Genomic DNA, 55,599 nt, shown 5'->3' on the forward strand with positions numbered 1-55,599 from the left:
AACTCCTCGCGCAAATACTCGCCAGGATGCATCGGCGGCAGCGTGTCAATAATCTCGGGCATAGCTTATTCTCCCTCACTCGCTAACTATGAATGGTAGTCCACGATCTCTACATCTTCGGGGCCTTCATTTTCCCATCGAAAGCAAACCCGGTATTGATCGTTGATCCTGATAGAAAATTGGCCAGCTCGGTCACCAACCAAGCGCTCCAGTCGATTTCCGGGAGGCGAGCGCAAGTCTCCCAAAACTGACGCGGCGTTGACAGCCTCGATCTTGCGACGGGCTACCCTTGCGATGTCTGTTGGAAAGCCCTTCGGTACGCGACCATTAAAAATGTGCTCCGCCCAATCGCCCTTGAAGGTTCTGATCATCGCCGTCTCTCAACAACTGAGAATGTATCATCCATTGATACGAGCGACAACGAAATTCGTATCAATCACTGATACCCCCCGGCTTGGTAGGCGCAAATCTATGCTTCGATTGTCTCACACGTATCCAGCGGTACAGGTGATGGGTGATTCCATCAAAGCAGCCGTTTCCTCGAACCGTGGCTGCAGACCCAGGTCCACGCCGAGACGGCATCTTTAGAGGAACGCGCAAATGGGCGCATTATAGCCAACTAGTGGGTCGCAATGCCGGTTTGGACCCGTGATCCTCACGCCACAAAACCGGTTGCCAATTTCTGAGTTGCCAACTGGCAATCGGTAAGGAATCATTAACCCTTAATCGCTTGCAAGAATCTTAAGAATCTGGACGTATATCTACGCTTCCGAAGCAGAACTTCACTCGCAAGCGTAGGAACGTATGACGGCCGGAGAGAACAATCAAACTGTAGATCTGAAAGCTGGCGTCACGAACGTGATCGCCGGCGACGGGAATGCGTTGTCGCAGGAGTTGCTCAACCTGCGGCGGTCGCTGTTCCCGCCGGCGTCCCATAAGACGCTTCGCACGTTCACCTCCGGCGAGGCTGCTAAGCTGATTGGCGTCGCAGACGGCTATATGCGTCAGCTTTCATTGGGTGGAAAAGGCCCCCAGCCGGAGGTTGGAGCTGGCGGCCGTCGCTCTTATACGCTCGGGCAAATCAACGAACTTCGCCGGCTACTCGATGAGAGCGGCAAGGGAAAGCGTTATCTCCAGAGGCGCGCGGGAAGCGAACACTGCCAGGTGATTGCGACTGTGAATTTCAAGGGGGGCTCCGGCAAGACGACAACGTCCGCGCATCTCGCTCAGTATCTGGCGCTGCGTGGATATCGCGTTTTAGCTGTCGATTTGGATCCACAGGCTTCCCTGACGGCCCTTCATGGCTACCAGCCCGAGTTCGATATTGGGCCGAACGAAACGCTGTATGGCGCTATCCGGTACGACCAAGAGAGGCGTCCGACTCGCGAGGTCGTGCGAAAGACCTATTTCGCCGGTCTGGATCTTATTCCAGGTAATCTGGAGCTCATGGAGTTCGAGCATGACACACCACGAGCTCTCGCAAACGATGGGGAAGAAGCTTTCTTCCGGAGGATTGCAACTGCGCTGGGTACCATCGCAGATGACTATGATGTCATTGTACTCGATTGCCCACCTCAACTAGGCTTCCTGACGCTCGGTGCGCTTTGCGCCGCGACCGCTATGTTGGTCACTGTCCATCCCCAGATGCTGGACGTGATGTCCATGTGTCAGTTTCTTCTGATGGCTGCCGACCTTTTGAAGGTCGTGCAGACCGCTGGAGCGGAGTTCGACTATGATTTCATTCGGTATGTCGTCACACGCTACGAGCCGTCCGATGGCCCGCAAACACAGATGGTTGCGTTCATGCGTTCGTTGTTCCGGGAGCGCGTGCTTACGAACACCATGTTGAAGTCCACTGCAATTTCGGATGCCGGTTTGTCAAAGCAGACCCTTTATGAAGTCGGGCGGGAGAACTTCACGCGGGCAACGTATGACCGGGCCCTTGAGTCGCTCGATGCCGTGAATGGTGAGATCGAGGGTCTCATTTGGAAAGCGTGGGGGCGGACATCATGAGCCGCAAGGATGTGCTGCAAGCATTGTTGTCGGGGCGCGAACGCGAGTTGCCAGCTGGCAACTCGACGCAGGTCGATCATGAGCTGCCGCCCTCTGAAACGCATGCACCCCAAAGTGAAAAGGTCGTCCGCTCCGGAGCGGTAGGAGCGATGGGGCGGGCGCTCGGCAAAATAGCAAATGCCGCGCACGAAGCGAGGGCACTTGTCGCCGCTGGCGATACGGTTGTTCCTCTGGATCCAACGCTGATCGAAACATCGTTTATAGCGGATCGTATTGGCGTCCCTGAAGACGAGGACCGGACGCTGGTCGACGCCATTCGGGCGCATGGGCAGCAAGTCCCAATCCTGGTGCGCCCTCATCCCAACAAGTCGGGCCACTACCAAGCTGCCTACGGTCACCGCCGCATTCGAGCCGCGTTGGAGCTCAGGCTGCCCGTTCGAGCCGTCGTCAAGGAGATGACTGATACCGAACTTATCGTTGCGCAGGGCCAGGAGAATTCAGCGCGGCTTAATCTTAGCTATATCGAGCGTGCCTTGTTCGCCTTGGAGATGGAAAAGCGCGGTATAGACAGGACCGCAATTATGGCGGCGCTGAGCGTGGAGAAAACTCAGCTGTCGCGGCTTGTGGCAATCGCCCGTGGGGTGCCCGACGCTATAATTCGCCTGATCGGCCCGGCCCCGAAGACTGGCCGCCCAAGATGGCAGGCGCTTATAGAGCGGCTTGGCAAGTGCAGCTATGCGCCGGTACTGAAAAGATTGGGCAGGGACAACGAGTTTGTCGCACTCGATAGCGATACTCGCTTTGCCCAATTCTACGGTGCGTTGGCGAGCGGGGTGGAACAACGCGAACACCAAGCCTGGCATGATCCTGAGGGCAGGGAGATTGCGAAGTTCAAGACAGGTGAAGGCAGGGTGACCCTCACGGTCGATGAAAAGAGCGCTCCAAATTTTGGATCTTTTATTATCGAGCAATTGGACGAACTCTACCGGCGGTATCGCGCTGAGATTGCGAAACGTCAGTGAGCATCAGTCCTGAAAGCGAACTCTAACTGGAGATGTGAACGCGCAAAAGAAAAGGCCCCCAAAACGTCGCCGTCATGGAAGCCCTTCTCGATATGTAGCAATTGAGAGAATCACACTTCCACGATTCATAGTCAAGTCTCTTGGCACCGTTTCGGTGAGCGGATTTCTTTTGCCTGATCAGAGGCAAAGGACATATGACAGAAATCGCAACGACGCCCTTTGGGCGCCGATCGCTGTCGCTTGGCATGATCGCAGCGCAGGTCACCGCGCGCAGCTGTCCGTCGGATGCGGTCGTTCATAAATGGCAGGTCTTCCATGCGATCTGCGAGGCGAAGACGCGGCTGGGTGTTTCCGACCGGGCGCTGGCGGTCTTGAACGCGCTGCTGAGCTTCCATCCGGACACGACCCTGACAGGGGAGGGGGACCTGGTGGTCTTCCCGTCCAACCGTCATCTGTCGCTGCGGGCGCATGGCATGGCGCCGGCGACGCTGAGGCGCCACCTTGCGGTGTTGGTCGAGCGGGGCCTCATCGTTCGCCGCGACAGTCCCAACGGCAAGCGCTATGCGCGAAAAGGGGAGGGGGGAACCATCGAGGATGCTTTCGGCTTCGATCTCGCGCCGCTTGTGGCCCGCGCCGGAGAGTTCGAGCATCTCGCGGGAGCGGTGAAGGCGGAGAGGCAGGCCATGCTGCTGCTGCGGGAAAGGGTCACGCTGCTTCGGCGCGACATTGCCAAGATGATCGCGGCCGGGCTGGAGGAAGGGGTTCCTGGGAACTGGGAAGGCCTGCACGAGGGCTATCTCGGTCTCACGCGCGGGATTCCGCGCTCTGCGACGTACGAGGAACTCAAGCCTGTCGAGGCGGAACTGGCGCAGATGGCGGCGAGTATCCGCAATATCTTGGAAACGCATGTCTTTTCCAGGAATCCAAGCGCCAAAGAGTCTCAAAGTGAGCGCCACATACAGAATTCAAACCCAGACTCCCTACTTGAATCTGAACTTGCTTCCGAAAAAGCAAAGACGAAGGCAGCGCCTCTCCTGATCATCGACCCGCCGGGTGAAGCCGCGACCGCGCCGGGGCCGGATGCGCCTCCGAGCGCGCGGATATCCGATGGACCGGGAGAGATGCCCCGGCCGCAACCTGCGTCGAAGACCTATCCGCTGGGCATGGTGCTGGAGGCCTGCCCCGAGATCGCCGACTATGCTCCGGACGGCATTCGATCCTGGCGCGATCTGGCAGGCGCGGTGGCGCTTGTGCGCAAATTCCTCGGTGTCAGCCCGAGCGCCTGGGAGGAGGCGCTGGAAGCCCTGGGTGCAGAGGGTGCGAATATCGTCATTGCCGCCATGCTGCAGAAGGGCGAGGCCATCAAGAGCCCGGGCGGTTATCTGCGCAACCTTACGCAGAGGGCGAGGGCAGGGCAGTTCTCGCTCGGTCCCATGCTGATGGCCCTGATCCGATCGAAGCTCGGCAAGGAGCGGCGTAGTGCGTGAGGGGAAGGCAATGGAGCACCGTCTGGCGATGTCCAGGCGCATCGCTGGGGCGCAGGGGTCAGCCGATACGCCTGTATCCTCGCTTCTGCTTGCGGGCCAGCCAGATATCGAGCGCGACGACGGCACTCGCAGGCAGATCGAACAGATTGCTCATCCTGCGGCCAGGTGTGCCGAGACGGCCCCATTCCCGGACAAGAGCGGTCTCCTCGAACAGGGTCGGCTCGATCGAGAGCACATAGTAGCGGGCCATGTTCCTCGAGGCATCGATGCGCTCGAGAACATAATGGAGCCGGGGGAGGGCAGGGGGCTTTGCCATAAGCCATTCTTGCCCGCCGCATCACGCCGATCCAATTCATTCTGTGAATCGTTCGGCGTGCTCGGATTCAGGGAATTGATGGATGGAAATAATCCGGCAAGCGTGAGGTTTGCCGGCTCAGTAGCAGCGACAGTTGCTGAAACTCGGTAATTTCGGCGGGTTTGCCCACAGGCTGTCGGGGTTCTCTTCGGCGCAGCATGAAAGCGCGCTCACCCCTCCAGCCTGCTGCACCGGCACGGGCAAGCCCTGTGCGGCTTCGCTGGCAGGCTCCGCCTGCCCAGTGGAAAACCCGAGCGGTCGCTCCGCGATCTTCCATGCAAAAGGCGTTTGGCCGGTACCGCCTGCTGCATTAGAGTGTCCACCACAACCCGCTGACGCTGCTGCGAGGTGATTGTGGCGATGAGGGGTACCCAGCTGAAAGCATTGAAGCTCGTCGGATCCGTCGTCGTTTCGTCCTCCTGTGTCTCGGTCACTCAACAGAGGCGCCGCCGGCAGAAATCCTTCTCGCCTGGGGAGTGAGACTGGGTTTGCAGCGACGCGTAGCTGCGGAGCAAGACAGGCCACGAACTGCGGGATCGCGCTGCAGGGTTGCCCAAGCCAATCCCAAAATAGCATGGCTTCACGTGGGTGTTCGCTTCCACCACGCAGCGAACGGGCAGGCATTCACGTTGGTCGGGTCGCCACTGACGAAGGCCTGTGAGCGGATACCGCCGACGGGCCAGACTTCCCGCGCGACCGAGCGCAATCCGCGAAATTGGGATGAGCACTGAGGGACTCTCAAGCTTAGAGGGGGTAACCGATCGAACGGCAAACCACCGGAGGCTATTGCTTAAGGAATACTCTGTTAGACACTCCGCTATCCGCGGCGCTTCGGTCCCCACAGGACTGAAGCAAACCGTCGTAGGCCGAAGTCAATCGGATGCCTGCAATTCCGTGCCGTCCGACTGCGCACGACTTCCTTTAGCGCGTCGAGTGGCCCGGTAACGGCCTGGCGATTCTCCATGATGCCGGTGAAACAGCTTCGAAAACGCCGCCGCTGTCTCGTAGCCTACCTGGCTCGCGATCCGCGCGATGGTCTCGTCGGTGGTCTCGAGCAGGAAAGCCGCCTCCGACATACGGCGTTCGATGATATAACGCTGCATAGATTGACCGACCAGCTTGCTAAATCGCGCGGAGAACGCCGAGCGGCCGAGGCCGACGCGACGGCCAAGGTCGCTCAAGGTCCAAGGCTGCTCCGGGTTTTCGTGGATTAGCTTTAGCGCCTGCCCGATATGAGGGTCAGAAATTGCGCCAAGCCAGCCGCCTTGTCCGGGACTGAGAGAAGAGATCCAGCTTCGGAGCACCTCGACAAAGAGCACTTCCGTCAGTCGTGAAAGCGCGACGCGTTGACCGGGGCGCTCAAGCGCAGACTCGCTGACCATCCGCTGGAGGATCGCTTCGAGCCAACCACCATCGGTCGTCGGCTTCAGCAGGAGTACCGGCGGCAATAGCTCTACCACGCTGCCATACAGTGGCCGCGACACGGTGAAATTGCCGCAGATCATGGTCGAGAGCGGCTTCAGACGGCTACCGTGACGGATGACGCCAAACCGTGACGTCGCCCGATCGATATCCGTGATGCGCAAAGACTTGGCCTGACGATCCGAATAGAACAGATGCGGCTCGCCTCGCGTAATGACGACAAGATCGCCCTCGGTCATCTCGATTTCTTGCCCTTGTTCGAGCGCGAAGGTCGCCGATCCGCGGCTGACATAATGAAACAGCGCGTATGGGCGCGCCGGCAGCTCAAGACGCCAGGGATGGCCGAGCTCGAAGTGAAACAGCAGCGTTCCTCCGAGGCGAACGCGATCAAGGATTTGAGCGAGGATGTCCATTGCATCGAGATTAACTGGATGGACGATCGGACACAACATCTGGACGGTTGATCTCTATCGTCCGGAAGGCACGCGGATTAGGTCATGTCCTGGCGGGTCGAGGTCACGCGCAGCAACCATTGCGCCGACGGCAGATGGAAGAACCGCGGCCTCACCGGAAACGCCTGTCCGCTCCTCCGGACACTTTTTGTCCGAATTGCCTATGGGAACAATCGATGCAAAACATCCTTCTCTCAGCTGCCACTGTACTTCTGGCTGGATCGACGTTGGTCGGCTTCGCCAATTCCGCCGAACTGCCCAAAGGAGCAGCCCACAACATCGTGCTCGTACACGGAGCCTTCGTGGACCAGACGAGCTGGCAGCCCGTCGCCGATATACTTAGGAAGAAAGGCTATAACGTCACGCTTGTCGAAAATCCGCTCACTTCGCTCACGGCTGACGTCGATGCTACCAAACAGGCGCTCGCGAAGCAGAACGGCAGAACCGTTCTGGTCGGTCACTCCTGGGGCGGCGTGGTGATTACGCAAGCGGGCAACGATCCCAAGGTTTCGGCGCTGGTTTATGTGTCCGCCTTCGCGCCCGACGTGGGTGAATCCCTCGCGTCGCTGGCAAAGGCAGGTCCGCCGACCGAAGGTGGCAGTGCGATCCATCCTGACGCGAAGGGTGATCTGTACATCGACCCCAAAGTGTTTCCATCAGCCGTGGCGGCGGACCTTCCTACAGAAATCGCAGCGCACTTGGCCAACTCGCAGCTTCCGTTGAACCACGTTGCATTTGAGGCACCGGTCACCATTGCAGGCTGGCATGACAAGCCGACGTTCTATGTCATCAGCACCAAGGACAAAGTCATCGCGCCCCAGGCCCAGAAGACATTCGCAGCCAGGATCAAGGCTCAGACGACGAAAGTTGCCGGCAGCCACGCCTCGCTCGTCGTGCATGCGAAACAAATCGCCGAGGTCATCGAAAAAGCAGCACTCGCGAAGTGACGCTACCGCTCCCGGGGCTGAAGCCCCGGGAGCGCACATACTTCCTCAGGGCGGAACTAAACGATCGGATGGCAACGACGAAGTCGATTTGTCAAAAATCCAGCAAGCGTTGTAATCAACCAGTTACAATAGGGCGCAATTGTTCGGGGAGTTCTATTCAAAACCGCCTTACTTTCCGATCGGCTTCGCGGCGGTCACGATTGGCTTTGCGGGCAACCTCATCCGCGACAATGCGAGCGATGCGATTCTTGGCTGCCATATCTCTTGTTTCGATTTCAAGCCTGTCGGCTGCTTGCACGGCGGCGGCCGCGATGAGGGCGCTCTGTGCTATTGTCTCCGCTTCAAGGCGGCTTTGCTCATCAAGTTTTGCCTGATCACGTTCGGCGCGACGCAAGTCTCGGGCCTCAGCCATTGCGAGCCGCTCTGCCTGCCTCAATTCGAGCGTGGGCTTCGCAGCCTCCTGGGCGGCCCGATAGGCTTGAATGAGGGCCGCCTTGGCATCCGCAGCGGTGCTGCGGCGGTCGTGAAAATCGTTGTTTCTGAGGTTTCTCAAATCTCTATTCCATTCGAAATATCGCCCGGGGAACTGGTGTCTCTTCGGCAGAAACACGCTCAGTCTGTGCGAGGCAATAAAAAAGGCCAGGCAAATTTGCCTGACCTCCCTTGGTCTCATGCTGTCGGCAATGCCAGTACATCCGTGGTCAAGCGAGAGCCGATACCTATTAGGCAGCCTGAAGATTGCAGGCCGATATCTTACCCGACCTGCTATCGCGCTCCGTATCATAGGTCAGCTTCTGACCTTCAACGATGCCGCGCATCCCGGCACGCTCAACGGCCGAGATGTGCACGAAAGTATCGGGGCCGCCGGTGTCAGGCTGAATGAAACCGAAGCCTTTGGTGGCATTAAACCATTTAACTGTGCCGGTGATCATGATGATGAACCCTCTCATAGCAATAAAGGCTACCGCAATGCAGCTGCATTGCGAATGATGACAACGATGCTTTAAAGGGAGAATTCGCTCAAAACGCGGCGCCAATCGCGAAATAATCAAAGCTCAGCAGAAAAATATCGATAGCTGATCTGATACGACTTTCAGAACGAAACATCAATCTTTAATTATACGAATCGACATTTCGCCTTGGCGTATCGCTCAGGCCGAAAAAGCAGAGGGTCTGCATGTGGAGGCCTGCTGCCAGGATGGTGTCAACTGGGTTGATCAATCAGCGCTCAATCTACCGTCTCAGGTCACTGGGTGCATGTGCCCCAGGATATCCGGCCGGCCGCGCAGGCGAATGACGCTATCCAGGCCCCATGCAACGCGTAGACCCGAGAGAGACGTGTCGGCGACGAGCGTCAGGCACTCGCGTGAATAGTCGTCGACGATGGCGAGCACCCTGAAGCGGCAACCGTCGCTGATCGTGTCGGAGAGAAAATCGAGGCTCCAGCGCGCATTGGCTCGATCGGGCGCGAGCATGCGAGCAGGCGAGCTACGCCATCCAAGACACGCCTGAAATGGTTGTCCAGCACTACAGGCGATTTCTGCCACAGGACAAATCCGCGCTCGCAGCTCGGATCCTGAATGAGGTTTGGAAGAGCGAGTGAGAACTCGGTGACCGAGTCACAATGCAGATCCACGCCCTCGGTCCCTCTGGGGATCGGGGGCTTTTGGCGTTTTGGTTCGAGAAATGTCAACGCCGATCTATCTTGTTCGCGGCATAGGCAACACAAGCGAGAACCAGCAGACAGAATGGGAGCATAACGAGAAAGTAGATAGTCGGACTGCCTAGCTGCTTTAGCCAGGTTTCCAGCCCCATGCCGGCGACGGATGTGAGGACGAACGAGGGAATTGCCACCAAGCCCTTCCAGTGTATGACCTGGAAGCGGCCGAGACGGACTTGTCGAAACCAATAAGTTTGCTCAGTGGGTGGCATACCTTGCCTCCGGCGCGCCGGGTACGCTCGGAAGCATCACAGTGTTTTTATCCGCGAACAAGCTCAATTCGGGATACTCTTCCATCCACACTAGGGTTCGGCGTCCAGATCGTCGACCGTGGGCCCCTGCAGCAGCCGCGTGAGCCCCGTCTTCTCGTAACGCGTGAGTGGCGCGCTCGGATCGATCCTGCATAGCTCGGCAGCGAGTCAGCCGAGGGCCTCGCCCTTGCTGCCGCATTTCTCGAAACGTGCTTGGCTTGTTCTCATCGCGTCGGATCTGGCGTCGGGTTGCGGCTGCGGAGTTGTTCGAGGGCTTTCTCATAGGCCATGCTGACGGGTAGCGCGGGCCCGCCGATTCCTACATCCAGACTTCCCTCCGCGGGGCTAGCCATCGATTAATCGTACACGGTTCCGAATCTCTGCTACGGTCACCTCAGCCGGTTGTAGGGGACAAGCCTCCCGGCTGGAACCGGCCAGGGGCCACACGATCCATCGCTGCCTCTGGCCGGATCTCCGATATGTATGACGATCGATGGCGTTGAGCTGGTCGTCATTCCCCCGCACGGGCAGTTGCCTGATGCGACATCGAGCTCACTTGAGCTCAAACCAGAAAGACGATCATGAGTTTAGACCAAGGCAAGCCCAATCGTTGGGCGGCTCGCCATGCGGCCTGCGATGCAGCCGCCAAGGCTATCATAAATGAGGCAGGCGCTGCACGAGACGAAAAGACAGCGAAGCTCAGGGCGCTCAGGCAAGCCCGAGATACTACGGGTCCTGCGGTCGGGATCACAGTCGGGCGATCCCAGCTGAAGATTAAAATTCGAAGAATCGTCGCAGCGCGATAGCGCTTCACGGTTATACGCTTGATTTGGGAGCCGCAGGGGCATGATGCGATGCAACAGTCGAAGGGCGCGTCCAGTGGACAATCATCCAGTTAATGTCGAATGACGCCGTGCTCAGTGCTCCGTGCGCCCTTTGAAATGACTTTATAAGCCTTCGTCCTCCCTCAGCGCCTCGGCCGACGGCACCACCAGCAAGGCCTCGTCTGCCAACAGGCGCTGCAGTTCCTTCGCCTCCGCTCATGGCGCCTTCAGCCAGACCTCGAACGGCTCCGGCTCGGAGGAGCACGGGCATAGCCTTGGCGTAGTGGGGCTTCACAATAGCGTTCGCGTCCGTCGTCACGAAGCCAAAGATCTCGGCCGTGACCCCTCCCTCCTTGACCTTCCGCACGCTCGTCCACGGCGTCCAGATCCCGGCGAAGAAGTCGAGAATCTCATTAGAACGTCTTCCATGAAAGCGGTTGCGGGTTAAGCATCATAAGGCGGGCGGCGGAAAGCATTCGCTTGTGTGGCGCGTTGTTCAGGTCTAACGTGTCGAGATCGTCAGCCATCATACAGGGCGCTGACGGCTGAAAGAGCCCATAGACGCTTTCGCCCCAGGATTACGGAGGGTGAAGCTTGTGGTCGCTTGTTACCCAACGAACGCTGCGAAAGTTAGCCTCCACCAAGCAGACGGTGAATGGCATGTTTTCGTGACGACTTTTGGCGGCATGGAAGAGACACGCAGTTTCGTGAGCGAGAAATTTGCGTTGAACTTCGCCGAGGGACAGCGCATCCGGCTCGATCTCGACGAAAAGGAGCGTTCTAAGCAGAATCCGTGGTCGGGTTCGAACTTAAGCCGTCAATCTTAGGACACACACTATTTCCATGTCACCTAGGAACATCTGTTGCAGCACTGCGGCAATCGATGCTCGTTGCTTTATGAAAGGCTCAATATGAGCATCGGCACTGTCAAATGGTTTAATTCCGCCAAGGGCTACGGCTTCATCCAGCCAGAAGATGGAAGTTCAGACGTTTTTGTCCATGTCAGTGCGGTTGAAAAGGCCGGCCTTCGAGAATTACGCGAAGGTCAGAAGGTCAGCTACGCATTGGTGCGAGATCGTAAGACGGGTAAATCGACTGCTGACGACCTGCGGGTGGACTAGGTCTCGACCGATATCCACGATACTCGCAGCTACATCGTAATTCTTGGAAGAGGGCCGACTGTGACGTCTGGCCCTTTATTTTTCTGATGGAGATACTTTGCGTATTCTTGTTCGCGATAACAATGTCGATCAGGCTCTGAAAGTTCTGAAAAAGAAGCTGACGCGTGAAGGCATCCTGCGAGAGTTGAAGCGACACCGCGCCTATGAAAAGCCTTCCGAGCGCAAGACTCGCGAAAAGGCGGAAGCCATACGACGCGCGCGCAAACTCGCGCGCAAGAAAGCTCAACGAGAGGGTCTCCTTCCCATGCCAAAGCCCAGGGCCACTGCGTCCTCCAGGGCTTCATTTCCTCGGGCCCCGGGCTCCAATACCAACCCCTGAGGATGGGGTGCCTTCCTATGCCCCCCAGAAAAAAGAAGGAAGAAGCATGGGCGTTCACACTTTTAGCATCGGTGAACTTGTCACCTTGCGACTTGCCCCCAGCCGCCAACAGGAAAAAGTGTACGAAATCACGCGGCTCCTACCTGCGGATGGCCCGGAGCTCGGTTACAGAATCAAGACAATCGGCGAGCCGTTTGAGCGGACAGCGCGCGAATTCGAACTATGTGCCATGAAGTCGGCGCACCACCTCAGCGTCCTGCCCTAAGAGAGCATGGACCCGATCAATCGGGAGTTGGCCGATCGAAGGCCTTTTTGCCCAGGGACTGCCGCAACGGAGAACATGGATGGGTGAACGTCGAGAACTCTATCGCAGTCCTAATGGCGACGTCTGGTACCTCGGCGGGGACCCTTCAGACGGGATGGCCCTCGTTATTCATCAAGCCAATGGGCCGTCCGGTGCGGCCCAATCCCTTATAACCTTGCGCGATTTTCTCGGAACAGGCGCCAATTGTCCCGAGCACCAAGCATTGCTTCGGCTGATAGCGACATTGGTGCAAACGCCTCCCTTTGCCGGTCGAGGTGAAGCGGAGCGCTAAGCGATTTCTCTGGTCACTGATGCCGAAAGGAAAAGTCGATGTCCAGATCTCCCGCCGATCCGGTGGAGCGCATTTGTCGCCTTATGTGCCGAATGGAAGGGCATGAAGAGGTTGTCGGGTTTGAAGGAGAGCCCATGTGGGAATCGTTTCGGGAAGACGCTCTGGAGATCCTCGCGGAGTTGCGTGAAGGCGATATGTTGCCGAATGGCCTGTTCATCATAAAACTGGACGGGTAAAATGTTCAGACTTCTGAAATGGTATTGTCTTACTCAATCCTCGACTAACACAGAATTTTATCGTTTAAATTAGTTAATTTAAAATTATAATTTGCCTTGTCATGAACACATTTGAAGTTTATATGTCTAGTCGTCGATGTTGTTGTCGAGCTTTTTCCGCGCCTGAAGGGCGCTGATGACCTTCCTCTTCAGAATCGATCTGAATTTTTTTGCTGAACAATTTGTTCGGCGGCTATTTTTCTGTGACCGATTGAAAGGAAATCGTCATGAATACAGGGACCGTCAAATTCTTTAACGCCGTCAAAGGCTTTGGTTTCATCCAAGTCGATTCTGGTGGGCCTGATGTGTTTGTTCACATTTCGGCCGTCGAGCGCGCGGGCATGTACTCGCTCGTTGAGGGGCAAAAGCTCACCTTTGACGTTGTAAAGGATCCTCGCAACGGAAAGAGCGCGGCCGAGAATCTTCAGGTTGCCTAAGACCACGATGCGTCTGGCCTTTGACCACGGATGTACTGGCACTGGCCGTTGAGGCGCGTGTGAGAAGGTCGGGCAAGCCCGGCCTTTTTTCATGATGGCCCTCTACCGGAGAGAGGACGATATGAACACTCCCGACTTTACCGTGCCGGCGGCGGTATATGTGCAGGTGCTTGGTGCAAGCCGATCAACGCGGGGTAGGGCTCCGCAGAAGTACCATCGGTTTGATAGTCTTGCACTTGCCGTTCAGTTCGCGGTTGAGAATTCACATACCGAACTAATTGCGGTGATGGTTGAGACCGAACATGGTGCCTATACAGGCTCAAAGCTCCGCTCCCTTTACGATGACGACCGCTATCCCTTACCTAGAAGTACGGCTGCCGGGGCAGAAAAGTTGACCGGTCGATCCGCTGAGAGGACATCGGAATGACGGTTCCCGTGTTCAAGGTCGGCACTATCGTCTCCTACTCGGGCATTCCAGGACATCGTGACGAAGGCCCATTCGAAATCGTGCGTCTTCTGCCAGCAGACGGACCGGAGCCGCAATACCGGCTTCGTAATCTCGCCGATCTGAGGGAAAGAGTAGCCCAACAGCATGAGCTTCAGCCGCTACGAGGAGATCCAGCGGAAATTGCGGCGGTACAGTCGGCTCGAAGGAAGGTTCCTCCACGCCATGAGCGACGGCGTACATAAGTCAGGTCGAGGCGGGCCTCCTGATTGAGGCAAGGATCGCAGTGCGAGCACAACTAAGATTCCGTGCGTGAGACGCCATATCAAATCCCTCCGTAGGCGAAGGATGCTCATCGGCGCGGCGTGAGCATGGCACTCGCAGGAAACCGGCAGACGGACGGTTTCTTTGCCGAGTCCGGTGGCAACTCCCCTCAGCCGGGCTAGGGAATCCGAGGACCCTTAGATTTCTGCACGGAAATCAACACTGAGGGCGTTCCATGCCATAGTCCACTTACCGAAAGGTTTGCGACAGAGCCATCTCAAGGCTGGGTTCTCGTTGCAGGAAGCCGCCAGCGCACTAGCAACGAGCGCGCGCACGCTGCAACGTCGCTGTGAGGCGATACTCGGCAAATCGCCGCTATCCTACTTCCAGGATCTTCGTGTCGAGCGAGCGCAATCTCTTCTCCATGGCAGCGGCCTGGACATCGATGCCATTGCCGCGGAGGTCGGCTACGTCGATGGAGCCACCCTGCGCACGCTCCTGCGCGAGCGGCTGGGACGGGGCGTGGGCGAGCTTCGCGCGAACCTGCACTGACGGCCCGTTTCCCCCGAGGGGACTGGGGCGGTCGCAAGGCGAACTTTCGGTGATCCCGCGCGACATGGATGCTAGAGGGAGTCGAAAGGCTGCGGGCGGACCGGCAAAACAACCTCGAACACGGCTCCCATCTGATCCTTCGCCGGCGTTGCCAGGATCTGCCCGCCGTGACGCTCGATAATTCTGCGGCAGATCGCCAATCCCAGGCCCATGCCGCGAGGCTTCGTTGTCACGAACGCGTCGAACAGTTCCTCTGTTTTGCCAGACAGTCCCTGGCCCGTGTCGCGCACGATCAGGATTGCGGCGCCGTTCTTGCCGGTCCGACTTTCTATGGTCATCAGCCGCTCCCTTCCTTCGACGTCGCGCATTGCGTCGATGGCGTTGGAGACCAGGTTGACGACGACCTCCAGCAACTGGCCCCGGTGACCGGTGATAGGCGGCAGATCCGGCGCGAGGTAGGCGCGGGCCTGGATGCCGTGCTCCTCCATCTCGCTTCGCATCGTGCGCAGCACTTCCGCAGCAACATCGTTCACATCGACCGGGCCGAGGGTCTGATCCGAACGCCTGAATAGACTGCCGATACCCTTGAATATCTCACTGGTGCGACGAACGTCGCTCTCGATGTCGTTCAGCGCTTCCGTTGCCAGCCCCAGGTCGGGCTGAGGCCGCCCCAGGGCCAACCCGGCACATTCGGCGTTGGCCAGGATAGCTCCCAAAGGCTGTCTCACTTCGTGTGAAAGCGCGGCAACCATCGCATCCAGATTGATCAGCTTGTTCTGCCGTTCACGCTGCAGGGCGGCGTGCGAGCGGACGATCCGTGCATAAAGTCGCGTCGCCTCCGCCAGCAGAATAACCATCAGGACCGTCGCGTTGAAGAGAAGCAACGCAATGCCGAAATAAAAGCCGACCGTGTATCGCGCCGGAGCCAGCACGTTCGACATCAAGGTTTCCAGCAGAATGGCAAGTACGGCAACCAAAAGCCACTGATCGAGTACCGAGCGCCGGCGAATCCATAACAACGTGAACGCGCCTGCTAGAAGCAAAGTCGTGAAGATACCAAGATAGACTCCCAAGGGGGTGAGTGTGGTATCGTCAAACGCGAGGCGGGGCACATAATCGTTTCCCGCCGTGAAGAGCAAGACAAGCGCGAAGACCAGAATCGACGTGGTTGCAATGCTCCACGCAATTGCGGACTTGACCGAACCCGGGGACACCGCGCGGCCGCTATCTCTCCACAAGGTGTAGCCCAGCACGGCCATGGCGAAATTTAGATGCCAGGTCAGATAGAGCCAACTTGCGGTTTGCAGGCCGGCCCCCAGAAGACCGGTCGGTGCGAAAAGTCCCGGGTAGGTCAATCCGATCACAACTGCCAGCACGGACGCAAAAAGGTAGCCGCTGGCGAGAACCAGCAGGGCACGGGATCTTATGATTGAAAATTGGGAGAAAAGAAGAACGGCGGTTATGAGGTCGCTCAGGAAGAACAGGGAAGACACCACGGCGGCTACAGGGTTGAGCCCTGTCAGCGGAAACGCCGCAAATGGAGCCGCCACGCCGAAGCTGATCACGAGACCAGCTCCGAAGGCGAGGATCAACCGACGCTGTGACGACGTCGGTTCTACCGTCCCCAGCAGCGGGGGCGTCGGCTCGCATAATTTGTCGGCAGTCACGTTCGCTCCCCGTTCGGTCGCCATCGGAAGCGCCCCAGGATGACTAGTTTTGAAGACGAAATGCAAACAACGCGGCCCGCCATTGCGGAGCGAATATCCTGCTGCTGCCCAACATGTCGATTTCGGGAGTAATCGGAACGGTTTCTATCGAAGAGCGATTGTCCGGGGCACCTGTACCAGGAAAGGAAAAGTTGTCGGATTACGGTCCAAAGGCGGTTATTTCTTGAGAAGGCAGAGCTTCCTTTCTTCTTATGGTTCCTCGCAGCCCAAGAGTATCACTGTATTTGCGCTGAATAGGAACCATAATCATCCGCATTGTCGCGCCGAGTCTGTTGTCCTTTGTGACAATGATTGGCTAGGACCAGTCCGGCACGCTGTTCTTCATGGCCGCGGCCATCTCCAGGGCTTGTCTTTTCAAGGACTGCAGGGCGTCGTCCGAACTCATGCGGGCGCTGGACAAGGTCCCCAGTCGCTCGGCGATCGACACGAGCTCCGCCAGCGAGCGGACCTGCATCTTTTCCATAACCTTGTGCCGGTGCGCCTTGATCGTCCGTTCCGTGGTGCCGAGCTCATAAGCGATCTGCTTGTTGAGCTTGCCCTGGACGACGAGTTTGAAGACCTCCCGCTCCCGGGGGGTCAAGCTGGCCACCCGGCCCCGCAGGCAGCGAAGATGCAGGTCGCGCTCCCGCATCACCGAATAGGTACCCATCGCGCGATTGATCGCGCTGATCAGCGTGTCTTTGGACACCGGCTTGGTGAGAAAATCCTCCGCGCCCGCCTTGATCGCCCGGACGCTCATCGGAATGTCGCCGTGACCGGTGAGGAAGACGATCGGCAGGGTCGAGCCGAGCTTGGCCAGGCGCTCCTGCAGCTCCGGCCCGCTCAGGCCCGGCATCTGGGCGTCGAGCAGGATACACGAGGGGATGTTGCCGTCGGGACGGTTCTTCAGGAAGTCTCCCGCCGACCGATAGCCTTCCACATCGAAGCCGAAAGCCCGCAGCAGGCGCGTCAGCGCCGTCCGAAACGACAGGTCGTCATCGATCAAATGTACCAGTGTCCGCATAACAACCCCCTTTGTTACTGCATGAGCGGAAGCCTGATCCGGAACACGACCCCTCCCTGGGGCCGGCTCTCTGCCCAGATCTCGCCTCCGTGGGCCTCGACGATCTTGTTTGCGCCGTACGACTTCTCCACTTCCAGAGACTGGCTCAGCCCCATCCTCGCTTGTGGTCTCGCGTTCGTCGGGAAGAATTCCTGGGGTGGGACTTCACGAACTTCCGGTTGCGCAATGGCGGGCATCGCGACAACAGATTGTCGTCAATTTTCTGGGAGAGGAGAGGAAAGAAATGCTTGGATGCAGACCATCAAGTTATTAAAGATTCGCATGGTCTTTACTCGGAGTCATGTCGCCATTAGTCGACTGTATGCCCAACGATAACGAGTTGTAGCACGAGGGGCCTTCATGTCACGCCCGCGCTTTATAAGAATAATAAATAATTGATATTCATGATATGGTAGTAAGATACCTATTTATGTTTCTGATATCGTTTTATTTGTATCGAACCACCCGGAATCGCCCAAACGTACGGGGCAGAAGGCCTGTTTCTTATTGTCCCAAAGTACAATACCGGCAAGGATGGCAGCCAGCAGATGTGCGGTCTCACGACTGCTTCGAATATCAGTCCGGCAGAGCCATATCGCTTCCCGTAAACTCTGTACCCTGATGCCACAATGAACATTCTTCATCACCGGCCGAAGATCCAGCGCACCCAATGTACAGTGCCGATTTGATGGCGCTATGTCCGATTGAATATTGAGATGGCCAAGTGCGAGACCCTTGCTCCTTGTCGTATTCTTGGCAGTAGACGACTGGTAACAATGGAGCGAGGGATATCATTGCACGGGTCGATGCAGTCCGGCGTTCCACACGTATTCCCACTGCCTCGGCTGTTCTCCTGGACAATGTTCCCGGCACGCCCCTGAATATAAGCTCACGGAGCGTGGCATCCGGATTGCCGTCTTGGCGATCGTTCGACGAAGTGGCGCGACAACAACGATGAAGGTTACAGGACCATGTCTTGTCGAAATGGGGATTTGTCGCCAAAACGCGCCGGTTCCGCCTTGCGGGTGTTCCCGGCCCTGATCGCGGTCCAGGTTTGTCTCGGCGCCCACGCGGCGCTTGCCGGCGAGCCGAGGCTCACGGCGGCCGGCTCGGTGGTGATCGAGGGCCGCCCCGGCGCTGATGACGGGGTGATCCAGTGCGACGACGGCACGTTGTGGATGCGGGGGCGACCGCACCGTTTCCGGATCTCGGGGTTGAGTGCCAGGATGAAGCGCCCTTCAGCCGTTAAGCTGCAAGGCACCGTCTATGACCTCGACAGTCCCGAGCGATTTTCCGGCCGCTATGTGCCGGCCCCACCCGATGCGCGGATTGCCGGAACGCCGCTGGGCAAGATCTGGCTGCGAAACGAGCATGGTGTCCGGATCGAACTCATCCTCAAACGTCGTGGCGCGGCGTTGTCGACGGCGGAGGAAGGCGCTTCGGTCACCACGGAATGACCATGGAAGCCGATCGCCAGCCTAGCGCCCGATCGATGGATGAGGAACCTGCCCAGCCCGGCGCGCGCTGCGACAAGTTTCCGACCGGCGGGACCTATGGAACCTTCTGAAGCGAGATCTGGCCGACACCCGCCGCTATGTTGAGCCCGGTCTGCCCCGACACCGACAGGGGCTGCAGGGCCACCGAATTCTGGGAACCGCCGACCAGCACATTCGCCCCGAGACCCGCGGCGAAGGTGGCCTCCGCCGTCGCGCCAACATAAGTGCCGCCGAGATCGCTGCGATGCGATCCAGCTTCGAAGACGCCCCAGGCGATCCTGCCGGCCTTGGTCACTCCGACATCGAGGCCGAATTTCTGGATGTGGCCGATATAGTGCTCTGCCGGACGCTTAGCTGCCTTGAATTGGCAGTCGAGCCCCTTCTTGGACGTCACGATCAAGCCGATGCCTCCTGCCACCTTGCAGGAAAGCGTACCCGTGTGGACCCGTCGGGTCTCGGCATGGGATACCACCACGCTCAAGATAATGGCGCTGACTGCAAGGCATCCGCGCCCGATGAACCTGTATTTGCGATTTCCCATCACGCGTTCCTTTTCGAGTAATCGACGATTTGGAGAGAGGAAGCCAATGACGGCAGGCAGGATAAAGGAGTGCGGGGAGCGCCATCCGATCTTACCGGAGCCAAAACAGGTTTGAATTGTACCATCAGGCACTGCCCGAAAGGACAATGGCTCTTTCTCCTCAATTTGTTTGAGGTGGAGCCCTCGCGGCAGGTGACCTTGCATCCGCATCAGCTCAGGAGGACCTGCACGGCGATTATCTTGACGATGGTCATGCTCGGAAAGCAGATGGCGTAACCGATGTCGGGCCGCTCCGTCGGCGCGAGCCGCCCTGCCGATGCAAGGATGGCCGGATTTCCGGTCGAGCCGGCGCAAACGCCCAGCAGGTCGTCAAAGGGTATCTTCAGCAGGTAGCCGCCGGCCAGCACGACCAGCACGAGGGTTATCAGGACCAGGGCCCCACCGAGCAGGATCTGGATGCCGTTCGAGGCGACGGTTGCGACGAAAGGCGCGCCGGCCCCGATCGCCACGCAGCCGATGAAAATGGAAAGGCCGAGATTCCTGAGCACTAGGTTCGCGACGACCGGAATTCGCCACCCGATAGGGCCGCTGCGCCCCAGCCGACCGAGGATCAGCGCCATCACGAGCGGGCCGCCCGCAACGCCCAGGCTGAAGCTCGTGCCGCCCGGCAGCGGAATCGGGATCATGCCCAGCAGAAGGCCGAGAGCCACGCCGACGCCGATCGAGACGAAGGAGAGTTCGGCGTTGCCCTTCATACTGTCCCCGAAATGACGCCTCACCTCCTCCTGCCGACCGCTCGGCACGAGGACGACGAGACGGTCGCCATATTCCAGCGTCAGGTCCGGTACGGCCAGCAGTTCCGCGTCTCCACGCCGCACATGCGAGATGACGATCGCAAAATCCGGCAGCGTGATCTCGCGTATCGCCCTGCCGATGAAGGCGGCCCTCGACACATAGACGCGGGCGACATCGTAATCCGCCCGATCGCGACTGATGCGGCCTGCCTCTTCTTCGCCCAGGGACGCCGTGGCTTGGCCGATGCTCGAGGGGCTGCCGACGAGCAGAACGGCATCGCCTTCGTGCATGGTTGCCTCCTGGTCGGCCGGTACGTTGGCGTGATGCCGGCGCATCGCCACGATCTTCACGTCGCCCGGTATATCGGTCGCGAGCTCGCGGAGCGTTCGTCCCTCGGCATTTCCTCCGAGAGTCAACTCGGCGACACGGATGTTCTTTGCCGGCGGCGTAAGTCGCGGTTTTACAATGCCGGCCATGATCGTCATCAGGACGATCGGTCCGATCACGCCGAAGGGATAGGTCACGGAATAGCCGATGGCCGGATCCTGGTTGCCGGCGGCGACCAGCGCGGCCTGCAGGGTCGGCGTGCTCGTGCCGGATCCGGCGAAAAGCCCGGCGGCGGTGGCCAGGGAGACCCCGAGCGGTTTCGACACGGCGATGGCGACGAAAAGAGAGGCGAGCACGGCGACGGTCGCCAGGCCTATATATTTGAGTCCGGGACCGCGCAGGCTGGCAAAGAACTGCGGGCCGTACTGGATGCCGACGCCATAGACGAACATGACCAGGCCGATCGTGCCGACAAGTCCGGGAGGCGCTGATTTCGGCGCAATCGCCCCGATCAGCAGGCCCGTGAAGAGAACCGCGCCGGCACCCAGGGAAACGCCGGCGAGCGTGACCTGCCCCACTGCGTAGCCGGCGGCGATGGCGATGAAGAGGGCCAGCAGCGGAGATGATTCCAGCACCGTGCGGACGAGATCAAACATTGCGATTGCGCCTCATTCTCGGATTGAATTGCAAAATGCGCTCGTATTCAGCGAACCAGGTTGGAATGGTGGTTCGGCTTGAACGCATTTTGCCTTGGTTCTCACCTTGCTCGACAACCGGCATCGCGGAATTGCGCCAGAACCCGCGCGACGATCTCCGGGGAAGGCACGGGGGTTTCGTCGAGGGCGTAGTCGAGGCCAAGAGCCTTCCATTTGAAGGCGCCCATCTGGTGGAACGGCAGGACCTCGACCGTCTCGACATTCTTCATCGGCGCCACGAAGCGGGCGATGCCCTCGACATTCTCGGGCGCATCGCTCCAGCCCGGCACCAGCACGAAGCGGATCCAGACCGGCTTGCCCATAGACGCCAGGCGTTCGGCGAATTCGAGCGTCGGGCGGACATCCTGCTTCGTCACCCTTTGATAGGTCGCGGGGTCAAAGGATTTGATGTCGAGCAGAACGAGATCGACCTGTTTGAGATAGTCCTCGTCGGCGCGGGCGCCGAGAAAGCCGGACGTATCCAGCGCCGTGTGCAACCCCTGCCGCTTCGCTGCCGCGAAAAGCCGCTTGGTGAAGTGCATCTGGACGAGCGGCTCGCCTCCCGAAATCGTCAGGCCGCCCCCCATGGCGCGCAAGGGCGCGGTGTAGGAGGACAGCACCTCCTCCGCGCGCTGGATGCTTACCTTGGTGCCGTCCTTGAGGTGCCAGGTATCGGGATTGTGGCAGTAGACGCAGCGCAGCAGGCAGCCGCTCATGAACACCGTGACGCGCACGCCCGGACCATCCACCGTCGAGCCGGTCTCGTAGGAATGGATCCAGCCGAAATCGCCGCGCGTGTCCTTGAGCTCGGCGGTTTCGGGAGCGTCGGGGGACAGCATCCGGCGCAATTCGTGGCGATTGCTGCCCAATGCCTGCTCCACCATGACGTCAGGCCTCGTCATGGAAGGTGCGGCTGATCACGTCCATCTGCTGCTCGCGTGTCAGGCGGACGAAATTGACCGCGTAGCCGGACACCCGGATGGTCAATTGCGGATATTTGTCCGGATGCTCCATGGCGTCCAGGAGCATGTCGCGGTTGAGCACGTTGAGGTTCATGTGGAAGCCGCCCTGGCCGAAATAGGTGTCGAGCACCTTGACGGCCTGCGCGATGCGTACCTCCGGATCGATCCGGCTGGCCGTGGGCGCCACCGAGACGGTGTAGCTGATGCCGTCCTGCGCATCGGCATAGGGGAGCTTGGCCACCGACAGGCAGGAGGCGAGCCAGCCATGGCTGTCGCGGCCATGCATCGGATTGGCGCCGGGGGCGAAAGGCTGGCCGGCCTTGCGTCCATCCGGCGTTTCGCCGGTGTTCTTGCCGTAGACCACGTTGCTGGTGATCGTCAGCACCGACTGGGTATGCACCGCATGGCGATAGGTCTGGTGCTTGCGGATCTTGGTCATGAAGCTGGAGACCAGGTCCACCGCGATGCCGTCGACCCGATCGTCATTGTTGCCATAGATCGGGAAGTCGCCCGTCCGTTCATAGCCGACGACAAGGCCGTCCTCGCGGCGGATCGGCTTCACCTTGGCGTATTTGATCGCCGACAGGCTGTCCGCGACCACGGAGAGGCCGGCGATACCGAAGGCCATGGTGCGCAGGATCTCGGCGTCGTGCAGCGCCATTTCAAGGCGCTCATAGTAATACTTGTCGTGCATGTAGTGGATGCAGTTCATGGCATGGACATAGGTCCGCGCCAGCCACTCCATCATCTGGTCGAACTTGGCCATGACGTCGTCATAGTCGAGCACATCCCCCTCGACGGCCGGCACCTCCGGCGCGACCTGCACGCCGCTGATCTCGTCCCGCCCGCCATTGATGGCGTAGAGCAGGCACTTGCCGAGATTGACGCGCGCGCCGAAGAACTGCATCTGCTTGCCGATGCGCATGGCGGAGACGCAGCAGGCGATGCCGTAATCGTCGCCCCAGGACGGACGCATCAGATCGTCGTTTTCATACTGGATCGACGAAGTGTCGGCGGAGATACGCAGGCAATAATGCTTGAACGGCTCCGGCAATTGCCGCGACCACAGCACGGTGATGTTCGGCTCGGGCGCCGGGCCGAGATTGCGCAGCGTGTGGAGGACGCGGAAGCTGGTGCGCGTCACCAGTGGGCGTCCGTTGAGATCGACGCCGCCGATGCACTCCGTTGCCCAGTATGGGTCGCCGGTGAACAGCGCATCATATTCGGGCGTGCGCAGGAAGCGTACGATGCGCAGCTTCTGGACGAGTTGATCGATCAATTCCTGGGCGCGGCTCTCATCGAGAACGCCTCTGGCGAGATCCCGCGCGATGTAGATGTCGAGAAAGGACGATATGCGGCCGATTGACATCGCTGCGCCGTTTGCTTCCTTGATGGCGCCGAGATACCCAAGATAGGTCCATTGCACGGCTTCCCGGGCGTCGGCGGCCGGCCGCTCAATGTCGCAGCCATAGGTTTTCGCCATGGTCGTCAGGTCGGTGAGCGCACGCATCTGCTCGGAGAGCTCCTCGCGCTCGCGTATCACCTCGTCGCTTGGCCAGCGCGCGTCGAGCAGCGCCCGCTCGGCCTTCTTGGCGGCGAGGAGCTTGTCCGTGCCGTAGAGGGCCACGCGCCTGTAGTCGCCGATGATCCGCCCGCGCCCATAGGAGTCCGGCAGGCCGGTGATGATGTGGCTGCGCCGGCAGGCCATGATCTCGGGGGTGTAGGCGTCGAAGACACCGTCATTGTGGGTCTTGCGGTATTTGCTGAAGATCTCGTGGACGAGAGGGTCGGGGTCGACCCCCGCCGACTTCAGCCCGGCCTCCACCATGCGCAGCCCGCCGAGCGGCATGATGGCGCGGCGGAAGGGCGCATTTGTCTGGAGGCCGACGATGACCTCGTTTGCACGGTCGATGTAGCCCGGCTCGTGCGAGGTGATCGACGCCGGGGTGCTGGCGTCGACATCGAGGACACCCTTGCGGATCTCCTCTTTGAAATAGGGCTGCAGTTTGGCCCACACCGCCCTGGTGCGCTCGGTCGGCTCGGCCAGGAAGGACTCGTTGCCATGATAGGGCGTGACGTTGCGCTGAATGAAATCGCGTACGTCGATCACCTTTTTCCAACGGCCTGCAGCAAAACCGACCCAGGGATCGGGGCCGGCACCAGGAGACGGGGCTGCATCCCCGGTCATGGTCTCGCTGCCTCTTTGCTTTTCGACGGCGGGTGGCTGATCGCTCGATTGGCGAGCTGCCGCGACATCCCCTTGCATCGGGACCTCCCTGCTAGGCGCCGCAACGCCCCTGTGTGCCGGTTGTTGTTCAGCAAAGAACGAGGTTGGCGGCCAGTCCGCCTTCGCTCGTTTCCTTGTATTTGGCGGACATGTCCCGCCCGGTGTCGGCCAGTGTCCTGATGGTCGTGTCGAGGTCGACGCGGTGACGCGAGGCAATTTCGTTCGTCGCGATCGAGAAAGCGGTCCATGCCTTGACCGCACCAAAGGCACAGCGTTCGATGCAGGGCACCTGGACGTAGCCGGCCACAGGGTCGCAGGTCATGCCGAGATGGTGCTCAAGGGCCGATTCCGCCGCGTTCTCGGTGACCAGCGGCGATGCGCCCATGACCTCCGCGATGAAGGCCGCCGACATGGCCGAGGCCACACCGATCTCGGACTGACAGCCCCCTTCCGCGCCGGCCAGCGTTGCATTGTGCTTGCACAGGTAGCCGATCGCCGCTCCCGCCATCAGCCCACGCCGCACCTTGTCCATCGCCACCCTGCGCTTACTCTCGACGAGCGCGTAGACGATGGCGGGCATGACGCCGGCGGAGCCGCCGGTCGGTGCGGTGATGACGATATGGCCGCGTGCATTTTCTTCCGAGGCCGCGAGTGCGCAGGCGGCGACGAGCGCAATGGCCCGGTCGCTTTCATAGGCGACGCTGTGCGCGCGTTCCCACACAGTGGCCGCCTTGCTGTGAAGCTTGATGGGTCCAGGCAGGACGTCGTCCTTGGCCGAGAGGCCGGACTTGACCGTGGCGAGCATGGCGCCCGCGATCTTGTCGAGAAACGCGTTGATCTCCTTCTCGCTCTTGCCGGACACCGCCACTTCATTCGCCATCATCACGCCGGCAATGGAGAGATTGTTGTCCTCGGCATGAGCGCGAAGCTCTTTCATGGTGGCGTAGGGATATTTCGGCTGCCCCTTTTTCGGCGGTTCATAGCCCTTCCACTCGATGAAGCCGCCACCGACCGAATAATATTCCAGCTCGTAGAGGACCTTGTCGCCGGAGACCAGGCGACAGGTCATCGTGTTGGGATGGGGGAAATCGCCCTTGGCTGCATCGTAGACGATGTCGGTCAACGACAGCTGGAAGGTTCGGTCTCCGAGCGTCACCGGATAGGTTTTGTCCGGGCTTTTCATCATCCCGTTGAGGAAGGCGGGATCGACAGTGGCCGGCTCCTTGCCGACCAGCCCCGCGAGCGCGGCTCGCTCCGTGCCATGGCCCTTTCCGGTCGCACTCAGGCTGCCGAAGAGGTGAACCTTGAGGCCCGTTGCCTGGGCGACCTGATCAGGGGGAAGCTTTGTGCAGCGCTGGTAGAAATCGTAGGTAATGCGCATGGGACCGATCGTATGGGAACTCGATGGACCCGGGCCGACCTTGTAGAACTCTTCCAGCACTGTCATGACCGGGCCCTTGGCCCGCTTCACTGTGTCGAGGTCGGGAGACAGCGTGGCGCCGAGAGCCGGCGTCTGGGCTTCCTGTGCGGCTTGCGCTGCCCGAGCTTCGGGCGTCCACACCTGCCCGGTCATCACCGCCGCGGCCCCGATCGCCGCACTGCGCATGAGGAAAGATCGGCGATCGACATCTGGAGGGATATCGAGCGAGAGCGAAAGACTTTCCGGATCCTTCTCCCGATCAATCATGGTCAACTGCCTCCCCTTGACGACAGATCTGCGAATTTATCTTGTCGGCCTGCGATCTAGGCCTCCGTCGCGTTCGCAACGCTTCGGACCTGGAGCATCCCGCGATTTTCCGGCAACTTTCGATGGTTTTGGAGACTGGACGTTCCCCCTCAGGGGCGCGACAGGTTCCCCTGCGCGAGCGAAGCGGCCTGTTGCGGAAATATTATTCCATCATACCTGTGTCATGAAGAGCAGTATATTGCACTGAGGGGTATGGTCCCAAAGTACATATATAAATAACTTGCGTTCTATATTTCTATCAGAATTCCGCCATTTGGTCTGGCGGAAGGTGCTTTGAAGAATAGCGCCAAGCGAACGCTGATGGGCGGCCGACGATGCGGCGAGCGCCGCCGCCATCGAACGCAGGCGCCGTGATCGATCCTCAATCGATGATGTGGTAGCCTCCGTCGATATAGAGCACCGTGCCGGTGATCCGCCTGGCTGCATCATGGGCGAGGAAGGCGGTAGCCATGCCCACATCGTCGATGGTGACGAGCTCGCGGGCAGGTGCCCTGACCTTGGCCTTCGCCAGGAGTTCGTCGAACTCCGCGATACCGGAAGCGGCGCGCGTTGCGAGAGGACCGGGCGAAATGGCGTGGACGCGGATACCATTTGGGCCGAGCTCGGCGGCCAGATAGCGCACGGCGCTCTCGAGCGCCGCCTTGGCTACACCCATGATGTTGTAATTCTCAACCACCATCTGCGAGCCGTAATAGGTCATGGTGAACAGCGTACCGCCCTGCTTCATCAGGGGCTCGGCAAGGTGCGCCATGCGGATGAATGACCAGCAGGAGATATCCATTGTCTCAAGGAAGCCTTCGCGAGATGCGTCGGTCACGCGGCCCCTCAGCGTAGCCTTGGGGGCGGAGGCGATGGAGTGCACGACAAAGTCGAGTTCTCCCCACTCCGCGCCGATCCGCTCAAAGACGGCTTCCATCTGGCTCTCTGCGCCGACATCGAGCGGCATGAAGATCGGTGCTTCCACCTCGCGTGCCAGTGGCTCGACATGCGGCTTGGCCTTGTCGTTGAGATAGGTAATCGCCAGCTCGGCGCCGAGAGCTCGAAACGCCCGGGCACAGCCCCAGGCGATCGACTGGTCATTTGCAATGCCGACGATCAATCCCCGGCGGCCTTCGAGGAGCTTTGCTATCACGGTGGGCAGCGGCATGGCAGATTTCCTATCGCGCCGGTCTATGCTCGCGGTGGCACGGGCACCGGCCTGTTTGAAGACCAAAGGGAGGAGCGTTTTCAACTTGGTGTTGACTGGGAGCCTCCAGGGCTTGCGTCGACGAGCGCAAAGGTATGGCGTGCGATCATCACTTCCTCGTCGGTCGGCACGACGAGGAGCGCGACACGGCTTTGGGGCGTGGATATCCTCGCAGTCCCAGCTTCATTGGCAGCCGGATCCAGCTCCGCGCCCAGCCAGCCAAGCCTGTCGGCGATGCGTGCGCGGATGGCCGGTGCGTTTTCGCCGACTCCCGCAGTGAAGACGAAGGCATCGAGCCCCCCGAGCGACGCGGCGAGCATGCCCGCTTGCAGGGCACAGCGATGGATGAAATGGTCGATGGCAAAGGCAGCGCCAGGTTCCCTGCTCGCCAGCAGGTCCCGCATGTCGTTGGAAATGCCTGACAGGCCCTTGAGGCCGGAGTCGCGATAAAGCAGGTCCGAGACCTCGGCCGCGTGCATGCCCTTCTGAGCGATCAGATAAAGGACGACGCCGGGATCGAGCTGGCCCGGCCGAGTGCCCATCGGCAGGCCGTCAAGGGCGGTGAACCCCATGGTGCTTTCAACGCTCCGCCCCCCGTTCAGCGCGCACATCGACGCGCCGCTGCCGAGATGGGCGACGATGACCCGCCGACCCGCGAGATCGGGTTCCACGCTCCGAAGCCGCTCCGCAATATATTCGTAGGAGAGACCGTGAAAGCCATAGCGACGAACGCCTTCATCATAGAGCGCACGGGGCAGCGCATAGCAATCGGTGTGGGGAGGATGACCGCGGTGAAAGGCGGTGTCGAAACAGGCGACCTGCGGCACGGATGAGTCGATGCTCATCGCCAGCCGGATCGGTGCGAGATTGTTGGGCTGATGCAGCGGTGCCAGGTCTTCCAGAGCCGTGAGGCGCGCCAGCACGTCCGCATCGATCCGCACCGGCCGGTCGTAATTGGGGCCCCCATGCACCACTCGATGACCGATAGCCCTCAATTTGAAACCGCCGTGGTCGCGAAGCCATACGCGGACTATCGCCGTTGCCGCCTGGAGATCCGGAACCTCTGGGGCTGCATAGGTCTGGTCGACCAGCACCGAGCCGTCGGTCCCTCTGGCGCGCAGACGCGGCCGCGTTCCGATGCCGTCGATCTGGCCGCGCAGTTGACGCATCAGTTCGCCTCCCCCGATCGCGAAGACCTGGAACTTGAGGCTGGAAGATCCGGCGTTCACGACGAGAATGACATCCATCGCTCAGGCCACTCCAATCGCAGCATCACGGCGCCGCGCCACTGCGTAAAGCGCCGCCACCGCACAGGAGGCGAGGCGCGTGCGTACCGAGTCGGCCCGCGAGGTCAGTACGATGGGCACCCGAGCGCCGAGCACGACGCCGGCGGCGTCGGCATGGGTCAGGAAGGTCAGGTTCTTCGCCAGCATGTTGCCCGCCTCGAGATCGGGCACCACCAGGATCTGGGCGTGCCCGGCCACGGGCGAGGTGATCTGCTTGATGCGGGCCGCTTCAGGATTGATCGCGTTGTCGAAGGCCAGGGGGCCTTCGAGAATTCCGCCGGTGATCTGGCCGCGGTCAGCCATCTTGCACAGGGCGGCCGCCTCGATGGTGGAGGGGATCTTGGCGGTCACCGTCTCGACGGCGGACAGTATCGCGACGCGAGGTGTGCCCAAGCCGATGCCGGTCCACAGATCGATGGCATTCTGGATGATGTCGCGCTTGGCATCGAGATCGGGAAAGATATTGATCGCGGCATCGGTGATGAACAGCGTCTCGGGATGCCCAGGTACGTCCATGACGAAGACGTGGCTGATCCGCCGTCCAGTGCGCAGGCCCGTGGCGGACGCCGCCACCTCGCGCATGAGTTCGTCGGTGTGCAGGCTCCCCTTCATCAGGAGCTCGCCTTTCCCCTCCCGGATCAGCACCACCGCCTTTGCGGCGGCGGCGTGGCTGTGCGGGACATCGACGATCTCGTGAGCGGAGAGGTCGATGCCGTGCTCGGCGGCGACGGCGAGGATTTTGGCCTTGGGCCCGACCAGCACCGGCTCGATCAGTCCCTCGGCCGCCGCGTCGATCGCTCCGCGAAGGGACGTTTCATCGCAGGGATGCGCAACAATGGTTACGGCGGGCTCGTGACTACGGGCAGCTGCAATCAGCCGATCGTACTTCGAGAGTTCTGCCTCCTTGGCCGATGGAGCGGGCATGTGTGAATTCCTCAAAAAACGGTCTTTCGATTTGCCGGTACCGAAACGAGGCGAGGGACATCGGAAAACAAGGCCGCGACGCTGCGAAGCGCCCTTCCCTGTGCGGTTACAAGGCCTTGCGCTTCGATGGTTGGGGCTGGGCGAAAGGAACTGGCTCGACCGCCACTCCAAATAGCCGTGCTACTGTCGCCAGCCGCTCGGCTCCTGCCCCGGTGAGTGCGCCGCGCGCTTCCAGTACTTCGCGCAATGTCGCAAAGGCAGCTGTGCGCTCTTCCGCCCCGTCCGGGAGCAGTCCCGGTATTGCCGCCAGTGCCGTCTCTTCATCGATGAGCAGCATGTAATATTGCTCACGGACCAGTTTCTTGAACGCCTGCAAGGTCATCTGCTGCTCAGAGGGGCGCATCACGCGGATGCGGCGGATTGCCTCGAAGCTGCGTTCGTCCGGCCCCCCGCGCGCCATGCCGACATGGATGAGCGCCCGTACCAGGCCCTCATGCAGGCCGCCGGTCGTCATTCCTGCGCGCAGCTCTGCGATGCGAGCCTCGAGGAGCTTGCTGTGCAGGAGACTCCGGGCCGCCTTGCGTGGCCTTTGCTGGGACTTGACGTCGATGCCCAGTGCAGCCTGGAGTCCGGGGAGGCCGTAAATGGCGAGGAACGTGTTTTCCGCGAGTTTCTCGCTCATCTTCCGCCAGGTTTCGAGGCCTTCGACGATCTGCTGCGAAGCTCGCTCCTGCAGGGCCAGGAAGGGATTGCCGGCGGCGGCAGGCAGTCGTTGTTCCCGAACGCTTTCGGCCGCCGTGTCGACCCAATCGAGAAACGGATTGCGATGTCCGAAAGCCTCGTATGACAATCGCAGCGGGTGCAGCTTGCGCATCGCTTGCGCCACTGGCGCCGTCACAGTCGCCTGAATCACGGGCTGCAGCGTCGCCCGATAGAGTGCTAGGTTGATCTCGGACAGCCGCGCGGCGGCGGCGAAGCGACGTTCATCCTCCAGGTCGTTTCCGCCCAGGGCACGAATGTCGTCCAGTGTCCGCTCCTCGCAACGCATCGTCCATTCGCCGCTCACCATGTCGGGATGCGAGACCGCCTCGCCCTTGGGTTCGAAAACGGCCTCGTAGAGGCCGGGCGGCAGAACGTCTATGAGGTCGATGTTGGACGCGAACTCATCGTGCTCCTTACGGGCGACGCCCGCCGAGACGAAGATGCCGAGATGGCCGATCTTTTCGTGAACGGCATAGACGATCGTCTGCCCATAGGCGCGAATATCGTCGACGCTCTCATAGAGGTCCAGGATCCAGTCAAGCGCCTGCTGGGGTGGGGTAATGTTGTCGCCCCTCGAGCAGAACACGACAATGGGAGAGCGGATGTTGCGCAGGTCGACGGCGGTGCCGTCCGCCGTGCGGATTTCGCCGGCGGCGAGCTTGTTGCCGACAAACAGTTCATCGACGATGAACTGCATTTCCTGGGCGTTGAGCGTCACATGCCCGCCCCACCACTTTTCGAAGCCGAGATAGCGCTCCGCCTCCGTATCGATTTTCGAATAGAGATTGTATTGCTTGGACCAGAGGGTGTTGGCGGGGTTCTGGTTCTCGAAATTCTGCACCAGCGCGGCACCGTCGAAGATGCCGGCGCCGAGGTCCCCGGCCAGGGCCGTCAGCCAGCTGCCGCCCAACAGGCCGCCCGTATATCGCATCGGGAACTGCCCCTTGATGCCCGCCCAGTATGACAGGGGCGTGCCGGCGATGATGATCGGTCCAAAGAGTTCGGGGCGAAGCGACGCCAGGATCATCACTGCCCAGCCGGCTTGGCAGTTGCCGATGACACAGGGTCTTCCCTCTGCATCGGGGTGCCTTTCGATCACCATTTCCAGGAACCGGGCTTCGGCGCGAGCGATATCCTCGATGGTCTGGCCGGGCATGGGGTCGGGCAGAAAGCCGATGAAGTAGCAAGGATGTCCCGCCTTCATTGCCACGCCGATTTCGCTGTCTGCCTTGAATCCGCCAATGCCAGGTCCATGGCCGGCACGCGGATCCACCACCACGAAAGGCCGCCTGTGGGCATCGACGACGATCCCAGCGGGAGGGACGATCCGTGCCAGAAGGTAGTTAACCGGCCGTGGGAGTGTGCGGCCGTCACAGATCAGCTCGGCCTGGTAATCAAGGACGTTGGGCGCGAGTTGCGAAGCCTGTCGATCATATTGCGCTGCGCGCTTGCGCATCGTGTCGAGAAAGAGAACCGACCGCTGCCATGCGTCGCAGTAATAGGCAAGGGCATCGGAAAACGTGGGTATACTCGCTCGCTTTTGCGGCTCTGCCATTCGACCCTCCTGCAGTGGCCGGGTTACTTTGAAATCCATTCTTTCTCGCTTAACTGATTTGCCCGCAGACGATTCAAAACGCGGCAGTATCACGACACAAACCGGGTCTGTCAGCGGAGATCTAATGCTTAAATATAATGTTAAAATGAATTGTAGAAAATTATGACATTGTACGTAGGTACAATTGTAATTTATGCAATTTCACGCAATTATGTAAAATGATATTTTATACTTACATTATCTGAGTATATCATGGATATATTGAGGCTTTATGCGCGAAAAATCAATCTAGAATCTGCTATATTGCCATTAAATCGGAGGCGTTGGAGATTAAGGTGCCTGTGATTCAATCCTTGGAGCAGGAAGAGTGGAGTGCAATCAGAGCTATCAGGGACGCTGAGAATCTCTGATGACGCCTCATCCCAAAAGCACCCAAACTCGAGAGTCTTCTTCGACTTTCGCATTCACTTGACAATAATAAAGGGCGCCGCGTGAATAGTCGTGTAACTGAAATTGTAGTCGATATTGTCTCGGCTTTCGTAGCGAACAATAGGGTACCCGCAAGCAACCTAGCACAACTGATCGCCGATACGCATAAAGTGCTCGATCAGCTCGCTCATCCAGAAACAATACAAGCCTCTAATCCACCCAAGCCAGAACCGGCCGTGCCGATTCGGAAGTCTGTGACACCTGATTTCCTGATCTCGTTGGAGGACGGAAAGAAGTACAAGTCGCTCAAGCGGCATTTGAGCGGTAAGTATGGCATGACACCTGCGGAGTATCGCGACAAGTGGGGACTTCCAGCGGACTATCCGATGGTGGCGCCGAGCTATGCCAGGCAGCGTTCTGAACTGGCAAAAGCCTTGGGCCTCGGTAAGGGTGGCGCCCGGCGCAAGCTTGCCAAGAAATGATTCCGCCGAGACTAAATCTCGCACTCATGGGTGCTAAGGCGTTCCGCCGACGTGAACGACGCCAGGGTTCGCCTGTCCATTCGCTTCACCTCCGGAGCAGCGTTTCAGAAGGGCTCTCTCCAAACAAGGCCCGATATTGGCCGGCAAACCGCCCAAGTTAGACGAAACCGTGCTCGAGTGCTACCTGCGTAACCGTTCCTTTGCCGGTTTCGAGGCAGCGCAAGCGTGCGTTCGTGGCGCACAATCGGTGATGTCTGAGATAGGCGACTGGTCCGATCCCGAGAACGTCATGAAAGCTGCGATGCAGAGTACGCCGCGAAACGTTCAGGCTCGAACATAGCTCGGAAACATGAATCGGCCGATGCTCGTTGTGCCGGACGAATTCGCTAGCCTCCTTCACGATTTTCATCGTTGACGGAATGGCGACGTCTTTGGAAGCGGGAAACGCGCCGATCAAGCCTGCAGGAAGCCCTGGGTGCAGAGGGTGCGAATATCGTCATTGCCGCCATGCTGCAGAAGGGCGAGGCGATCAAGAGCCCGGGCGGTTATCTGCGCAACCTTACGCAGAGGGCGAGGGCAGGGCAGTTCTCGCTCGGTCCCATGCTGATGGCCCTGATCCGATCGAAGCTCGGCAAGGAGCGGCGTAGTGCGTGAGGGGAAGGCAATGGAGCACCGTCTGGGGATGTCCAGGCGCATCGCCAGGGCGCAGGGGTCAGCCGATACGCCTGTATCCTCGCTTCTGCTTGCGGGCCAGCCAGATATCGAGCGCGACGACCGCACTCGCAGGCAGATCGAACAGATTGCTCACCCTGCGGCCAGGTGATGGGATGATTGAAGGAGATTGCGTGATCCAGCGGTTGTCGCTGCCAGCGAGTTGCGAACCACGGACAATCGCGGCCCAACTAAACATGAGTCCTAGGCGGAACGCTCATGTTGTGAATTTGCAATAAACGCTCCAGGAACTCTGTTTTGGCGCGTGTGCGAACGGCACCCTTCAGCGTGATTACCTCATAGTGTTGATTTCCGTCGAGAAGTGGCTCTGACTCAGATTTGCTGCTGTTGCGGGCGACCCTTGTGCTGAATCACCGGAGGATCAGCGTATGCGCCATCGATTTCAGCGCGCGGGCCTCGCGCCGGACGGCTTTGCAATGGATTCGGTGAAGTTCGTCGGGGAGAGCGTTCAAGTCCAGTTGCGACCACGCTTGCCCACCGGGATTTGCCCTGCCTGTGGCCGACAAAGCCGACGCGTTCAAAGCCGATACGTGCGCCGACCTGCGGATCTGCCCCTCGGCGGTCGGCGAGTTGAGTTGACGATCGTGGCGCGTCGGTTCTGGTGTGACGCCGTTCTGTGCGGGCGGCGCATCTTCTGCGAACAATTCGAGGACGGCGTGTTGGCGCGTTATGGTCGGCGCACCCAGCGGCTGGAGACGATCGTCCACCACCTTGGTTTGGCGCTCGGTGGTAGACCCGCGGCGGCCTTTGCCAATCGCCTCATGATGCCGGTGAGCAATGACACGCTGTTGCGGGTGGTTCGTCGACGTATTGCTGATCAGAACGATGAGCTCACTGTCATAGGAATTGACGATTTTGCCTTCAGGCGCGGACAGACCTACGGAACAATTGTTTGCGACCTGGAGCGGCACAAACCTGTCACCCTGCTGCCGGATCGTGCATTGGATACGTCTCGGTCATGGCTCGCCCAGCATCAGTCCATATCCATCGTCGCTCGCGATCGGGGCGGTGGCTATGGTGAGGCCATCGCGAAGGCCTTGCCGAATGCTGAGCAGGTCGCCGACCGTTGGCACCTGATGGAGAATTCCAGCCGGGCATTTCTCGATGCCGTCGGCAAGTCCATGCGCCAGATCAGGCAGGCAGTAGGCAGCAATGTCGTCGACCCCAAGCTTCTGACTTATGCCGAAAGGCTGCAGTATGAGGGATACTTGCGTCGCCAGGAGACGAATGAGGCGATCCGGGAATTGTCGAAGAAGGGAACTTCAATTCGGCAAATTGTCCGGCAAACCGGTCATAGCCGGAAGCTTGTGCGGGATGTCTTACGGGGCCAGCGCTTCGATGTCTTCCGATCACGTCCCGCCTCGCTGGACAGCTGGCTGCCGTGGCTCAACAGCCGCTGGGAGGAAGGCGCACGAAACGCCTTGGCGCTCTGGCGCGATATGCGAGCAAAGGGCTTTCCGGGGCAAAGCGGTGTCGTCTCGCAATGGGCTCAACGCCGACGCTTAGCGGAGAAGGCCAACCAGAGCGGACTCGCTCGAACGCCATCAACGCGGGTTATCGCTCGATTGATGACCGCCGCACGCGATGACCTGGCAAAATCTGAGGCGATTTTGGTGGCGGCGATCGAAGTGAACGTTCCGGAACTCGCTATCGCTCGCACTGCCATTGGCGAGTTCCAGTCTATGATCCGCTCGAAAACAGCACGCAAGCTCGAGGACTGGCTTGAGACAGCCAAGAACAGCCTAATTGGAGCCTTCGCTGGCGGTGTCGAAAAGGATATTGCCGCCGTCCGAAACGCCATCGTCTCCCCTTGGTCGAACGGACAAACGGAAGGTCAGATCACGCGCTTGAAGCTCATCAAACGCCAGATGTACGGGAGAGCAAAACTCGATCTTCTACAGGCGCGATTGATCGGAGCATCGTAGAGAACCGGACGTCAGCAAAAGTGCGTCAGAGCCAATTCTCGATGGAAAAATCCCCTCCGACTGGGTCACTTCTCAGTGGAAATCAACATGTAGACCTTAGCAGTGGACCCGTTTGTGTCCTTCGCGTCGAAGGCATTGGCCGGACTTCTCAGCGCTGCGATGAAGCAGGCCATGCCGAGTGCGACCAGGATGACCGCCATCCAGAGCAGTCGCTTCTGCAGCATGGTGCGGTCGGGGTCGTTATCGTCGATCATGGGTCTCGGTCGCTGTGGCAAGTGAGCCTTGTTGTAAACCATATCAACTTTTATAGTGTTTTCGAAAGGAGGGGGAGGCCGTTGTTCCTTGCGCGCCGCCTTTGGCGGAACCAGCTTCTATGCGCGCCGATACATCGGCGGTCACGAAGTCCCGATCTCCTCGAGTGAGGTCTCGAGGGATCCGGTCTTCGGCCTGCCGGGTGACGATCGGGCGCGGGGAGGGGTGTTTCGACAGGGGGCGCAGAGTTTGCCACTATGGTTATGGAAGGAAAGAGCCCATGAAAGTCGCAGCCCGGCCACGCCACGATGTCCACGAAAATGCACCCGGAAGCTTCTTCCGGACGCCGCTGGACTATTCGCAGATCGTCAATGCCGAGGTGGCCATTGAGATCCTGAATCAGGCCAAGGGTATCCTGTTCGAGCGCATCTATGCACTCGAGGACTCGGATAAGCCCGCGGCCGCTGCTCTCTCGAACAAGGCCCGCGACCTCACCAGGCTCCAGCAGTCGATCCGCGTCGGGGAAGATGCCTTGATTCATGAGATCATCGCGACCTGGCGTCCGCGCATCGCAGACGAAGAGCGGTTCTGGCGAGAAATCTAGTTCGTGTCAGACACTTCCGAGCGGTACAAGCTCAGCCCGGCTGAGAACGAACGCATCTTCAGAAATCACATCCTTCCCAATATCATGCCGTTTGAGGGAGCACGGTCGGAGCAGCCGACGGCCGTTGTCCTGGGAGGACAACCCGGCGCTGGCAAGACCGCTCTTCAGACCGCGGCTGTGGCGGAGCTCTCGCGGAAGGGACCGACGATCGCCGTCGTCGGCGACGATCTGCGCGCTTATCACCCCGCGTTCCGGGCGCTCCAGAAGGCGGATCCCGTCACCTCGTCGCAACACACGAACCATGATGCCAACGTGTGGTTCGGCAAGCTCCTGCATGAAGCCGGCCGGCGCCACATCAATCTCGTCATCGAGACGACCATGCGTCAGCCCGGCAATGTCGTCGCTCTGGTCACCGGCCTGCGCGCCGGCGGTTACGAAGTCGAGGCCCGGGTTATGGCCGTCAACGAGCGGGCCAGCTGGCAGGGCTGCAACGTGCGCTTCGAGGCGATGGGCAGCGCCGCCCGGATTCCGCCCCGCGAGGTCCACGATGCCGGCGTCGTCGGCGTGGTCCAGTCCGTCCGGGAACTCGAGGAACGAAAGCTGGTGAGCCGTGTCGTTGTCGCGACCCGCGAGGGTGAGACCGTCTACGACAATCGCTTGCGCGAGGGACAATGGTCGAGCGCACCCACCGCGGCGGGGACGGTCGAGCGCGTTCGTGAGCGCCCGCCCACCGAGGCCCAGCTGCGCCAGCATGAAGAGCGCTGGGCGTCCGTTATCTCGGCCATGCAGTCGCGCGGCGCGGATCCGCAAAAGATTGCGGAGATCGCCACCCAGGCCGAGAGCGACAAAAACCATTTCCAGTCTTTGCGCGAGAAAGCCCAATCCCAGGCCGACAAGCCTCGCGGACAGAAGCCGCGCTAGAATCCGACGTAGCCGCCATCCTCGCGCAGATCACGCCTCGTGATCGCCTCCGGCGTTGGCGCGACGAGAAGGCTTAGGGCGCTGCCCTCGGCGCGCTCGCAAGCATGTTCCGTCCCATCTTCGGTCGCTTCGCTCCCTGCAGACGGGTCCCTCGAGAACAGGCTTGCCGCTTGCACACCCGCTGCTCCGCGCGAGCTCGGGAAGCAGGACGGGGCCTGCTTCGCCGTGCCTGACAAAGGAGAGAAGAGATGACGGACGTTACCACAATTGCGCTTTCCAAGCTGGTTCCGAGTGCCGACAACGTGCGGCGCGTCAATTCGGAGGCCGGTATCAGCGAGCTTGCGGCTTCCATCGAGGCCAACGGCCAGTTGCAGAACCTCAATGTGCGCAAGGCCAAGGGTAAGTTCGAGGTGGTGGCGGGTGCGCGTCGGTTCGCAGCCCTGAAGCTGTTGCTCAAGGAAGGGCGCAGCGTGCAGGGCGTCGCGGTGACCAAGGAATTCCCGGTCCGGGTTGCCATATTGACCGGCGAGCGGGACGTGGAGATTTCTCTTGTCGAGAACATCCAGCGCAGCGCCATGCACCCGGCCGACGAGATCGAGGCATTCCGCAGGCTCAATCAGGACGAAGGCCTGCCGAGCGAGGAGATCGCGGCGCGGTTCGGCATTTCACACATGACGGTTCGTCGCCGGCTGAAGCTGGCAACCCTGTCGCCACGGCTCTTGGAGGAACTTCGCAGGGAAGAGGTGAGCCTTGAACAGGCAGAGGCGCTTGCGATCAGCGGGGATCACGAAGCGCAGGAACGGGCATGGTTCGACGTGAACTCGTTCTACCGCCAGCCTCACTACCTTCGTTCGGCGCTGACCCAGGAAGCCCTGTTCGGCAAATCGCCGCTCGCGCAGTTCGTCACCCTCGACGCCTATCGGGCGGCGGGCGGTACGGTCGAGGAAGACCTGTTCTCGACGCAGGACAGCATCTACCTGTCCGATCGCGACCTTGTGCGCAGGCTGGCCGACGAGAAGCTTGCCGTGTTGGCCGAGCCGGTCAAGGCCGAAGGGTGGTCGTGGGTCGAGACGTCTCAGGACGCCGTATCGACCTACGGTATGCGCACGCTTTATCCCAAGCAGATGGCGTTGAGCGACGAGGATCAACGCAAGCTTGAGGGGTTGCAGGCGCGATATGAGGAAATGGAGGACCAATCCGCTGCCTTTGAGAACGCGGTCGACGATGAGGCGGACCTGATCGCGTTCAATGCGGAGATGGACGCTCTCGAAGAGAATATCGAGCAGTTGCGGGCGCCCTCGCAGGCCTTCACCCCGGAACAGTTGGGCGTTGCCGGCGCGATCCTCTATGTCGGTCATGGCGGGCGTGTCGAAGTCAGGCGCGGCATCGTTCGCAAGGAGGATGAGGCACGCCTTGCAGTATCGGCGGCAACGGCGGAAGAGGGCGGAGATGGGGAGGGCGGCACCGAGAAGGAAGACGAGGCGGCCGTCATGACCTTCAACGGCGCGCTCACCGAGGAACTGACGGCGATCCGGACCGCCGCCCTTCGGTGCCAGCTGGCGGAATCGCCGCAGGTCGGCTTGGTCGCGATCCTCCATCCCTTCACCGTGCGAACGTTCTACACCGATCTCAGCTATTCCAGCATGCCGAGTTCCGCCGTCGAGGTGCGCGGCGAAGCCCGGCGCATCGAAACCTCGATCAAGGAGCGCGAGGCCTGTCGCGCCCTCGTGGCGTGGAATGACATCATGGACAGCTGGAAGGCCCGACTCCCGAGTGAAGCCGCCGAGCTTTGGGATTGGTTGCTGGACCAGACCCCTGCGACCCTTGGACAGTTGCTGGCGGTTGTCACCGCCGCCAATCTCAATGCGGTGCAGATGGGGTTCGAGAAGAAGCGTTCCGACCGGGTTTGCAACGCGGACCGGATTGCGCAGGCTCTTGAATTCGACATGCGGGCATGGTGGAGCCCCGAGCGGGAGTTCCTTGGCCGAGTGTCCAAGGCGGCCATTGCCGCCATCATGAAGGAGGCGGGCTTGCCGGATGCGGCGGCAGCCGACATCGAGCGCCTGCCGAAGTCGGAAGCGGTTGACCGAGCGGAGCGTGACCTTGCCGGGCGCGGCTGGCTTCCCGAGGTGCTGAAGACGCCGAAGGCGGCAGGAAAGACCGATGAGGCCGAAGAAGCCGGGGATACGGAATTCGCTGAAGCGGCCGAGTGAAGGACGAGGCCCGGGGAAACCCGGGCCTCTCTCATGTTCAGTTTGTCACAAAATGCCGGGAATCGGCCGGGTTTCACCCGAAAACCATTCCTATGTTTCGACAAAGAGGCCAATTCACGCTATAAAGAGCATGAATTGGAATGTTCAGATGACCGTCGCTTTCGCTCCCAAGACAGATGCACGCAGCAACAAGGACCGGGCGGTGGATATCGTCCTGAAGTTGGCGCGTCAGCATAACATCCGGTACGTCGAGACGGCGCGTGACCGCTGGGCCGACAAGGTGACGGAGCTGGCTGGCGACGAGGTGCAGTTCGATGAGATCGAGCAGCTGATCATTGCGCTCGAGCGCGCGAAGGTCGTGTCCAGTGACGACGCCACGAACCTGATCAAGGCCTATCTCGGCGGCAGATAGACCTCCCCTTATGGCTTTCGATCCCTTCGGTGATGCCGCAACGCGCGGCTATTTGCGCAACTCCCTTGGCACGTCCGATATGGACGTACTCAAGAGGTTCGAGCACCACGAGTTCGTCCGAAAGGTCGACAAGGCAGCCGATCAGCTCGCCCAGGTTTCCAAGATCTCCTATGCGGATATCCAACAGGCGCACAAGACCCTGTTCGAGAAAGTGTATCCGTGGGCAGGAGAGGACAGGTCGCGCACCGCCCCGAATGTCGCAATCACCAAGGCGGGCAAGGACGACATGTTCGCCCATCCGCAGGAAATCGGCAGGGCCGTGGACTATGCCCTGCAGCAGGCAGGACAAGGCGTTCATGGCGGCCAAGCCCGGCACGGTCATGGGCAGTCTGGCCCACGCGCATCCCTTCCTCGATGGCAATGGCCGCACCATCATGGTGGTGCACAACGAGTTGGCGCATCGCGCCGGCATCAGCATCGAGTGGGAAGAGACCAGGAAGGACGACTACCTCGCCGCCCTGACAAAAGAGCTGGACCATCCCGGCAAGGGGCACCTCGACGCCTATCTCAAGCCCTTCGTTCAGAAGGTGGCTGACCGGGAAATCCAGCTTCAGGCCCTCAAGGAGCTTCCCGGCCTGGGTCCGATAGTCGAAACGGCCGGCAACCCGGTCGAGGCGGGCGCGGGGCCTGAAGCCGCAAAGCCGGCGCAGGCCGACAAACCGCGCGGTCAACGACTGCGGTGACCACCCAGCCACGTAGATCAACAGATCGGAGTTATCGAATTGAAATCATCCAAGATCTCGACCACGGCCGACTGCCTGACGGTGTCCCGCCTCATTCACAAGTCGCGCTTTGAGGGAGACACGGAAGCCGCGCGATATCGCCAGATCGCCTTCGTCAACATGATCGGGGCCGAGACCGCCATGGGGCGCAGGCCGACTGCGGCGGACTTGGCTCTCAGTGTCGGCTCAACCGCTGCAGAGGGCGAACATCTCGCAGAGGTGATGGAGGCTCGCGGCCTGGTGGCCAGGACACGCGTCCCGACCGTGTCGAACACGGCTCCCGGCATGATACTATCGATCCGGGCGGATGCAGCCGAGGTTTTCAGCCGCGCCCACATCGATGCCGGGTGCGGACCTTCGCTGTGCGCTGAATAGGTCGCGGCGGCCGTCGCTGACTTAGATCCAGAAACGGGTGGAAACGCCGTTGCGCCTTGCGGTACGCGAGAGGGTGCAAGCCTTCCCCCTCCCGCTCTCCCAGGCTTGATTTCGCTTCTCTCCTCAATAGCGCTATGCGCCTGTCATGCGAGGAGAGAGGCGGCAAGGTCTCCATCAACGATGAGACGGTTGACGGTCCCCGATCTGAGTATTGCGCGCAGTGCCTGAGATTTTTCCAGACCGGCTGCGAGAAGGACGACGTCGCGACTACAGATATCCTCAAAGGTAACGCTCGGTGTTCGACGGTTAACAGTATTATTGAGTAAATTTCCGTTTATATCAAAGAATTTCCCAAGCATGTCCGCCACAGCTCCGGCTTGGAGAATTTCAGACTTCTCATAGTCGTGAAGAAGGTCGTGGTGATATATAAATGAGTGTTGAGTGCAATCACCGAAACTTGCTATATAGAGATCCGCTGATCGGGCCAGTGTGAGTGTTTGCTGGACCAGCTTCTGGCCCATGATGACGTCATAGTCGGCTTCGGAGTCGGTGATGAAAGGTGCGGGCAGGATATAGGCCTCGCCGCCGCAATGCTGGGCGAGCCCTTGAACGCAATCGAACGGATTGGTCTTTGCGTTGCGGCTCAGGGATCCCATAAGGGACACGACTTTCAGATCAGGCTTGGTTATCTTGGGAAGCTCGTCCACCATCGCGGCAATCGAGCGGCCCCATGCGAGACCAACCGTCATCGGGGCCAATGAGCCGAGCCGCCGCGCTAGAAAGGCCGCGGCGGCGATACCGACGGCACGGCGTGCCTTGGCTCCATCCGTTTCGGAGAAAGCTCCGGCAGCAGTTTCCATTGTCGGCGTGACGATGCATTCAGTCAGGCCGAACAACACCTGGAGCTTGCTGGCGAGTTCGAGCGTATCGGCGGTTTCGTGCTGGATCGTTACTTTCACCAGGCCCTTTTCGCGGGCTTTAGCCAGCATGCGATTGATCTTGAAACGCGACAGGCCGAGCTGGTCGGCGATCTCTTCCTGGTTTTTCTCGCCCACATAGTAAAGCCAAGCTAGCTTCACGAGCAGGTCCTCTTCGCTATCGCTCATGTTTTAAACTTTCGTGCGAGCGCTGCACATTAGCTGTTGACACCATGGGAGGCACTTTCTAGCATCATTTGTGCAAAGTCTGCAACAATGTGCAGACGTCGCCAGGGTTCTCGTCCGAGGGGCCATACATGTTCCTCCTTCGACCATGCCAGGATGCCGGTGCCTTATGAACAAGTTGGCCCTCTTCGTCGGTGACGTGACGCTCGACCTGACCATGGTCGCATCGCATGTCCCCGCTCCTGACGAGAAGGTTCATGTCACTCATTCCGCCGAGGCCGTCGGAGGCGTTGTCGCAAACGCCGCGGTCGCCTGCGCCCGCACAGGCTCAGCCGTCCACGCCTTGTTCCAGACGGGCAACGACAGTGCCTCGACAAGGATCGAGAGCGGCCTGCGCGAACGGGGCATCGAGGTCACTGTCCACAAGGTTGAAGGGCGGACATCTCGCGTTGTGCTCATCATAGAGCCACACGGGGAGAAACGCCTGCTGCTGGATCCGGGCGTGTCGATGTACCCTGACGAGGAGGCGGTCGCGTCGCTCGATCTTGCAAATATCGGCTGGGTGCACACAGCGGTGTACGGCGAAGCTGCCCTCCTGCTCACACAGCGATGCCGCCGGCATCAGGTCCCCTGGTCGCTGGATCTCGAGCCGGCCTCCTTTCCGGCGGGCATCGAGACCTTGGCGCCAATGCTCGACGGTGCGGCCGTCGTCTTCTGTAACGATCGGGCCGCGGCCAAGATCGGCGGCGATGCCGTAGCGGTCCTTTTGTCCCTCGGCGCCAAGGCGGTCGTGCGCACGCTCGGCCCGCGGGGCGCGCAGTATCTATCCCCGGACGTCTCGTTCCGCGTGGCCGCGCCGTCCATTTGCGGCGTCACCGACACGACGGGCGCCGGTGACTGCCTGGCAGGCTGGTTCATCGGCAAGGTCCTTGCCGGGGCTTCCCTTGCTTCTGCCCTGGAAGCAGCCGTTGTCGCGGCGACCCTCAGTTGCCGCCGGTTCGGCGCACAGGACTCCTATCCAGACCGGAAGGAGGTGGCGGATGTCCTCGACGCCAGACTGTCCCAGATCCAATCCACAAGTGAGGAAACATGACTGCTCCCATCGTGCTGCCCGACAAGGGAAACGCGCTCGAGAGGCTTTTTGCGGTGAGAAAGCCCGTGATCGGCGTCATTCATCTCAAGCCTCTTCCCGGTGCCCCCCGGTATGACGGGCAGGATGTCCGTGAGATCTATGCTGCCGCGGTCGAAGATGCAAAGACCCTCGCCCATGGCGGCATCGATGGAATCATCGTGGAAAATGCTAGCGACCTGCCCTTCGCCCGCCCCGATGAAATCGGCCCCGAGACCGTCGCGGCGCTGACGGCGGCTTGCATCGCCGTGCGTTCCGTCGTCGACCTGCCCATCGGCATCACCTGCGTGGCGAACGGGGCCATCCCCGCACTTGCCATCGCCAAGGCCGTCGGCGCGCGCTGGGTGCGCGTCAACCAGTGGGTCAATGCCTATGTGGCCAATGAGGGCTTTCTCAACGGACCGGCCCCCGCTGCCATGCGCTATCGCTCGATGATCGGCGCGCGTGATGTCGCGATCTTCGCGGATGTCCATGTCAAGTTCGGCGCTCACGCCATCACCGCCGACCGCAGCATCGCCGAACAGGCGACGGACGCCGAATGGTTCGACGCAGATGTGCTGATCGCCACCGGGACGCGCACGGGTTCGCCTACACACCCACGGGAAGTCGAGGAAGTCCGCGCCGGCACAAACCTGCCGATCGTTGTCGGCTCAGGCCTCGCGCCGGAACAGGTGCCCGACCTCTTCAAGGTCGCCGATGGTGCCATCATTGGTCAATGGCTGAAACGGGACGGCCGTTGGTGGAACCCCGTCGACCCATATCGTGTCGAAAAACTAATGAACGCCGTTTCCCGGATGAGGGCGCAATGACTCTTCTCACAGGCGAAACAGACGTCTTTTCCTCCTCCGGACCATCGGGGCGCTGCGTCGTGATGTTCCTGGCCAAACGCGAGGGGGGCGCCTCGGACATCTTCGGCACGAGGGAACAGGCGGCCATTGCAGCCGTGCTCGACGAGTTCAGGCAGGAAGGGTGGCTCCTGTCCGTCCGCGCAATGTTCGATCCGGCCGCGAGAAACGAGGCGGCGGCTCTCGATACCGGATTTGCGCACAACGTCGACGTCGCCGGCGTCTTCGAGGCTCCGACGATTTCGGCGGCGCTCGAAGGGACGGTGCGGCTCGAGCAGGCCGGCTGGGCACGGCTGTTTGCAACCGAATGGCTGATAGGCCCTCGCGAATTTGCGCCCGTGAGGGGCGGCGGGGGCGACATCGATCGTCCTTGGGGCTTCCTCGCGCTGTGGGAATGGAACGATGCCTGGGCGTCAGCAACGCCTGAGCAGCGTACCGAATATGACCTTGAATGCGACATCGCCTTCAAGGGCGACCTTGCGCTCGACATCAATATTGCCGGCCGCCATCGCCTGGACTGGGCGCATGGCTGGCACCATCTCGGCGCCTGGGAGGCAGCCTCGCCCGAAGCGATCGACAATGCCATCTCAGGCCACGAGGAAGTCGCCGATTTCGTCTTCACCACGTCCCGCCACTACATCGGCCGCGTGCGCCCGTTTCACGAACTCATCGTCCCCTAAGGTTTGCCATGTCCGAAAGCATCTGGATCCACTATTCGCGCCCAAGACCTCATTGGTACCGCCTGAGCGCCGAGCAACAGGCTGACAAGAGAACGGCTTGGGGCCGCGTCGCGCTCGCATCGGCAGAGGCGGGCGCCGTGCGCGTGGGCAACTATCACATTCGCGGCCAGCACGATTTTCAAACCGTGGACATCTGGCGTTTTGCCAGTCCGGAGGCGGCTTTCGATCATTGGGCCCGGCTGACGGCGGCCGGCTACAACGAATTCTTTGCCTTCTCCAACAATGTCGGCATTGCCCGGGAGGACGGCCATCCATGACGGTTCCGCTTCTGGCAGCGAGAGATATTCACAAGCGCTTCGGCCATGCCCATGTGCTGAAGGGCGTCGACTTCGCCATCTATCCGGCTGAGATCTGTGCGGTGATCGGTGACAACGGCGCCGGCAAGTCGACACTGGTGAAAATACTGTCGGGAGCCGAGAAGCCGACAAGGGGAGAGCTCCAGATCGGCGGCAAGCCTGTGTCATTCTCCTCGCCTGGCCAAGCCCTGCAGCATGGCATCGCGACCGTCTATCAGGATCTTGCACTGGCCCCGGAACTGACCCCTTCCGACAACCTGTTCCTAGGCAGCGAATTGCTGCGCCCCGGTTTGCTCGGGCGCCTTGGCATCCTCGACCGTGCTCAAATGCGCCGCCGCGCGGCCGAACAATTCACCCGGCTGGGTGTGAAGCTGCGGTCGGCAAAAGTGCCGGTCTCATCGCTGTCGGGCGGCCAACGCCAATCGGTCGCAATCGCGCGGGCCGCGATGTGGGCCGACAAGGTGATCTTCATGGACGAACCGACGGCAGCGCTCGGCGTGGTGCAGACGGAACGTGTGCTCGAACTCATCCGCCAGGTCAAGAAGGCGGGGATCTCGGTTGTCCTGATCAGCCACAACATGCCGCAGGTCCTCGAGATCGCAGACCGCATCGTTGTACTGCGGCTTGGAGAGAACGTCGCGGAATTCAAGGCCGGCGACGCAAGCGTCGAACGCCTCGTCGCCGCCATGACAAGTGGAAGCGTCAAAACGGGGAGTAACGTTCGATGAGCCTGGCAACCGACAAGGAGGGATTGCCTGACGCCGAGACGGAAACGAGGCGCGAACGCATGGCGCGCATTCTTGGCGGCGGCTGGATCTTTCTGCTTCTCGTCGTCTTGATCGCCATCTTCTCGGCGTTGAGGCCCGAGCAGTTCGGCTCGTCCTACAATCTCTCCCAGCTCGCAATCAACGCCGCCATTCTGCTGGTCCTGTCGATCGGGCAGACCTATGTGATCGTTGCGGCCGGGATCGATCTGTCGCTCGGGGCAATCCTCGTGTTTTGCTCGGTCGTTTCGGCCAAGACGATGCTGTGGCTGTCCGGCGATCCCGGCAGCACGTTCGGCACGACTGATGCCGGCTGGAGCATTGTCGCCATCGGAACACTGGTCTCCCTGGCGGCTGGCGGCGTCTGGGGCGCCGTCAATGGCTGGCTGGTCGCCTTCGCGCGCATTCCCGCCTTGATAGTGACGCTGGGGACGCTCGGCATGTCGCTGGGTTTCGCACAGATCATCACCGGCGGCGTGGACGTGCGCGCCATGCCCGAGCGGCTGGTATCGGCTGTCGGAGGCGGTTCGATCCTCGGTATCCCCAGCCTCGTCTTCATTGCCGTCGTCGCGACAGCGATCGCTGCCGTCGTGCTGCACCTGACGCGCTTTGGCCTGCGCATCTTCGCGATCGGATCCAACAAGGAAGCCGCGCGCCGGTCGGGTATCAACGTCGAGGCCCAACTCATCCGGATCTACATGATCTCCGGCATGCTTGCGGGGCTTGCGGCGGTCATGTCCAACGCCCGCTTCTCGACCACGACGATCGGTGGCCATGCCATGGACAACCTTACGACGATCTCTGCCGTCGTCCTCGGCGGTACCAGTCTGTTCGGTGGCGTCGGCAGCATCGCCGGCACGGTCATCGGTGTCTTCATCCCGATCATTCTTCTCAACGGCTTCGTGATCCTGGGCATCCCTCCCTTCTGGCAGACGGTTGCGATGGGTGCGGTCCTGATCTTCGCCGTCTGGGTCGACCAGCTTAAACGCCGCGCACAAGAACGCGGCTGAGCAAAAAACCAAGCAAGCACCAACCAACCAACGAAGGGATCACACCATGAAATACGGAATGCTTCTTGCCGCCATTTGCGCGTTGCCGTCGATGGCCGCCCAACAAGCCCACGCACAATCCGGCGGCAACGTTGCGCTGGTACTCGGCGTCAAGGGAAGCCCGTTCTACCAAGCACTGCAGTGCGGCGCGCAGGCCAAGGCCAAGGAACTCGGTCTTACTTTGACCGTTTCGGCACCCGATCAGTTCGCGGCCGACAGCCAGATCCCGGTCGTGAACGCCGTCACCGCCACCAAGCCTGCCGTCGCCGCGATCGTGCCGACCGACACCCAGGCCCTGGTTGCGCCGATGAAGCAACTGTCTGAGATGGGTACGAAGGTCGTAACCGTCGACCAGACGATCAACGACAAGTCCTTCGTCCAGACCGAGATCCTGACCGATAACGAGGCTGGCGGCAAGATGGCTGCCGTCGACATGAATGATCTGCTCGGCGGCAAGGGTAAGGTGCTGGTCATCACCCAGCCGCCCGGCTCAGCTGCCCAGGATGCCCGCGTGACCGGCTTTGAAGCACAGATCAAGACCTATACCGGCATCGAATATCTCGGTCCCCAGTATCAAAGCGATGATCCGCAGAAGGCAGCGGAGATCGTCACCTCGACGCTGTCGGCCCACCCCGATCTTGCTGGCATCTTTTCCACCAACGACCAGGGCGCCATCGGTGCGATCACCGGCCTCAAGCAGGCCGGTGCAGCCGGCAAGATCAAGGTGATCGCCTATGACGCTGCCACGGCCGAGGTCAATGCGTTCAAGAATGGCCAGATTCACGCACTGATTGCCCAGGATCCCAAGCAGGAAGGCGAGGTCGCCATGGAAGTGGCCGCCAAGCTCATTAAGGGCGAAAGCCTTCCTAAGGTCACGATGACGGACATCATCAGCATCAAGGCTGGCGATACCGCCACGGCCGAGAAATACGAATACAAAGCCGACTGCATGTAAAGCAAAGCCCGCTCCAGCAGCACCCGGTCGATTAGAAGCGCCGGATCGGTCCACAATCGGGCTGATCCGGCCTCAACTTGAGATGGAGAACAGCGGATTCGTCGGCATGTGATCTGCTGTCAGAATGCCGGATTGTTTCCAGTTAGAGTTCTCTCCAGCCAGATTCCCAGGCTGGGAGCAGCGCAGGACGATGAGGGTGAGCAGATTCTTGCTTCGTTACCCTTTGGTTCGGAGGCACAGAAGGCATCCATTCTCAAGCAGGATACTTTTGGCAGCATAACTATGGCTGACATCTGCCGCCAGCGGGGATCAGAAATGGCGATAGGTGGCAACCTGGTGCTCGTCGCAGTGGGTTTCCCATAGGCCCCAGGGGTTCTCTTCGGAGGAATATAGCAGGCGCGTTTCACCCGGCTTTCACACAGACCTTCGCCGACAAGCGGCTGCGGTTGTTCGAGAAGGGCGCGAGGCCTGGGCTTCAGTACTGGTCTTTGACCGGAAATGAAGCCCAGCCCATATTCGACCCACCCCAACTGGGATGCTGGAAGCCGGCTCGCTTCAACTCGCACCTGGAGCAGCGCATGGCGCGGAATAAGGCATTACTCGAGGTTTCCCGGCCCCATTGCCGGATCAGCGAAGGGATCCGAAAGGCCTTGTGGTGCATGCATTGACTACAGACGATCGAGACCCAACCGGCATCATTGTTCAGGCTCTCGATAGTCGGCACGAGATGATCGCGAGGCAGGTGCTCTGCGCCTCGAAAGGGATCTGGACGCTTTGGACGAGCGTGCGGAAGGTCAAGGACAGTGAGATGACAGCCGACATCTTCGCCCTTCTGGAGACGGATGCGAACGCAGTGGTGAAGCCCCACCATTCCAAGGCCATACCGGTAATCCTCACGGAGCCGGAGCAGTTCGAGACCTGGCTCAAGGCGCTGTGGAGCGAGGCGAAGGAGCTGCAGAGGCCTCTGGCGGATGATGCTTTGCTTGTTGTCGATCGGAGGGCAGGGGCGTCATGCGCGGAGGGCTTTCGCCTAACCGCTCCCTAGCTGGACTGTTTGGCATGAGGTTTCCACGGATTGATCACGCTTAGACCTGCTGCATCAAAAGGACTTGTGTCGCGTGTAGCGACGGCGAAACCGTGGGTGGAGGCCGTGGCAGCGATGTACCCGTCTGCCCTGCTGATAGCTCGACCAGCGGCCTGTGCGCTCGCCATCAGATCGGCATAAGCTCGTGATGCTTCCAGATCGAAGGCCAATACTCGGCCTTTGAAAGCTGACAGCACTTCCCGCTCCATCCGGTCATGGTAGATCAGCCGGCGCTTGCCGGCCGGCATCGCAGCTATGCCAAAACGCAGTTCGGCCACCGTGATACTGGACAGATAAAGGCTCTCAACAAGCTGGGCATCCATCCAGGTCAGTACATTCGGTTCGGGTTCGGACTTCCACAGTTCTGAAAGCACGTTGGTGTCGAGAACGATCATTCGCCGAAGCTCATGGGCTCGGCAGGTGTCCTGTCCCGCTCGAAAAGCGCATACTCCTCATCAGTCAGGCCGCCTGCCTCACGCGCGATCGATACCAGCAAGGAGCCGAGTTTCAGGCGCCCATCCGGCTTTGCCGCTCGCTCCAGGATTTCGCGGATTTCGGCCTCGGTGCTGCGACCGTGCTGTGCCGCGCGGACACGGATGGCGCGGTGCACCTCATCCGGGACATTTCGGATGGTGATGGAGGGCATTGATTGCTCCTGGTCGATTTAATTGCATTGATTGTAATTTATAATGTTGCAATCATGAAGGCAAGCCCTGCCAAACCAGCCTTCGCTTGTGATCGTTCCCCATTTGGACGGGCTGTCAGCGTCGACAAGCCCCATTCATGCATCCATGCTGCACCACCTTGTCCCTGAATGGTGCAGGCGTAGAAGCATGCTTGCCTTGGCTTCCTGCCATTGGAACAATCAGATTCCTGGCTCGACGAGATCGCGGACCAGGCCCAGCGGGCGCTCGACAGTTCCGCACAACGATGGACCGCCGCAATTGTCGCTAATCCTGATAATCCACTTGGCGCAGTGCTCGAATTCTACCTGAGCATGGAACATCGCGAAGAGAAGATGGACGGCTGTGCGATTGCGGCACTGGGCTCTGATGCCGCCAGGCAAAGCAGTGTTGTGAAACATCCATTTGAATGGGGCGTTAGGGCGCACCTTAAAACACTTTGCAGCATGGTTTCCGCATCGGATGACGAGGAAGCAAATGGCAAAGCGATAGCCATTCTTTCTACGATGCTGGGCGCAGTGACGTTATCGAGCGTGGTCAACGATCCCGAGCTTGCACGCAGTTTTCTGACTGCGGCTCAACGGCATATCCGTGAAGCCTTCGCCCAAGGGTCGGGTGTCCGCGATGCTTCGTCCCGCTGTGACCGGGACGCAATCGAATAGGTTGAACAGACGGCGAGACAGAAATGTTGCGGTGTCCCGGAGACGTACCGCGTCCGGCCGCACCTCGCGGCCCTTTTATCTTGCCCTCCTAATCGGTCGCGTTTCCGCTGCTCTTTCTGCCATCGTCGTTTCTCCTTCCGGCTACGATAATATACGACGCTGTTCTCCGCGATACGCTGCCGCTGATGGACTTGGAGTTCCGATGCGCCTTGCACTCCTCCGCGCTCATCGACGGGGTGTTCTGGCTGCACGGTGGCAGCGCTCGAACCGTCGCGGCGCATTTTTCCATCGGATTGACGGAGCATCGTCACAAGCATTCGAGCGCGGTCCGGCCGTTGGGTGAACGGCGCGGCCGCAGGCAATGTATGGCCCGCCCCGTCTGCAAGCAGAATGTTTTGGATGGAACAACCGGTCTGCACCAATGTATCCGGCCTCGGCGCTCTGCGCGCCCTGCCAAGATGGAGATTCGCGCGCCCGGCTCCTAACAAGATACACGACCTCGAAAGGGCCGCTGCCTGCCGACAGGTTTGCCGAACGCCGATCAACCGTTGGGCCATCTTTATGTACATCCTCCCGCAGACTTCATGCGGCCGAGCAGTTGCCGGGACGCTCCCGCTCGACCAACTCGTTACCCCTTCGAGGCCATTGCGGCTTCATAGGGGCGCTGGTTCGACATCACCGCCCAGGCGATCCGGGCCAGTTTATTGGCAAGCGCAACGACCACCACGTTGCGCTTGGCGCGCTTGCGGGCGCAGCGCCTGTGGTGGCCGTTAAAGTGTCAGCCTCGAAACCACGCAGGAGGCGGCTGATGGAGTATTTTTGCGGACTGGACGTTGCGATCGAGGAGACGGCGGTGTGCGTCGTCGACGACCGCGGCGAAGTGCATCTGACGACCAAGGTAGCGAGCGATCCGGACGCGCTGTTTTCCGTGCTCAAACCGTTCGTCGGGCGGTTGCGCCGCGTCGGTCACGAGGCAGGTTCCCTCTCGCCCTGGCTGCATCCCGAGCTCATCAAGCTTGGTCTGCCGGCGATCTGCCTGGAGACGCAGCATGTGCGGGCCGCGATGTCGGCGCAGCGCAACAAGACCGACGAAAAGGATGCGCTTGGCATCGCCCATATCATGCGCACCGGCTGGTTCAAGGCCGCGCATGTGAAGACGGAAAGCTGCTACCGGATGCGCCTGCTTTTGACCCACCGGCGCAACCTGAAGCGCAAATTCCTCGATTTGGAGAACGCCATCCGGCACTCGCTCAAGAGCTTCGGGATCAAGCTCGGCGGCACCTCGCGCGGCAAGTTCGACCAGGCCGTGCGCGAGGCGGTGGCGGACGATCCGCTGTCCAGCGAACTGATGGACGCCATGCTGACGGCGCGCGCCATGCTGTGGAAGCAATACTGCCGGCTGCACGATCTCGTCGTGAAGATGGTGGCGCGGAGTGAACTATGCCGGCGCTTCCTGGCGATCCCCGGCGTCGGACCGGTGACGGCGCTCTCGTTCATGACGGCGATCGACGATCCCACACGCTTCCGCCGCTCGCGCGATGTCGCCGCCTACTTCGGACTGACCGCGCGGCGTTGGCAGTCAGGCACGTCGATCGACGTGAAGGGGCGCATCTCGAAGGCCGGCGAACTGCACGCGCTCGATCATCGGATCAAGCAGCTCGACCAGGAGTTCGAAGCGCTCGCGAAGAGCGATCAACGGGCTCGTCTGTTGCGCAGCGTGCCAGGCATTGGCGCGCTCAACGCAACAGCGCTGGCTGCAGCGGTCGGCGACGTGTCGGCGTTTGCCAAGGGGCGTGACTTCGCTGCCTGGTTAGGGCTTGTTCCACGTCAAATCACGACCGGCGGCAAGCCGCGGCTGACGGGGATCAGCAAGCGCGGGAGCACCTACATGCGCGTGCTGTTGATCCATGGCGCGCGAGCGGCACTGCCATATCTGGCGCGAATGGACACCCAGCTCGGCGCCTGGCTGCAGGCACTGCTCAGACGGGGCGTCTGGCCGATTACGGGCAGCATTTGCAGATAGATGGTTCAGAGGCCGCCCGGCTTTCTCGCCGGGCGACCCATGCCCTCGGTAGGATCACCACCTGTAGCGCAGGCCGGCGGTGCCCTTGACGGTGTAGTTGGAGCCCGAGCCGGAGAGGGCGGTGGCATAGTCGGCCTCGCCATAGACGCTCCAGTTGTCGTTCCAGGCATAGGTGCCGCCCAGGCCGACCTCGCCCCACAGGCGCTTGTTCTGCTGCTCCAGGGACGTGCCGGCTACCACCACGCTGGTGTCCTTGAGGAAGCCGTAGCTCAGGTTGGCAATGCCGTAGATCTGCAGGCGGTCTGTCTTGCCCTCGCCGTTTTTCCAGCTCGCGTTGTTCTCCACCCGCAGGCCCAGCCGGCCCCGCAGGCTGTCACCGTCGCCCAGCGTCACGCGGGAGCTGTTGATGTCTGTGAAACTGTCGAAGTCGACATGGGTATAGGCAAGCTGGGCCTGCGGCACCACCGACCAGCCCGAGCCCAGCTCGAAGCGCTTGCCGATCTCCAGGCTGGCCGTACCCGACCAGCCCTGGTTGTCGCCGCCGGCCTTGTTGGACAGGCTGGACTCGTAGAAGGTGAGCTGGCCGACCGCGTCAGCATAGAGGCCGTCGGCGCCAAGCCAGGTCAGGTTGCCGCCGAGGCCGTAGCCGGTAGTCGTGATCTTGCCGCTGCGGGCCGCTCCCGTGGCCGGATCGCGCGAAACGTCGATATCGGCGTGCGAGGTGCCCACCATGGCATAGGCGCCGACGGTCAGGTCGCCCGCGCCTGTCTCGTAGGCCGTGCCCTCGTAGCCGGCCTGCAGGAAGCCGAGCGAAAGGGTATAGGGCGTGCCCGACTTGGGATCGATCGACGTATATTGCCCGCCGATGCGCCCCCAGGCACCCTGGCCATAGATCACGGGGCCGGTGGCCGCATACTTCATGACCTGGCTGGAGGGCAGGTCCGCCGCGACCTGCGGCGTGCCGTTCGGCCAAATGCGGTTGCCGGTCCTCTGCTGCAGGGTGCCGAGCGTCGCATCGGCGAAGTTGACCAGGATGTCGGCATAGGGCAGCGCCGTCTGGGCGGAGGCGTTCGCCTGCCCGGTCGAGCGCAGGTACCAGTTCTGGTCGTCCTTGGTGAGGTCCTGGTAGTAGAGGGCGTAGTCGTAGGCGCCAACGGCGACGGCGCTGGCGAGATGGAAGGCGTCGGCGGTGGAGGTGCCGCCGTTGATTTCCACGACCTCGATGCCGTTGGTCGTCTGCGCGCCGGCGCCGCCGGCATTGCGGATGGCCAGCGTCGTCGAACCGGAGGCATCGCCGTTGATGATGAGGCGATCAGTGGGCGAGCCGTCGCCGCCCAGCTGAGTGTCGAGCGAGACGGTGCCACCGGTACCGACGAAATTGCCGGCGATGGTCGTCGTGTCGCCGACCACCCCGTTCTGCATCTGGAGAAGGCCGCCATTGGTGAAGGTGCCCAGGCCGCTGAAACTGGTGGCGGTCGGGCCGCTCGCGCCGCTGGCAGCTGCGATGATGGTGCCGCCCGCCTCGTTGTCTACGCTGCTGGAGGTGTCGGGGCCGAGCACGTTGGCCCCGCCCGCCGTGTTCCACACGCCGCCCGATTTGTTGTCGAAGCTGTTGGCGCCGACGCTCAAAGTCACAGTGCCGGTGATCAAACCGGAATTGACGATGTCGGTCCGGGTACCCGTGGTCTTGATCGCCCCCGCCGAGGAGGAACCGCTGGTGTTCTGGATCGTGCCGGATGCCAGGTTGTTGATTGCAATGCCCTGAGCTCGGCCGGAGGAAGAAGCGAGGATGCCGTAACCACCACCTTGGACCAATCCAGCCGTGGTGATCGAGGTCGTCCCAATGCCGGAGTTGCCCGCGCCGATCCCGACGGTGCCTCCTGTCACATTACCCGCTGTGATCGTGAGGTTACCGCTCCCCAGACCGACGTTCTGGGCATTGATGCCGATGGTGCTCGTGCCTATGACAGTACCGGCAGTGGTGTCGATGGTCGTCGCACCCGTACCAGTGTTGCGGGCCATGATACCATTCACGCCGCCCGTCACGTCGGCCGTAGTAATCTTCAGGCCCGCTGCTGCCTCACTCGCCTGGATGCCGTTACCGCTCGTCCCCGTGATGGTTCCTGCGGTCGTGTCGATAGTTGTCGTGCCCGCACCGACAGTGTGGCGGGAGAGGATGCCATTCACCCCACCTGTCACATCAGCGGTGATGATCTTCAGATCCATCCCTGTCCCAGTAACCTGTATACCGTTTTGATTCGTCCCCGTGACGGCTCCCCCGACGGTGTTGATCGTTGTCGCGCCGGTGCCCAGGTTATTGGCATAGATACCAAAGTCAGCGCCGTTGGTGGCGCCGTTCGTCGTGATGGTCAACGCCTTCGCACTGGCATCGTTATGGGCGTAAATACCGGAAATCTTGCCGGCATAGGCCGAGAAGGCGGGATTATTTCCAGTGCCTATCGTGGTACCGGACGTCGTGATCGACGTGTCGCCGGTGCCCTGGTTGACGGCCAGGATGCCCTCCGTGCCCCCGCTCGTCGTGGCGGAGTTGATCACCAGGCCTGAACCTGAGTAGACTCTCGCGACGATGCCGAAGCCCCGCGAGGCGTCAACATCTCCCGTCGTCGTGATGCTCAAGGCGCCACTCGCGAACTGTCTGACGCCGACACCATAATAAACCGCATTGACATCGTTGGCCTTGACAGTCGCCGATGTGCCGGCATTACGGATGAACATGCCGGTTCCGCCGGTTATGGTCCCGGTTGAACTGACATAGAGTGCTCCGCCGTAATTTGCAGTCTGAAGCGTGGCATAATTGTTCATCGGTCCCGTGACCGATGTTACCTTGATCGACAAGTCGCCGGAGCCATAGTTCTTGGCAAACAGGGTCCTTCCGCCCGATCCAGCGATATCGCCATTCGATGTGATGGATATGCCGCCGGAACCGCTGTTCTTGGCATAGAGGCCCCGGTATGAACCCGTGATCGCCCCGGTTCCCGTGTGATTGAAAGTATCGCCGCCGGTGCCGACGAGAGAGAAGGCGTCACCGCTTGCGGTGATCCCGAAATCGGAAGAGGTGGTTACAGTGAGCGGCCCACCGGTAAAGGCTTGGGTGGTATCCGTCCCGGTAGCAGCGCCGGAACAGGTGTAAGTCCCTGCCACGCCTGTACAGCTACCCGCGTAAGCACGCCGTCCATAGCCGACCAGCGCTGCCATCATGGCGGTCGTCAGTGCCAGCTGGCCTCTCAGTTGCTTGTTGAGATTCATGATATGTCTCTTTTCGGATGTTCCGTTGGGTCGACTGG

General features: G+C 60.6%; 54 protein-coding genes and 5 pseudogenes (2 of these 59 cut by a window edge). 31 read left to right on the top strand and 28 right to left on the bottom strand.

Annotated features, from left to right (window positions below):
• Together AC6H34_RS34070 and AC6H34_RS34075 are read right to left on the bottom strand one after the other, a co-directional pair.
• Positions 1-62: the 5' end (the start) of a HigA family addiction module antitoxin gene (locus AC6H34_RS34070; RefSeq protein WP_497542066.1), read on the bottom strand. It extends 238 nt beyond the left edge of the window; the window shows 62 of its 300 coding nt (coding positions 1-62); its start codon is at positions 60-62; its stop codon lies off the left edge, out of view.
• A 24-nt stretch (positions 63-86) separates the two neighbouring features.
• Positions 87-371: a type II toxin-antitoxin system RelE/ParE family toxin gene (locus AC6H34_RS34075; RefSeq protein ID WP_497542067.1), complete on the bottom strand. Its 285-nt coding sequence runs from the start codon at positions 369-371 to the stop codon at positions 87-89.
• Positions 372-804: 433 nt separating this feature from the next.
• On the opposite strand from AC6H34_RS34075, the gene repA reads away from it, so the two are divergent.
• From repA to repC (AC6H34_RS34090), 3 genes are all read left to right on the top strand, one after another.
• The gene (gene repA / locus AC6H34_RS34080; protein WP_497542068.1) at positions 805-2,013 is read left to right on the top strand and encodes a plasmid partitioning protein RepA; all 1,209 of its coding nucleotides are present in this window, start codon (positions 805-807) and stop codon (positions 2,011-2,013) included.
• Complete coding sequence (gene repB / locus AC6H34_RS34085; protein ID WP_497542069.1) at positions 2,010-3,035, top strand: plasmid partitioning protein RepB; 1,026 nt, start codon at positions 2,010-2,012, stop codon at positions 3,033-3,035. The genes repA and repB overlap by 4 nt, the downstream gene beginning before the upstream one ends.
• Positions 3,036-3,229: 194 nt before the next feature.
• A complete protein-coding gene (gene repC / locus AC6H34_RS34090) occupies positions 3,230-4,522 on the top strand; it encodes a plasmid replication protein RepC (RefSeq protein ID WP_497542070.1) in 1,293 nt (430 codons plus the stop codon).
• A 58-nt stretch (positions 4,523-4,580) separates the two neighbouring features.
• Here the strand turns inward: repC (AC6H34_RS34090) and AC6H34_RS34095 are convergent, their stop codons facing one another.
• Both AC6H34_RS34095 and AC6H34_RS34100 read right to left on the bottom strand, forming a co-directional pair.
• On the bottom strand, positions 4,581-4,838 hold the full coding sequence (locus AC6H34_RS34095; RefSeq protein ID WP_497542071.1) for a WGR domain-containing protein: 258 nt from the start codon (positions 4,836-4,838) through the stop codon (positions 4,581-4,583).
• 911 nt (positions 4,839-5,749) lie between these two features.
• Positions 5,750-6,712 (bottom strand): cupin domain-containing protein, encoded by a 963-nt coding sequence (locus AC6H34_RS34100; protein WP_497542072.1) that lies wholly within the window; start codon positions 6,710-6,712, stop codon positions 5,750-5,752.
• A 215-nt stretch (positions 6,713-6,927) separates the two neighbouring features.
• Between AC6H34_RS34100 and AC6H34_RS34105 the strand changes: the two genes are divergently transcribed.
• Complete coding sequence (locus AC6H34_RS34105; protein WP_497542073.1) at positions 6,928-7,698, top strand: alpha/beta fold hydrolase; 771 nt, start codon at positions 6,928-6,930, stop codon at positions 7,696-7,698.
• A 157-nt stretch (positions 7,699-7,855) separates the two neighbouring features.
• Here AC6H34_RS34105 and AC6H34_RS34110 read toward each other — a convergent pair whose 3' ends face one another.
• From AC6H34_RS34110 to AC6H34_RS34120, 3 genes and pseudogenes are all read right to left on the bottom strand, one after another.
• Entirely contained in the window at positions 7,856-8,251 is a 396-nt protein-coding gene (locus AC6H34_RS34110; protein ID WP_497542074.1) for a DUF6481 family protein, read from the bottom strand.
• Between the two features lie 169 nt (positions 8,252-8,420).
• On the bottom strand, positions 8,421-8,630 hold the full coding sequence (locus tag AC6H34_RS34115) for a cold-shock protein (RefSeq protein WP_497542075.1): 210 nt from the start codon (positions 8,628-8,630) through the stop codon (positions 8,421-8,423).
• 342 nt (positions 8,631-8,972) lie between these two features.
• Positions 8,973-9,179, bottom strand: a pseudogene (locus AC6H34_RS34120) (hypothetical protein); the annotation flags it as partial.
• Between the two features lie 1,901 nt (positions 9,180-11,080).
• Here AC6H34_RS34120 and AC6H34_RS34125 point away from each other — a divergent pair.
• From AC6H34_RS34125 to AC6H34_RS34150, 6 genes and pseudogenes are all read left to right on the top strand, one after another.
• On the top strand, positions 11,081-11,320 hold the full coding sequence (locus AC6H34_RS34125) for a hypothetical protein (RefSeq protein WP_497542076.1): 240 nt from the start codon (positions 11,081-11,083) through the stop codon (positions 11,318-11,320).
• A gap of 84 nt (positions 11,321-11,404) precedes the next feature.
• A complete protein-coding gene (locus AC6H34_RS34130; protein WP_497542077.1) occupies positions 11,405-11,614 on the top strand; it encodes a cold-shock protein in 210 nt (69 codons plus the stop codon).
• Between the two features lie 97 nt (positions 11,615-11,711).
• Positions 11,712-11,993, top strand: coding sequence for a 30S ribosomal protein S21 (gene rpsU, locus AC6H34_RS34135; RefSeq protein WP_497542078.1), 282 nt, complete (start codon positions 11,712-11,714; stop codon positions 11,991-11,993).
• Between the two features lie 634 nt (positions 11,994-12,627).
• Positions 12,628-12,825 (top strand): hypothetical protein, encoded by a 198-nt coding sequence (locus tag AC6H34_RS34140; RefSeq protein WP_497542079.1) that lies wholly within the window; start codon positions 12,628-12,630, stop codon positions 12,823-12,825.
• 266 nt (positions 12,826-13,091) lie between these two features.
• A complete protein-coding gene (locus tag AC6H34_RS34145; protein WP_497542080.1) occupies positions 13,092-13,301 on the top strand; it encodes a cold-shock protein in 210 nt (69 codons plus the stop codon).
• 976 nt (positions 13,302-14,277) lie between these two features.
• Positions 14,278-14,562, top strand: a pseudogene (locus AC6H34_RS34150) (helix-turn-helix domain-containing protein); the annotation flags it as partial.
• A 71-nt stretch (positions 14,563-14,633) separates the two neighbouring features.
• On the opposite strand, the gene AC6H34_RS34155 reads toward AC6H34_RS34150, so the two are convergent.
• The 3 genes from AC6H34_RS34155 to AC6H34_RS34165 all read right to left on the bottom strand — a co-directional run bounded on the left by AC6H34_RS34155 (position 14,634) and on the right by AC6H34_RS34165 (position 17,528).
• Positions 14,634-16,229 (bottom strand): sensor histidine kinase, encoded by a 1,596-nt coding sequence (locus AC6H34_RS34155; RefSeq protein ID WP_497542081.1) that lies wholly within the window; start codon positions 16,227-16,229, stop codon positions 14,634-14,636.
• A gap of 355 nt (positions 16,230-16,584) precedes the next feature.
• Entirely contained in the window at positions 16,585-17,292 is a 708-nt protein-coding gene (locus tag AC6H34_RS34160; RefSeq protein WP_497542082.1) for a response regulator transcription factor, read from the bottom strand.
• A gap of 14 nt (positions 17,293-17,306) precedes the next feature.
• Complete coding sequence (locus AC6H34_RS34165; protein WP_497542083.1) at positions 17,307-17,528, bottom strand: ATP-binding protein; 222 nt, start codon at positions 17,526-17,528, stop codon at positions 17,307-17,309.
• A gap of 795 nt (positions 17,529-18,323) precedes the next feature.
• Here AC6H34_RS34165 and AC6H34_RS34170 point away from each other — a divergent pair.
• On the top strand, positions 18,324-18,788 hold the full coding sequence (locus AC6H34_RS34170) for a hypothetical protein (protein ID WP_497542084.1): 465 nt from the start codon (positions 18,324-18,326) through the stop codon (positions 18,786-18,788).
• Between the two features lie 94 nt (positions 18,789-18,882).
• On the opposite strand, the gene AC6H34_RS34175 is transcribed toward AC6H34_RS34170, so the two are convergent.
• The 9 genes from AC6H34_RS34175 to AC6H34_RS34215 all read right to left on the bottom strand — a co-directional run bounded on the left by AC6H34_RS34175 (position 18,883) and on the right by AC6H34_RS34215 (position 31,834).
• Positions 18,883-19,368: a DUF992 domain-containing protein gene (locus AC6H34_RS34175; protein ID WP_497542085.1), complete on the bottom strand. Its 486-nt coding sequence runs from the start codon at positions 19,366-19,368 to the stop codon at positions 18,883-18,885.
• Positions 19,369-19,577: 209 nt separating this feature from the next.
• Positions 19,578-21,146 carry an aspartate:alanine exchanger family transporter gene (locus AC6H34_RS34180; protein ID WP_497542086.1) on the bottom strand — a complete coding sequence of 523 codons (1,569 nt, stop codon included), beginning with the start codon at positions 21,144-21,146 and terminating at the stop codon, positions 19,578-19,580.
• Between the two features lie 101 nt (positions 21,147-21,247).
• Positions 21,248-22,087, bottom strand: coding sequence for a pyruvate formate-lyase-activating protein (gene pflA / locus AC6H34_RS34185; protein ID WP_497542087.1), 840 nt, complete (start codon positions 22,085-22,087; stop codon positions 21,248-21,250).
• Positions 22,074-24,335 carry a formate C-acetyltransferase gene (gene pflB / locus AC6H34_RS34190; protein ID WP_497542199.1) on the bottom strand — a complete coding sequence of 754 codons (2,262 nt, stop codon included), beginning with the start codon at positions 24,333-24,335 and terminating at the stop codon, positions 22,074-22,076. The genes pflA and pflB overlap by 14 nt, the downstream gene beginning before the upstream one ends.
• 127 nt (positions 24,336-24,462) lie before the next feature.
• The gene (locus AC6H34_RS34195) at positions 24,463-26,061 is read right to left on the bottom strand and encodes an L-serine ammonia-lyase (RefSeq protein ID WP_497542200.1); all 1,599 of its coding nucleotides are present in this window, start codon (positions 26,059-26,061) and stop codon (positions 24,463-24,465) included.
• 421 nt (positions 26,062-26,482) lie between these two features.
• Complete coding sequence (gene fabI / locus AC6H34_RS34200; protein ID WP_497542088.1) at positions 26,483-27,268, bottom strand: enoyl-ACP reductase FabI; 786 nt, start codon at positions 27,266-27,268, stop codon at positions 26,483-26,485.
• A gap of 80 nt (positions 27,269-27,348) precedes the next feature.
• Positions 27,349-28,554, bottom strand: a complete 1,206-nt coding sequence (locus AC6H34_RS34205) for an acetate/propionate family kinase (protein ID WP_497542089.1) — start codon at positions 28,552-28,554, stop codon at positions 27,349-27,351.
• Positions 28,555-28,557: 3 nt separating this feature from the next.
• On the bottom strand, positions 28,558-29,517 hold the full coding sequence (locus tag AC6H34_RS34210) for a phosphate acetyltransferase (protein ID WP_497542090.1): 960 nt from the start codon (positions 29,515-29,517) through the stop codon (positions 28,558-28,560).
• A 106-nt stretch (positions 29,518-29,623) separates the two neighbouring features.
• Positions 29,624-31,834 carry a DUF3141 domain-containing protein gene (locus AC6H34_RS34215; protein ID WP_497542091.1) on the bottom strand — a complete coding sequence of 737 codons (2,211 nt, stop codon included), beginning with the start codon at positions 31,832-31,834 and terminating at the stop codon, positions 29,624-29,626.
• Positions 31,835-32,325: 491 nt separating this feature from the next.
• Here AC6H34_RS34215 and AC6H34_RS34220 point away from each other — a divergent pair, with 491 nt between their 5' ends.
• Positions 32,326-32,745, top strand: a complete 420-nt coding sequence (locus tag AC6H34_RS34220) for a Ros/MucR family transcriptional regulator (protein ID WP_497542092.1) — start codon at positions 32,326-32,328, stop codon at positions 32,743-32,745.
• A 157-nt stretch (positions 32,746-32,902) separates the two neighbouring features.
• Here AC6H34_RS34220 and AC6H34_RS34225 read toward each other — a convergent pair whose 3' ends face one another.
• A complete protein-coding gene (locus AC6H34_RS34225; RefSeq protein WP_497542093.1) occupies positions 32,903-33,154 on the bottom strand; it encodes a helix-turn-helix domain-containing protein in 252 nt (83 codons plus the stop codon).
• 2 nt (positions 33,155-33,156) lie between these two features.
• Here AC6H34_RS34225 and repC (AC6H34_RS34230) point away from each other — a divergent pair, with 2 nt between their 5' ends.
• Positions 33,157-33,399 carry a replication initiation protein RepC gene (gene repC, locus AC6H34_RS34230; RefSeq protein ID WP_497542094.1) on the top strand — a complete coding sequence of 81 codons (243 nt, stop codon included), beginning with the start codon at positions 33,157-33,159 and terminating at the stop codon, positions 33,397-33,399.
• A gap of 446 nt (positions 33,400-33,845) precedes the next feature.
• Positions 33,846-35,402: an ISL3 family transposase gene (locus tag AC6H34_RS34235; protein WP_497542095.1), complete on the top strand. Its 1,557-nt coding sequence runs from the start codon at positions 33,846-33,848 to the stop codon at positions 35,400-35,402.
• A gap of 65 nt (positions 35,403-35,467) precedes the next feature.
• On the opposite strand, the gene AC6H34_RS34240 is transcribed toward AC6H34_RS34235, so the two are convergent.
• Positions 35,468-35,656 (bottom strand): hypothetical protein, encoded by a 189-nt coding sequence (locus tag AC6H34_RS34240; RefSeq protein ID WP_497542096.1) that lies wholly within the window; start codon positions 35,654-35,656, stop codon positions 35,468-35,470.
• A gap of 278 nt (positions 35,657-35,934) precedes the next feature.
• Between AC6H34_RS34240 and AC6H34_RS34245 the strand changes: the two genes are divergently transcribed.
• The 4 genes from AC6H34_RS34245 (at position 35,935) to AC6H34_RS34260 (ending at position 39,804) form a co-directional block, all read left to right on the top strand.
• On the top strand, positions 35,935-36,258 hold the full coding sequence (locus AC6H34_RS34245; RefSeq protein ID WP_497542097.1) for a hypothetical protein: 324 nt from the start codon (positions 35,935-35,937) through the stop codon (positions 36,256-36,258).
• A gap of 3 nt (positions 36,259-36,261) precedes the next feature.
• Positions 36,262-37,179, top strand: coding sequence for a zeta toxin family protein (locus AC6H34_RS34250; RefSeq protein WP_497542098.1), 918 nt, complete (start codon positions 36,262-36,264; stop codon positions 37,177-37,179).
• 248 nt (positions 37,180-37,427) lie between these two features.
• The gene (locus AC6H34_RS34255; protein WP_497542099.1) at positions 37,428-39,392 is read left to right on the top strand and encodes a ParB/RepB/Spo0J family partition protein; all 1,965 of its coding nucleotides are present in this window, start codon (positions 37,428-37,430) and stop codon (positions 39,390-39,392) included.
• A 148-nt stretch (positions 39,393-39,540) separates the two neighbouring features.
• Entirely contained in the window at positions 39,541-39,804 is a 264-nt protein-coding gene (locus tag AC6H34_RS34260) for a hypothetical protein (RefSeq protein WP_497542100.1), read from the top strand.
• Here the strand turns inward: AC6H34_RS34260 and AC6H34_RS34265 are convergent.
• Complete coding sequence (locus AC6H34_RS34265; protein ID WP_497542203.1) at positions 39,779-40,162, bottom strand: hypothetical protein; 384 nt, start codon at positions 40,160-40,162, stop codon at positions 39,779-39,781. The genes AC6H34_RS34260 and AC6H34_RS34265 overlap by 26 nt on opposite strands.
• Between AC6H34_RS34265 and AC6H34_RS34270 the strand changes: the two genes are divergently transcribed.
• The gene (locus tag AC6H34_RS34270; RefSeq protein ID WP_497542101.1) at positions 40,059-40,547 is read left to right on the top strand and encodes a hypothetical protein; all 489 of its coding nucleotides are present in this window, start codon (positions 40,059-40,061) and stop codon (positions 40,545-40,547) included. The two genes, AC6H34_RS34265 and AC6H34_RS34270, sit on opposite strands and share 104 nt — an antisense overlap.
• Before the next feature lie 39 nt (positions 40,548-40,586).
• On the top strand, positions 40,587-40,961 hold the full coding sequence (locus AC6H34_RS34275) for a hypothetical protein (protein ID WP_497542102.1): 375 nt from the start codon (positions 40,587-40,589) through the stop codon (positions 40,959-40,961).
• A 143-nt stretch (positions 40,962-41,104) separates the two neighbouring features.
• Here AC6H34_RS34275 and AC6H34_RS34280 read toward each other — a convergent pair whose 3' ends face one another.
• Positions 41,105-42,067 (bottom strand): sugar-binding transcriptional regulator, encoded by a 963-nt coding sequence (locus AC6H34_RS34280; protein WP_497542103.1) that lies wholly within the window; start codon positions 42,065-42,067, stop codon positions 41,105-41,107.
• A 166-nt stretch (positions 42,068-42,233) separates the two neighbouring features.
• Between AC6H34_RS34280 and AC6H34_RS34285 the strand changes: the two genes are divergently transcribed.
• The 8 genes from AC6H34_RS34285 to AC6H34_RS34320 all read left to right on the top strand — a co-directional run bounded on the left by AC6H34_RS34285 (position 42,234) and on the right by AC6H34_RS34320 (position 48,887).
• Entirely contained in the window at positions 42,234-43,157 is a 924-nt protein-coding gene (locus AC6H34_RS34285; RefSeq protein ID WP_497542104.1) for a carbohydrate kinase family protein, read from the top strand.
• Complete coding sequence (locus AC6H34_RS34290) at positions 43,154-44,002, top strand: BtpA/SgcQ family protein (RefSeq protein ID WP_497542105.1); 849 nt, start codon at positions 43,154-43,156, stop codon at positions 44,000-44,002. The genes AC6H34_RS34285 and AC6H34_RS34290 overlap by 4 nt, the downstream gene beginning before the upstream one ends.
• Positions 43,999-44,718, top strand: a complete 720-nt coding sequence (locus AC6H34_RS34295; protein WP_497542106.1) for a hypothetical protein — start codon at positions 43,999-44,001, stop codon at positions 44,716-44,718. The genes AC6H34_RS34290 and AC6H34_RS34295 overlap by 4 nt, the downstream gene beginning before the upstream one ends.
• An 8-nt stretch (positions 44,719-44,726) precedes the next feature.
• Entirely contained in the window at positions 44,727-45,035 is a 309-nt protein-coding gene (locus tag AC6H34_RS34300; RefSeq protein ID WP_497542107.1) for a hypothetical protein, read from the top strand.
• A complete protein-coding gene (locus AC6H34_RS34305; protein ID WP_497542108.1) occupies positions 45,032-45,802 on the top strand; it encodes an ATP-binding cassette domain-containing protein in 771 nt (256 codons plus the stop codon). Before AC6H34_RS34300 ends, AC6H34_RS34305 begins: the two co-directional genes overlap by 4 nt.
• Positions 45,799-46,848, top strand: a complete 1,050-nt coding sequence (locus tag AC6H34_RS34310) for an ABC transporter permease (protein ID WP_497542109.1) — start codon at positions 45,799-45,801, stop codon at positions 46,846-46,848. Before AC6H34_RS34305 ends, AC6H34_RS34310 begins: the two co-directional genes overlap by 4 nt.
• Positions 46,849-46,894: 46 nt before the next feature.
• Positions 46,895-47,842, top strand: a complete 948-nt coding sequence (locus tag AC6H34_RS34315) for an ABC transporter substrate-binding protein (RefSeq protein WP_497542110.1) — start codon at positions 46,895-46,897, stop codon at positions 47,840-47,842.
• Positions 47,843-48,650: 808 nt separating this feature from the next.
• A complete protein-coding gene (locus tag AC6H34_RS34320; RefSeq protein ID WP_497542111.1) occupies positions 48,651-48,887 on the top strand; it encodes a hypothetical protein in 237 nt (78 codons plus the stop codon).
• On the opposite strand, the gene AC6H34_RS34325 is transcribed toward AC6H34_RS34320, so the two are convergent.
• Both AC6H34_RS34325 and AC6H34_RS34330 read right to left on the bottom strand, forming a co-directional pair.
• Positions 48,884-49,321: a type II toxin-antitoxin system VapC family toxin gene (locus tag AC6H34_RS34325; protein WP_497542112.1), complete on the bottom strand. Its 438-nt coding sequence runs from the start codon at positions 49,319-49,321 to the stop codon at positions 48,884-48,886. The two genes, AC6H34_RS34320 and AC6H34_RS34325, sit on opposite strands and share 4 nt — an antisense overlap.
• Positions 49,318-49,572, bottom strand: coding sequence for a FitA-like ribbon-helix-helix domain-containing protein (locus AC6H34_RS34330; protein WP_497542113.1), 255 nt, complete (start codon positions 49,570-49,572; stop codon positions 49,318-49,320). The genes AC6H34_RS34325 and AC6H34_RS34330 overlap by 4 nt, the downstream gene beginning before the upstream one ends.
• 210 nt (positions 49,573-49,782) lie before the next feature.
• Here AC6H34_RS34330 and AC6H34_RS34335 point away from each other — a divergent pair, with 210 nt between their 5' ends.
• Positions 49,783-50,271, top strand: coding sequence for a TetR/AcrR family transcriptional regulator (locus tag AC6H34_RS34335; protein ID WP_497542114.1), 489 nt, complete (start codon positions 49,783-49,785; stop codon positions 50,269-50,271).
• Positions 50,272-50,899: 628 nt separating this feature from the next.
• Here AC6H34_RS34335 and AC6H34_RS34340 read toward each other — a convergent pair.
• Positions 50,900-51,022, bottom strand: a pseudogene (locus AC6H34_RS34340) (IS110 family transposase); the annotation flags it as partial.
• Positions 51,023-51,079: 57 nt separating this feature from the next.
• Between AC6H34_RS34340 and AC6H34_RS34345 the strand changes: the two are divergent.
• A pseudogene (locus tag AC6H34_RS34345) lies at positions 51,080-51,898 on the top strand (IS110 family RNA-guided transposase); the annotation flags it as partial.
• 6 nt (positions 51,899-51,904) lie between these two features.
• Positions 51,905-52,258, top strand: a pseudogene (locus AC6H34_RS34350) (transposase); the annotation flags it as partial.
• A 90-nt stretch (positions 52,259-52,348) separates the two neighbouring features.
• Here AC6H34_RS34350 and AC6H34_RS34355 read toward each other — a convergent pair.
• Both AC6H34_RS34355 and AC6H34_RS34360 read right to left on the bottom strand, forming a co-directional pair.
• On the bottom strand, positions 52,349-55,561 hold the full coding sequence (locus AC6H34_RS34355; RefSeq protein ID WP_497542115.1) for an autotransporter outer membrane beta-barrel domain-containing protein: 3,213 nt from the start codon (positions 55,559-55,561) through the stop codon (positions 52,349-52,351).
• Positions 55,558-55,599, bottom strand: partial view of a TIGR03032 family protein gene (locus tag AC6H34_RS34360; RefSeq protein ID WP_497542116.1) — the 3' portion only. The gene runs 1,131 nt beyond the window's last position; the window shows 42 of its 1,173 coding nt (coding positions 1,132-1,173); the start codon falls outside the window, past its right edge; its stop codon occupies positions 55,558-55,560. Before AC6H34_RS34360 ends, AC6H34_RS34355 begins: the two co-directional genes overlap by 4 nt.

Source organism: Labrys sp. ALF-8 (assembly GCF_059699065.1).

What these genes read in the sequence shown, in the direction of transcription:
- AC6H34_RS34295 (WP_497542106.1), top strand. Translation starts at nt 43,999, where the DNA reads ATGACTCTTCTCACAGGCGAAACAGACGTCTTTTCCTCCTCCGGACCA.
- AC6H34_RS34100 (WP_497542072.1), bottom strand. Translation starts at nt 6,712, where the DNA reads ATGGACATCCTCGCTCAAATCCTTGATCGCGTTCGCCTCGGAGGAACG.
- AC6H34_RS34240 (WP_497542096.1), bottom strand. Translation starts at nt 35,656, where the DNA reads ATGATCGACGATAACGACCCCGACCGCACCATGCTGCAGAAGCGACTG.
- pflA (WP_497542087.1), bottom strand. Translation starts at nt 22,087, where the DNA reads ATGACGAGGCCTGACGTCATGGTGGAGCAGGCATTGGGCAGCAATCGC.
- AC6H34_RS34105 (WP_497542073.1), top strand. Translation starts at nt 6,928, where the DNA reads ATGCAAAACATCCTTCTCTCAGCTGCCACTGTACTTCTGGCTGGATCG.
- fabI (WP_497542088.1), bottom strand. Translation starts at nt 27,268, where the DNA reads ATGCCGCTGCCCACCGTGATAGCAAAGCTCCTCGAAGGCCGCCGGGGA.
- AC6H34_RS34160 (WP_497542082.1), bottom strand. Translation starts at nt 17,292, where the DNA reads ATGCGGACACTGGTACATTTGATCGATGACGACCTGTCGTTTCGGACG.
- AC6H34_RS34225 (WP_497542093.1), bottom strand. Translation starts at nt 33,154, where the DNA reads ATGAAAATCGTGAAGGAGGCTAGCGAATTCGTCCGGCACAACGAGCAT.
- AC6H34_RS34195 (WP_497542200.1), bottom strand. Translation starts at nt 26,061, where the DNA reads ATGATTGATCGGGAGAAGGATCCGGAAAGTCTTTCGCTCTCGCTCGAT.
- AC6H34_RS34235 (WP_497542095.1), top strand. Translation starts at nt 33,846, where the DNA reads ATGCGCCATCGATTTCAGCGCGCGGGCCTCGCGCCGGACGGCTTTGCA.
- AC6H34_RS34265 (WP_497542203.1), bottom strand. Translation starts at nt 40,162, where the DNA reads ATGAACGCCTTGTCCTGCCTGCTGCAGGGCATAGTCCACGGCCCTGCC.
- AC6H34_RS34175 (WP_497542085.1), bottom strand. Translation starts at nt 19,368, where the DNA reads ATGGGAAATCGCAAATACAGGTTCATCGGGCGCGGATGCCTTGCAGTC.
- AC6H34_RS34115 (WP_497542075.1), bottom strand. Translation starts at nt 8,630, where the DNA reads ATGATCACCGGCACAGTTAAATGGTTTAATGCCACCAAAGGCTTCGGT.
- AC6H34_RS34355 (WP_497542115.1), bottom strand. Translation starts at nt 55,561, where the DNA reads ATGAATCTCAACAAGCAACTGAGAGGCCAGCTGGCACTGACGACCGCC.
- AC6H34_RS34330 (WP_497542113.1), bottom strand. Translation starts at nt 49,572, where the DNA reads ATGCCCTCCATCACCATCCGAAATGTCCCGGATGAGGTGCACCGCGCC.
- AC6H34_RS34285 (WP_497542104.1), top strand. Translation starts at nt 42,234, where the DNA reads ATGAACAAGTTGGCCCTCTTCGTCGGTGACGTGACGCTCGACCTGACC.
- AC6H34_RS34210 (WP_497542090.1), bottom strand. Translation starts at nt 29,517, where the DNA reads ATGCCCGCTCCATCGGCCAAGGAGGCAGAACTCTCGAAGTACGATCGG.
- AC6H34_RS34095 (WP_497542071.1), bottom strand. Translation starts at nt 4,838, where the DNA reads ATGGCAAAGCCCCCTGCCCTCCCCCGGCTCCATTATGTTCTCGAGCGC.
- AC6H34_RS34215 (WP_497542091.1), bottom strand. Translation starts at nt 31,834, where the DNA reads ATGGCAGAGCCGCAAAAGCGAGCGAGTATACCCACGTTTTCCGATGCC.
- AC6H34_RS34320 (WP_497542111.1), top strand. Translation starts at nt 48,651, where the DNA reads ATGACAGCCGACATCTTCGCCCTTCTGGAGACGGATGCGAACGCAGTG.
- AC6H34_RS34180 (WP_497542086.1), bottom strand. Translation starts at nt 21,146, where the DNA reads ATGTTTGATCTCGTCCGCACGGTGCTGGAATCATCTCCGCTGCTGGCC.
- AC6H34_RS34310 (WP_497542109.1), top strand. Translation starts at nt 45,799, where the DNA reads ATGAGCCTGGCAACCGACAAGGAGGGATTGCCTGACGCCGAGACGGAA.
- AC6H34_RS34280 (WP_497542103.1), bottom strand. Translation starts at nt 42,067, where the DNA reads ATGAGCGATAGCGAAGAGGACCTGCTCGTGAAGCTAGCTTGGCTTTAC.
- AC6H34_RS34205 (WP_497542089.1), bottom strand. Translation starts at nt 28,554, where the DNA reads ATGGATGTCATTCTCGTCGTGAACGCCGGATCTTCCAGCCTCAAGTTC.
- AC6H34_RS34315 (WP_497542110.1), top strand. Translation starts at nt 46,895, where the DNA reads ATGAAATACGGAATGCTTCTTGCCGCCATTTGCGCGTTGCCGTCGATG.
- AC6H34_RS34290 (WP_497542105.1), top strand. Translation starts at nt 43,154, where the DNA reads ATGACTGCTCCCATCGTGCTGCCCGACAAGGGAAACGCGCTCGAGAGG.
- repC (WP_497542070.1), top strand. Translation starts at nt 3,230, where the DNA reads ATGACAGAAATCGCAACGACGCCCTTTGGGCGCCGATCGCTGTCGCTT.
- AC6H34_RS34140 (WP_497542079.1), top strand. Translation starts at nt 12,628, where the DNA reads ATGTCCAGATCTCCCGCCGATCCGGTGGAGCGCATTTGTCGCCTTATG.
- AC6H34_RS34255 (WP_497542099.1), top strand. Translation starts at nt 37,428, where the DNA reads ATGACGGACGTTACCACAATTGCGCTTTCCAAGCTGGTTCCGAGTGCC.
- AC6H34_RS34165 (WP_497542083.1), bottom strand. Translation starts at nt 17,528, where the DNA reads ATGCCCGCCATTGCGCAACCGGAAGTTCGTGAAGTCCCACCCCAGGAA.
- AC6H34_RS34270 (WP_497542101.1), top strand. Translation starts at nt 40,059, where the DNA reads ATGTCGCAATCACCAAGGCGGGCAAGGACGACATGTTCGCCCATCCGC.
- AC6H34_RS34300 (WP_497542107.1), top strand. Translation starts at nt 44,727, where the DNA reads ATGTCCGAAAGCATCTGGATCCACTATTCGCGCCCAAGACCTCATTGG.
- AC6H34_RS34325 (WP_497542112.1), bottom strand. Translation starts at nt 49,321, where the DNA reads ATGATCGTTCTCGACACCAACGTGCTTTCAGAACTGTGGAAGTCCGAA.
- AC6H34_RS34245 (WP_497542097.1), top strand. Translation starts at nt 35,935, where the DNA reads ATGAAAGTCGCAGCCCGGCCACGCCACGATGTCCACGAAAATGCACCC.
- pflB (WP_497542199.1), bottom strand. Translation starts at nt 24,335, where the DNA reads ATGACCGGGGATGCAGCCCCGTCTCCTGGTGCCGGCCCCGATCCCTGG.
- AC6H34_RS34075 (WP_497542067.1), bottom strand. Translation starts at nt 371, where the DNA reads ATGATCAGAACCTTCAAGGGCGATTGGGCGGAGCACATTTTTAATGGT.
- AC6H34_RS34145 (WP_497542080.1), top strand. Translation starts at nt 13,092, where the DNA reads ATGAATACAGGGACCGTCAAATTCTTTAACGCCGTCAAAGGCTTTGGT.
- repA (WP_497542068.1), top strand. Translation starts at nt 805, where the DNA reads ATGACGGCCGGAGAGAACAATCAAACTGTAGATCTGAAAGCTGGCGTC.
- AC6H34_RS34260 (WP_497542100.1), top strand. Translation starts at nt 39,541, where the DNA reads ATGACCGTCGCTTTCGCTCCCAAGACAGATGCACGCAGCAACAAGGAC.
- repB (WP_497542069.1), top strand. Translation starts at nt 2,010, where the DNA reads ATGAGCCGCAAGGATGTGCTGCAAGCATTGTTGTCGGGGCGCGAACGC.
- AC6H34_RS34305 (WP_497542108.1), top strand. Translation starts at nt 45,032, where the DNA reads ATGACGGTTCCGCTTCTGGCAGCGAGAGATATTCACAAGCGCTTCGGC.
- AC6H34_RS34130 (WP_497542077.1), top strand. Translation starts at nt 11,405, where the DNA reads ATGAGCATCGGCACTGTCAAATGGTTTAATTCCGCCAAGGGCTACGGC.